51 protein-coding genes and 4 pseudogenes are annotated in these 57,671 nt (G+C 46.2%); 21 read left to right on the top strand and 34 right to left on the bottom strand.

The window, feature by feature from the left end:
* Positions 1-199: 199 nt before the first annotated feature.
* A complete protein-coding gene (locus BMW94_RS03100) occupies positions 200-943 on the bottom strand; it encodes an SDR family oxidoreductase (protein WP_090994389.1) in 744 nt (247 codons plus the stop codon).
* Between the two features lie 237 nt (positions 944-1,180).
* Between BMW94_RS03100 and BMW94_RS03095 the strand changes: the two genes are divergently transcribed.
* The gene (locus tag BMW94_RS03095; RefSeq protein WP_090994387.1) at positions 1,181-1,573 is read left to right on the top strand and encodes a winged helix-turn-helix transcriptional regulator; all 393 of its coding nucleotides are present in this window, start codon (positions 1,181-1,183) and stop codon (positions 1,571-1,573) included.
* A 91-nt stretch (positions 1,574-1,664) separates the two neighbouring features.
* Here BMW94_RS03095 and BMW94_RS03090 read toward each other — a convergent pair whose 3' ends face one another.
* Together BMW94_RS03090 and BMW94_RS03085 are read right to left on the bottom strand one after the other, a co-directional pair.
* Positions 1,665-2,813 (bottom strand): glycerate kinase, encoded by a 1,149-nt coding sequence (locus tag BMW94_RS03090; protein ID WP_090994385.1) that lies wholly within the window; start codon positions 2,811-2,813, stop codon positions 1,665-1,667.
* Positions 2,814-2,992: 179 nt separating this feature from the next.
* A complete protein-coding gene (locus tag BMW94_RS03085; RefSeq protein WP_090994383.1) occupies positions 2,993-3,427 on the bottom strand; it encodes an Lrp/AsnC family transcriptional regulator in 435 nt (144 codons plus the stop codon).
* 161 nt (positions 3,428-3,588) lie between these two features.
* Here BMW94_RS03085 and BMW94_RS03080 point away from each other — a divergent pair, with 161 nt between their 5' ends.
* Entirely contained in the window at positions 3,589-4,050 is a 462-nt protein-coding gene (locus BMW94_RS03080) for a VOC family protein (protein WP_090994381.1), read from the top strand.
* Positions 4,051-4,175: 125 nt separating this feature from the next.
* Here the strand turns inward: BMW94_RS03080 and BMW94_RS03075 are convergent, their stop codons facing one another.
* Positions 4,176-4,730: a hypothetical protein gene (locus BMW94_RS03075; protein ID WP_090994379.1), complete on the bottom strand. Its 555-nt coding sequence runs from the start codon at positions 4,728-4,730 to the stop codon at positions 4,176-4,178.
* Between the two features lie 96 nt (positions 4,731-4,826).
* Here BMW94_RS03075 and BMW94_RS03070 point away from each other — a divergent pair, with 96 nt between their 5' ends.
* Positions 4,827-5,744, top strand: coding sequence for a phosphatidate cytidylyltransferase (locus BMW94_RS03070; RefSeq protein WP_090994377.1), 918 nt, complete (start codon positions 4,827-4,829; stop codon positions 5,742-5,744).
* A gap of 245 nt (positions 5,745-5,989) precedes the next feature.
* Here BMW94_RS03070 and BMW94_RS03065 read toward each other — a convergent pair whose 3' ends face one another.
* The 3 genes from BMW94_RS03065 to BMW94_RS03055 form a co-directional block, all read right to left on the bottom strand.
* Positions 5,990-6,394, bottom strand: a complete 405-nt coding sequence (locus BMW94_RS03065) for a toxin-antitoxin system TumE family protein (RefSeq protein ID WP_090994375.1) — start codon at positions 6,392-6,394, stop codon at positions 5,990-5,992.
* On the bottom strand, positions 6,369-7,064 hold the full coding sequence (locus BMW94_RS03060; RefSeq protein WP_139209287.1) for a helix-turn-helix domain-containing protein: 696 nt from the start codon (positions 7,062-7,064) through the stop codon (positions 6,369-6,371). The genes BMW94_RS03065 and BMW94_RS03060 overlap by 26 nt, the downstream gene beginning before the upstream one ends.
* A gap of 248 nt (positions 7,065-7,312) precedes the next feature.
* Entirely contained in the window at positions 7,313-7,894 is a 582-nt protein-coding gene (locus tag BMW94_RS03055) for a hypothetical protein (protein ID WP_090994372.1), read from the bottom strand.
* A gap of 238 nt (positions 7,895-8,132) precedes the next feature.
* On the opposite strand from BMW94_RS03055, the gene BMW94_RS03050 reads away from it, so the two are divergent.
* The 4 genes from BMW94_RS03050 to BMW94_RS03035 all read left to right on the top strand — a co-directional run bounded on the left by BMW94_RS03050 (position 8,133) and on the right by BMW94_RS03035 (position 11,724).
* A complete protein-coding gene (locus BMW94_RS03050) occupies positions 8,133-9,008 on the top strand; it encodes a DMT family transporter (protein ID WP_090994370.1) in 876 nt (291 codons plus the stop codon).
* Positions 9,009-9,101: 93 nt separating this feature from the next.
* Positions 9,102-10,151 (top strand): bifunctional transcriptional activator/DNA repair enzyme AdaA, encoded by a 1,050-nt coding sequence (locus tag BMW94_RS03045; protein WP_090994368.1) that lies wholly within the window; start codon positions 9,102-9,104, stop codon positions 10,149-10,151.
* Between the two features lie 82 nt (positions 10,152-10,233).
* Positions 10,234-11,007: an isocitrate lyase/PEP mutase family protein gene (locus BMW94_RS03040; protein ID WP_090994366.1), complete on the top strand. Its 774-nt coding sequence runs from the start codon at positions 10,234-10,236 to the stop codon at positions 11,005-11,007.
* Between the two features lie 195 nt (positions 11,008-11,202).
* On the top strand, positions 11,203-11,724 hold the full coding sequence (locus BMW94_RS03035; protein WP_090994363.1) for a hypothetical protein: 522 nt from the start codon (positions 11,203-11,205) through the stop codon (positions 11,722-11,724).
* A 55-nt stretch (positions 11,725-11,779) separates the two neighbouring features.
* Here the strand turns inward: BMW94_RS03035 and BMW94_RS03030 are convergent, their stop codons facing one another.
* The 7 genes from BMW94_RS03030 to BMW94_RS03000 form a co-directional block, all read right to left on the bottom strand.
* Positions 11,780-12,478 carry a hypothetical protein gene (locus BMW94_RS03030; RefSeq protein WP_090994361.1) on the bottom strand — a complete coding sequence of 233 codons (699 nt, stop codon included), beginning with the start codon at positions 12,476-12,478 and terminating at the stop codon, positions 11,780-11,782.
* Entirely contained in the window at positions 12,475-13,356 is an 882-nt protein-coding gene (locus BMW94_RS03025) for an ATP-binding cassette domain-containing protein (protein ID WP_090994359.1), read from the bottom strand. Before BMW94_RS03025 ends, BMW94_RS03030 begins: the two co-directional genes overlap by 4 nt.
* Positions 13,353-13,733, bottom strand: a complete 381-nt coding sequence (locus BMW94_RS03020; protein WP_064642001.1) for a GntR family transcriptional regulator — start codon at positions 13,731-13,733, stop codon at positions 13,353-13,355. Before BMW94_RS03020 ends, BMW94_RS03025 begins: the two co-directional genes overlap by 4 nt.
* Before the next feature lie 98 nt (positions 13,734-13,831).
* The gene (locus BMW94_RS03015) at positions 13,832-14,002 is read right to left on the bottom strand and encodes an aspartyl-phosphate phosphatase Spo0E family protein (RefSeq protein ID WP_090994357.1); all 171 of its coding nucleotides are present in this window, start codon (positions 14,000-14,002) and stop codon (positions 13,832-13,834) included.
* Positions 14,003-14,243: 241 nt separating this feature from the next.
* Positions 14,244-15,626 (bottom strand): transcriptional regulator, encoded by a 1,383-nt coding sequence (locus BMW94_RS03010; protein WP_090994354.1) that lies wholly within the window; start codon positions 15,624-15,626, stop codon positions 14,244-14,246.
* Between the two features lie 274 nt (positions 15,627-15,900).
* A complete protein-coding gene (locus BMW94_RS03005; protein ID WP_063565845.1) occupies positions 15,901-16,818 on the bottom strand; it encodes an aldo/keto reductase in 918 nt (305 codons plus the stop codon).
* 175 nt (positions 16,819-16,993) lie between these two features.
* On the bottom strand, positions 16,994-17,884 hold the full coding sequence (locus tag BMW94_RS03000) for a diacylglycerol/lipid kinase family protein (RefSeq protein WP_090994352.1): 891 nt from the start codon (positions 17,882-17,884) through the stop codon (positions 16,994-16,996).
* Positions 17,885-18,249: 365 nt separating this feature from the next.
* On the opposite strand from BMW94_RS03000, the gene BMW94_RS02995 reads away from it, so the two are divergent.
* On the top strand, positions 18,250-19,770 hold the full coding sequence (locus BMW94_RS02995; RefSeq protein WP_090994350.1) for a leucine-rich repeat domain-containing protein: 1,521 nt from the start codon (positions 18,250-18,252) through the stop codon (positions 19,768-19,770).
* Between the two features lie 153 nt (positions 19,771-19,923).
* On the opposite strand, the gene BMW94_RS02990 is transcribed toward BMW94_RS02995, so the two are convergent.
* Positions 19,924-20,886, bottom strand: coding sequence for an endo-1,4-beta-xylanase (locus BMW94_RS02990; RefSeq protein ID WP_090994347.1), 963 nt, complete (start codon positions 20,884-20,886; stop codon positions 19,924-19,926).
* A 270-nt stretch (positions 20,887-21,156) separates the two neighbouring features.
* Between BMW94_RS02990 and BMW94_RS30795 the strand changes: the two are divergent.
* Positions 21,157-21,627: pseudogene (locus tag BMW94_RS30795) on the top strand (MFS transporter); the annotation flags it as partial.
* 16 nt (positions 21,628-21,643) lie between these two features.
* Here the strand turns inward: BMW94_RS30795 and BMW94_RS02980 are convergent.
* A complete protein-coding gene (locus BMW94_RS02980) occupies positions 21,644-23,299 on the bottom strand; it encodes a helix-turn-helix domain-containing protein (protein WP_090994345.1) in 1,656 nt (551 codons plus the stop codon).
* 165 nt (positions 23,300-23,464) lie between these two features.
* Here BMW94_RS02980 and BMW94_RS02975 point away from each other — a divergent pair, with 165 nt between their 5' ends.
* The 3 genes from BMW94_RS02975 to BMW94_RS02965 all read left to right on the top strand — a co-directional run bounded on the left by BMW94_RS02975 (position 23,465) and on the right by BMW94_RS02965 (position 27,982).
* Complete coding sequence (locus tag BMW94_RS02975; RefSeq protein ID WP_090994344.1) at positions 23,465-24,439, top strand: ABC transporter substrate-binding protein; 975 nt, start codon at positions 23,465-23,467, stop codon at positions 24,437-24,439.
* Positions 24,440-24,473: 34 nt separating this feature from the next.
* Positions 24,474-25,517 (top strand): NAD(P)/FAD-dependent oxidoreductase, encoded by a 1,044-nt coding sequence (locus tag BMW94_RS02970; RefSeq protein WP_090994342.1) that lies wholly within the window; start codon positions 24,474-24,476, stop codon positions 25,515-25,517.
* Positions 25,518-25,696: 179 nt separating this feature from the next.
* Positions 25,697-27,982, top strand: coding sequence for a 5'-nucleotidase C-terminal domain-containing protein (locus BMW94_RS02965; RefSeq protein ID WP_090994340.1), 2,286 nt, complete (start codon positions 25,697-25,699; stop codon positions 27,980-27,982).
* A 120-nt stretch (positions 27,983-28,102) separates the two neighbouring features.
* Here the strand turns inward: BMW94_RS02965 and BMW94_RS02960 are convergent, their stop codons facing one another.
* Complete coding sequence (locus BMW94_RS02960; RefSeq protein ID WP_090994338.1) at positions 28,103-28,831, bottom strand: hypothetical protein; 729 nt, start codon at positions 28,829-28,831, stop codon at positions 28,103-28,105.
* 430 nt (positions 28,832-29,261) lie between these two features.
* Here BMW94_RS02960 and BMW94_RS02955 point away from each other — a divergent pair, with 430 nt between their 5' ends.
* From BMW94_RS02955 to BMW94_RS02945, 3 genes are all read left to right on the top strand, one after another.
* Positions 29,262-29,618 (top strand): hypothetical protein, encoded by a 357-nt coding sequence (locus tag BMW94_RS02955; protein ID WP_090994335.1) that lies wholly within the window; start codon positions 29,262-29,264, stop codon positions 29,616-29,618.
* Between the two features lie 332 nt (positions 29,619-29,950).
* The gene (locus BMW94_RS02950; protein WP_090994334.1) at positions 29,951-31,396 is read left to right on the top strand and encodes a DEAD/DEAH box helicase; all 1,446 of its coding nucleotides are present in this window, start codon (positions 29,951-29,953) and stop codon (positions 31,394-31,396) included.
* A gap of 287 nt (positions 31,397-31,683) precedes the next feature.
* Positions 31,684-33,501: an AbfB domain-containing protein gene (locus tag BMW94_RS02945; RefSeq protein ID WP_254790115.1), complete on the top strand. Its 1,818-nt coding sequence runs from the start codon at positions 31,684-31,686 to the stop codon at positions 33,499-33,501.
* Between the two features lie 105 nt (positions 33,502-33,606).
* Here BMW94_RS02945 and BMW94_RS02940 read toward each other — a convergent pair whose 3' ends face one another.
* The 3 genes from BMW94_RS02940 to BMW94_RS02930 form a co-directional block, all read right to left on the bottom strand.
* The gene (locus BMW94_RS02940; RefSeq protein ID WP_090994330.1) at positions 33,607-34,164 is read right to left on the bottom strand and encodes a class I SAM-dependent methyltransferase; all 558 of its coding nucleotides are present in this window, start codon (positions 34,162-34,164) and stop codon (positions 33,607-33,609) included.
* A 213-nt stretch (positions 34,165-34,377) separates the two neighbouring features.
* The gene (locus tag BMW94_RS02935) at positions 34,378-34,644 is read right to left on the bottom strand and encodes a CD3324 family protein (protein ID WP_090994328.1); all 267 of its coding nucleotides are present in this window, start codon (positions 34,642-34,644) and stop codon (positions 34,378-34,380) included.
* Between the two features lie 263 nt (positions 34,645-34,907).
* Positions 34,908-35,816: a helix-turn-helix transcriptional regulator gene (locus BMW94_RS02930; protein ID WP_090994326.1), complete on the bottom strand. Its 909-nt coding sequence runs from the start codon at positions 35,814-35,816 to the stop codon at positions 34,908-34,910.
* A 68-nt stretch (positions 35,817-35,884) separates the two neighbouring features.
* On the opposite strand from BMW94_RS02930, the gene BMW94_RS02925 reads away from it, so the two are divergent.
* Positions 35,885-36,424 carry a dihydrofolate reductase family protein gene (locus tag BMW94_RS02925; RefSeq protein WP_090994323.1) on the top strand — a complete coding sequence of 180 codons (540 nt, stop codon included), beginning with the start codon at positions 35,885-35,887 and terminating at the stop codon, positions 36,422-36,424.
* A 108-nt stretch (positions 36,425-36,532) separates the two neighbouring features.
* Here the strand turns inward: BMW94_RS02925 and BMW94_RS02920 are convergent, their stop codons facing one another.
* A complete protein-coding gene (locus tag BMW94_RS02920; protein WP_090994320.1) occupies positions 36,533-37,657 on the bottom strand; it encodes an SGNH/GDSL hydrolase family protein in 1,125 nt (374 codons plus the stop codon).
* Between the two features lie 20 nt (positions 37,658-37,677).
* Positions 37,678-38,046, bottom strand: a complete 369-nt coding sequence (locus BMW94_RS02915) for a DUF4180 domain-containing protein (RefSeq protein ID WP_090994317.1) — start codon at positions 38,044-38,046, stop codon at positions 37,678-37,680.
* Positions 38,047-38,266: 220 nt separating this feature from the next.
* On the opposite strand from BMW94_RS02915, the gene BMW94_RS02910 reads away from it, so the two are divergent.
* Positions 38,267-38,884, top strand: a complete 618-nt coding sequence (locus BMW94_RS02910; RefSeq protein WP_090994314.1) for an NUDIX hydrolase — start codon at positions 38,267-38,269, stop codon at positions 38,882-38,884.
* 90 nt (positions 38,885-38,974) lie between these two features.
* Here the strand turns inward: BMW94_RS02910 and BMW94_RS02905 are convergent, their stop codons facing one another.
* Entirely contained in the window at positions 38,975-40,300 is a 1,326-nt protein-coding gene (locus BMW94_RS02905) for a sensor histidine kinase (protein WP_254790092.1), read from the bottom strand.
* Between the two features lie 170 nt (positions 40,301-40,470).
* Between BMW94_RS02905 and BMW94_RS02900 the strand changes: the two genes are divergently transcribed.
* Entirely contained in the window at positions 40,471-40,968 is a 498-nt protein-coding gene (locus BMW94_RS02900) for a DinB family protein (RefSeq protein ID WP_090994311.1), read from the top strand.
* Positions 40,969-41,050: 82 nt separating this feature from the next.
* Here BMW94_RS02900 and BMW94_RS02895 read toward each other — a convergent pair whose 3' ends face one another.
* The 7 genes from BMW94_RS02895 to BMW94_RS02865 all read right to left on the bottom strand — a co-directional run bounded on the left by BMW94_RS02895 (position 41,051) and on the right by BMW94_RS02865 (position 48,138).
* The gene (locus BMW94_RS02895; RefSeq protein ID WP_090994308.1) at positions 41,051-41,470 is read right to left on the bottom strand and encodes a MarR family winged helix-turn-helix transcriptional regulator; all 420 of its coding nucleotides are present in this window, start codon (positions 41,468-41,470) and stop codon (positions 41,051-41,053) included.
* Positions 41,471-41,536: 66 nt separating this feature from the next.
* Positions 41,537-42,271 (bottom strand): SDR family NAD(P)-dependent oxidoreductase, encoded by a 735-nt coding sequence (locus tag BMW94_RS02890; protein WP_090994307.1) that lies wholly within the window; start codon positions 42,269-42,271, stop codon positions 41,537-41,539.
* Positions 42,272-42,311: 40 nt separating this feature from the next.
* Positions 42,312-42,977 carry an SDR family NAD(P)-dependent oxidoreductase gene (locus BMW94_RS02885; protein ID WP_090994305.1) on the bottom strand — a complete coding sequence of 222 codons (666 nt, stop codon included), beginning with the start codon at positions 42,975-42,977 and terminating at the stop codon, positions 42,312-42,314.
* 259 nt (positions 42,978-43,236) lie between these two features.
* A complete protein-coding gene (locus tag BMW94_RS02880; RefSeq protein WP_090994303.1) occupies positions 43,237-43,755 on the bottom strand; it encodes a hypothetical protein in 519 nt (172 codons plus the stop codon).
* A 15-nt stretch (positions 43,756-43,770) separates the two neighbouring features.
* The gene (locus BMW94_RS02875) at positions 43,771-45,108 is read right to left on the bottom strand and encodes a cysteine peptidase family C39 domain-containing protein (protein WP_090994301.1); all 1,338 of its coding nucleotides are present in this window, start codon (positions 45,106-45,108) and stop codon (positions 43,771-43,773) included.
* A 49-nt stretch (positions 45,109-45,157) separates the two neighbouring features.
* Positions 45,158-46,783, bottom strand: a complete 1,626-nt coding sequence (locus BMW94_RS02870; RefSeq protein WP_090994299.1) for a rhamnogalacturonan lyase B N-terminal domain-containing protein — start codon at positions 46,781-46,783, stop codon at positions 45,158-45,160.
* Between the two features lie 401 nt (positions 46,784-47,184).
* Entirely contained in the window at positions 47,185-48,138 is a 954-nt protein-coding gene (locus tag BMW94_RS02865) for an SMI1/KNR4 family protein (RefSeq protein WP_090994297.1), read from the bottom strand.
* A 132-nt stretch (positions 48,139-48,270) separates the two neighbouring features.
* On the opposite strand from BMW94_RS02865, the gene BMW94_RS02860 reads away from it, so the two are divergent.
* Positions 48,271-48,987, top strand: coding sequence for a DUF4386 domain-containing protein (locus tag BMW94_RS02860; RefSeq protein WP_090994295.1), 717 nt, complete (start codon positions 48,271-48,273; stop codon positions 48,985-48,987).
* A 27-nt stretch (positions 48,988-49,014) separates the two neighbouring features.
* Here BMW94_RS02860 and BMW94_RS02855 read toward each other — a convergent pair whose 3' ends face one another.
* The 4 genes and pseudogenes from BMW94_RS02855 to BMW94_RS02845 all read right to left on the bottom strand — a co-directional run.
* Positions 49,015-49,602, bottom strand: a complete 588-nt coding sequence (locus BMW94_RS02855; protein ID WP_090994292.1) for a Crp/Fnr family transcriptional regulator — start codon at positions 49,600-49,602, stop codon at positions 49,015-49,017.
* A gap of 248 nt (positions 49,603-49,850) precedes the next feature.
* A pseudogene (locus BMW94_RS02850) lies at positions 49,851-50,315 on the bottom strand (SDR family oxidoreductase); the annotation flags it as partial.
* Positions 50,316-50,498: 183 nt separating this feature from the next.
* Positions 50,499-50,993, bottom strand: a pseudogene (locus BMW94_RS31215) (S-layer homology domain-containing protein); the annotation flags it as partial.
* Between the two features lie 309 nt (positions 50,994-51,302).
* A pseudogene (locus tag BMW94_RS02845) lies at positions 51,303-53,072 on the bottom strand (phosphatase PAP2 family protein); the annotation flags it as partial.
* Between the two features lie 240 nt (positions 53,073-53,312).
* On the opposite strand from BMW94_RS02845, the gene BMW94_RS02840 reads away from it, so the two are divergent.
* On the top strand, positions 53,313-55,661 hold the full coding sequence (locus tag BMW94_RS02840; protein WP_090994291.1) for an AraC family transcriptional regulator: 2,349 nt from the start codon (positions 53,313-53,315) through the stop codon (positions 55,659-55,661).
* Positions 55,662-55,679: 18 nt separating this feature from the next.
* Positions 55,680-57,296 carry an extracellular solute-binding protein gene (locus tag BMW94_RS02835; RefSeq protein ID WP_090994287.1) on the top strand — a complete coding sequence of 539 codons (1,617 nt, stop codon included), beginning with the start codon at positions 55,680-55,682 and terminating at the stop codon, positions 57,294-57,296.
* The last annotated feature ends 375 nt before the right edge of the window (positions 57,297-57,671 follow it).

Raw genomic sequence — 57,671 nt, 5'->3', positions numbered from 1 at the left:
AACATTCGCTCCAATAAACGGAAAAAAATCCGGCCTGTAGGTGAAAAACAGGCCGGATTTCAAATATTTTTCGTCATTATTCATCATTTTTACTTCTTCTTTTAATTATAGAGCCCTATATTCCATAAAATTTATGATTCTTGTCACGTCGTACCTGTACTCATCCACCGCTCCTTGCCACAACAAACAAGTAGACGCATCAAATCATCGTATATCCGCCATCCACAAACAATGTGCTCCCTGTTGTAAATGTATTTGTCATAAGATAAGTAACCGTATGTGCAATCTCCCCATTGTAGCCCACACGCTTGAGCACAGACAGCCCCTCATAGTCTTTAAAATGTTCACCGCGAGGTGTACCCTCCTGCCCCTCTCGCCAGATGGTTCCGGGGGACACGACATTCACGCGAACAGGCGCGAGCTCCACTGCAAGTGCTTTGCCCAGACTTTCAATCGCTCCGTTACACGCAGCGTAAGAGGCCCCGCCCTCCAGTGGGCGTTGGCTGAAGCCGCCCGACATTAACGTGATCGAACCCGACGCCGATAAATACGAAGCTGCGTATTTGGCAGCAAAATATTGAGGCCAGAACTTGCCCTTGAAACAGCTTTCGGCCGTCTCCCGATCTGAAGTTAACGGACCACGGGTGTATGCAGCTCCAGGGGTGAACAGGTGATCGAATGCACCAACCTGATTGAAAAATTGTTCGATTTGCTTTTCATCCTGATTGTCCAATACGTACACTTCGATGGACACCGTGCCAGTCTTGCCTTTGCCTGTGACACGAGCAATCTGCTCCCTCGCTTCCTCTAGCCTGGTCTCTGATCGTCCCGCGATAACTACATGTGCACCAGCCTCAGCAGCCTGGATTGCCGTTGCAAGTCCAATCCCAGAGCTTCCTCCTATAATCACGACACGTTTATTCTCCAATGTAAATGGACTCATTCTGCATCTTCCTCTCGTATAGCTGGATTTTTCGTTTTTCTAGCATTTTGTTCATTATTATCGAAAAGATTAGCCCTGAACAGTACGCAATTGAATCGTACCAGGTACGAAAATTCGTACTATTGGAGCTAGATGACACAGTTATTCCTGCCCAATTCACATAGATAAAACATGCAGAACGCGAAGAAATCAGGTATGATGAAGTTACATATAGTTGTTTAAATTGAGGTGAATACTATGGATTTACAGGAGCCACGCTTACAAGGTGTACTCGTTACGTTGGAAGCCATTAATGGTAAATGGAAACCGCTCATCCTGTTTATTTTATTGAAGGAAGGCACGAAGCGATTTGGTGAACTAAGACGCATGATTCCAGATGTAGCACAGGGCACGTTAACGAAACAGCTGCGCGAGCTGGAACAGGATCAGATTATTGTGCGCACTCTCTATGGCGATGTTCCACCGAAGGTCGAGTACAGCCTGTCCGCACACGGGCAGACGATTGGTACGCTGTTGGATGGCATGTGCGGCTGGGGCAAGGCTCATCTGGAGTATTTGAACGGAACCAAACATATGATTAATGCGGAGAAATTAGCCGGGGACTCCCATAACGAGGCGAAAGCTGAATAAAAACTCATGCCTTCATCTCTGTTAGCAGACGGGACGCCAGTATTGCCATCTGTTATGAACAGGCTACGCCTCATAACCGAACCACAGAATGTTAAGAAATCAGACCCAATTTTAGCACTCTCGCAATATTCTCGGTTGTACGCTCCACATTCTCCGGGCCTTGGCGCAGAAGTTGTTCCAGATCAGCCGCCCCCGGCACAATACCAAACACCGCGTCAATTCCTTCAGTGTACAACGTATCTATCCCTTCACCAACGTAACCTGCAATGGCGATAACCGGCTTGCCCGCTTCCTTGGCAGCACGCGCTACACCGTAAGGGGTCTTTCCAAATTTCGTTTGAAAATCAATGCCGCCTTCGCCCGTAAACACCACATCTGCATGTACCAGCTTGTCACGAAATCCAGTGTATTCAATGACAATTTCAATGCCTTTGCGCAACACAGCCTGTGTAAAAATCAAAAGCCCTGCGCCCAAACCACCTGCTGCGCCTGCACCCGGCACATCGCGCATATCCTTGTACAGCTGCTGCTTCACCACATCTGCATAATGGGAAAGATTCGCATCCAGCACCTGCACCATCTCCGTTGTAGCCCCCTTTTGTGGTCCAAACACCCGTGAAGCACCATGCTCTCCGCATAACGGATTAGTTACGTCACAGGCGACAATAAACTCCACATCCTGCAATCGCTCATCCAAGCCGGACACATCGATATGCTCCAATTGATCAAGTGCGCCGCCTCCACGTGCAAGTGGCTGCCCGTGTGCATCCAGAAACGTTGCGCCAAGCGCCTCGGCCATGCCTGTACCCCCATCGTTGGTCGCACTGCCACCAATTCCGATAATGATTTGGCGAATACCCTGATCCAGACACGCCCGAATCAGCTCTCCCGTGCCATAGGTTGACGTGCGAAGCGGGTTCCGACTTTCCTTGGTCAACAAATGAATGCCGCTCGCCGATGCCATCTCAATCGCCGCCGTTAACCCATCGCCCATAATGCCATATTGCGCTAGTACAGGCTGTCCCAGTGGCCCGCTCACCTCTCTCTGGTGAATTACGCCGCCAGAAGCATCCACCAGCGACTGCACGGTGCCTTCGCCTCCGTCAGCCATCGGTACATGAATATAGTTCGCGGCTGGGTAGATTTTACGCAATCCTTTTTCCATCGCCACACATACTTCTTTCGCTGTCATGCTCTCTTTAAATGAATCCGGTGCCAGTACAAATGTCGTCTCTCTCATCTTCTCCCACCCCATCCGTGTTATTAAAGGATAAACCTTTTTTAAATACGCTTTCATTATAGTTGCTGGTGAGCCACATAAATATTGATGAACAGACGAAATTCATTGTGCATATGCACAATGAATAGTGGCAGGACCGAATATCCTGCCACCCATACACTAACGTGCTTCGCTGCTACTTAGAGCAGCACACGGTGTTCCATTATATTTTTCATACTAATATGGGATTTGGATGGCCCAAGCTTCACAAGCGAGTCTTGGAACTCAGCAAGCTCTTCAATGGTTGCCGTCTGTACCTTGATCAGATAGTTGTACTCACCGCTAATCCGATATAAATCCGTGACCTCAACAGCCTGTTCACAGAAGTGAACAAATTCCTCACAATGCTCTGTTTTGAGTAAAATAAACGTCGTTGTTCCACGGTTTAGTTTGGCCAGATCATAGATGGTTGAATATCCCGATATGATCCCGTTTTCCTCCAGTTTGAGAATTCTCTCCTTGACCGAAGGTTGGGACATGTTTACCTCTTTGCTAATCTGTACAATTGGCATGCGTGCATGGTGCTGCAAAAGTCGCATAATTTGCTGGTCAATCTCATCTATAACATAACCCATTTGTAGACCCTCCTGAGCATCAGGCTAATTTAATAAGTTTTTTTGGATAAAAGAGCTTATAAATTACAACTCTTACTCCATTATATCCTTTGATATCGCATGGTTCCAATGCGCCGTTCCTTTTATACTTTAGAATACAATCTGACGAAGGAGTGATGAGCATGAGTGTAAACGGACTTGCTCACGTAGCCATTCAAGCACGTAATTATGAGGATACCCTCTCATTCTATACGAATGTATTAGGATTTAAAGTTGGTCACTCCTGGAGTCTCCCCGCCTTCCAAATTACCGAGGCGTGCATGCTGATCTCACCGGATCAACGGACCTGCATTGAACTGTTTGACCCCGGAGCTGTAATCGCGGCCGAAGGTGAACCAGCAGAGTCTCCCGAAGCAGTAAAACATGGGGCATTGCTTCATTTCGCCTTTTACGTAGACCATGTGGAAAAGATCTACGAGCGAGCGCTTGCTCATGGTGCTAAACCTTATGTTCAACCCGATTGGATCTCACTTGGTGAACCTCCACTTCAAGTTCGAAATGCGGTTGTGTATAGTCCAAATGGTGAAGTGATCGAATTCCTCGAAGAGGTTGATTTTGACCGTCCCTCTACACCGTCGATCTAACGTTATGCAAACCGAACAGCCTGTGGCCCGGATATCCGTGGCGGCAGGCTGTTTTATACTATGTTTTTTGAGCGATAGGAAAGCGAGCATATGAGCATAAGACATACTCCTTGCCCTCCTTGCCCTCATTCCCCCTCTTCAATACCCGGCTTATACTCCCGTAACTTCCCTTCATACACCAGCTGCAATTGTTCACTTTGGCGAAAGTCATCCGGGGTCACCAGCGCAGGCAGCTTGTTCCACAGCTTGATGCCGGAGCGCTGCAGAATCTCGGCAACAAATTGCGAGCAAAAGTAGGAGTTGCTGAACTCTACTGGCTCCTTCAGCGTAATGCCAATCACACCAAGCAGATTGTACATATATTTCTGACGGCTGCGGATGAAGATGTGCAGCACCCGTTTCATTTTTTCCACTTCACGCTCCGTCACCTGAAGCTCATAAATGACACATGTGGTATTTGGATATTTACTGTATGTACCTGTCTGAATATCTTCCTTCACAAACCCGCCGTTCAGCGGATTGCTCGGATGCTTGCGACCAAAGCTGTACAGCTCGGATAATTCCCGGTCAAATGAGATGGAGGCATGATTGTATGGCGCTCTGGTGTAACTTTGAATGACTTTGGTAAACAACGTTCCCGTATTCGTAAGCAGGATATAGATGGAGCGTGGTTCTGTCATAACGAAATTTCCCCTTATCAAGTTGGCACTATTCCTTCATAATAACATAGGTACCCTATATTGGAATCTTACTTCTGGATAAGCAGGTGATTGTACTTGAGCAGCTCACTCTTTACCTTAACACTGATTTTTATTGCTTTATTGGTCATACATATCGTGTACAAAATCATTACGAAGCTTCAGCCGGACAAGGATTATTCGGGCATTGGCAACAAAATCAAAACCTGGTGGGGCATGTTTGTCATCTTCTGTCTCGCCACCCTCTTCAATCCGATTGTCTCCCTGATCTCCCTTATGGTACTTACCTTTTTCGCGCTGAAAGAGTACTTCTCCATGATCCGAAGCACCCGCAAAGCAGACCGCAGGCTGTTTCTATGGGCGTATCTGGCGATTCCGGTACAGTTCTACTGGATCTATATTGGATGGTATGGGATGTTTATCGTGTTTATTCCGCTATATGTCTTCCTGGTGCTGCCCCTGCCACGTCTGATTAATAAGGGTACGGTTGGTTTTCTGCGCAGTGTCAGCTCGACGCAATGGGGATTGATGCTAATGGTATTTGGACTTAGTCATCTGGCTTACTTCCCGTTCGCAACACCGGAATATGGTTCAAAGCTGGTCCTGTTCCTGGTCGTGTTAACCCAGCTGAATGATGTGGTGCATTATCTGGCCTCGCTCTATCTGGGCAAACGCAAAGTGGTGCCCACGGCCAATCCTTTTTTGACATGGGAAGGGTTCGCCTGTGCATTCGTTGTAACCACCGCCGCCTCTTATTTCATTCATCCTTACCTGACTCCGTTTGATGCACGTTTCGCGCTTTTCATCGGTGTGTTGATCGCTCTGGCAGGGTTCTTCGGAAGTCTGACGGTTTCTGTTCTGAAGCGAGATCTGTTAATTGGGGATGACAATAAGTTCGATGCGTTGAAAAAAAGCTACCTGAGCCGGGTCGACAGCCTGACGTACACCTCTCCGGTCATGTTCCACGTGGTGCGCTATTTCTTCGACTTCATGTAGACAAGCTGGTCTCACTCTAGCCTACATAAGAAAACAGTTCAAATTTTGAAATTAATTATCAAGTTAAAACCTTTTGCCCTGACTTCGCGTAAAATAGCCATCCTAGTTGTAAACGCAAAAAAAACTCCAAGTCTATCTCCGTAATCTAAATACGGATTAAGGTTTTCTTGGAGGTTTTAGGGTAATCTCACAGTTACAGGTTCAGGGCCCTTTAAAAATTAAATTTATAGATTGGTTCAGAAAAATTAACGTTTTAAGCTTAACTGCCGTAATCGAATGAATTCCAGAATGTCGTTTAATTCCCGAAAACTTTCATTATGATGCCTTTTATCGTCATTAGAATGGATGTGAAAAGGGTCAAATTGTATGATTGAAGCGGGTGTCCCGTCTGGGTGATAATGAGCATGAAATTTCATAATAAGCTGTTGGTTGGTTTCATACCAATCGTACCAATACAACTCAATAAAATTCCTACCCTTATCTAGTTCTTCTATGCAAATCAATTTAGAAAAATCATGAAACACAATTGTTTTTCTAATACTCCTGCTATCGCTCCGTATACCATTTGCACCATCACGAACCTCAGATATGATATCTGAAAAGTTACTCTCAATAAAAAGGAAATTACTTTTTCTTATCTCTAAACTCAAGCTTTTGCCTCCCAAGCAAGTGCTGCCAAACTTGAGCATCGGTTTCTTCTTCTGGTGTCAGTTTTTCTTTTGTTCCGAGCGTTCGTTTAAATTCATCACCGTATTTATCTTCGTAGTAAGCAATTTGACGAGTGTAATAATCTAAGTCGCTTTCTTCCTTTTGCATAATTTCAGCTTCCTGGGCCTGCCACATGCTGACAACATCACGAATAAGAATTCTTTTTCCGGATGCTGTAATAAACTCAGTGTCATCAGGAATTTTATTATGTTTTTTAGAGCCAGCTTTTTTGAATCCAACAAATCGATTCTGCTTGAGCCAGTTGTGGATGGTCATTACACTAACGCCAAAGAATTTAGCTAATTGGCTAGGAGAATATTCTTCAGCTATTTTTAGCGCCTCTACTTGAGATACAGGTGGAGTACCACTATCAGTTGCAACAATTAATGCGTGTTGAAGCAGTTGTTCGAACCTTTTTTGGAAGGCCTCATGATTCTCAAAAATAGCCTCGTCGAATTCCTGCACTATACTTTCATTATCACGTAAAGCATGAGCAAGAACTTTAAACAATAATACACTGTTTTCAAAATCACCTAATTTGAAAGCCAACTCCTGAGCGATATAATTGGAGTTTTTATTAAATTGACTTTTCTCACTGTATGTAATAGACATTAACATCTCACCTCACACTCCTATACTAGAACATTTACACTCCAAATTCAATACCCAACTTACATAAACTTAAATCTATTTAAATAAAATTAAAGTTATGAATAGTATAATTCACAAAACTATTTTTATACCTGTTTCTAGAGTATTCCCCCTAAAAAAATAAAGAACAGCCTCAGTTCTAGTATAAAACTGAGGCTGTTGTCTAAAATATCTAATTGTCTACCTTATCGGGGGAACTCAAACCTCCACTACTTCAACACAATTTCCTTCTCCGAGGTCACTTCTTTCCCCTCTTCATTGGTAAACACAAACGTCGCTTTGCCGCGTTCACCCTTCATCTCATCCGAATAAATAAATCCGGAGAATTGTCCATCACCACTGATATAAAATCCTTCTTTTCCATTCGCCCCATGCTCAATCGCTTCCTTATAGGAGTTCACAATCGTTACCGTGTTGGACGTCCAACGCATCTCGGATAAAGCGTAGCCCTCAGGAATTTGTTTTATCGCAAAATCAAAGCTATTGCCCTCGGACGGCTTATCCGTCTGGTCAATGACGATCATGACCTGTCCTGCCGCGTCAGCGGAGGATTCCGATTGGGCCGTAGGCTTGCCTTCATTCACACTTTCGTTCGCCTGATTATTGTTATTCTTCGCCTCCATATTGGGAACGGAACTCTTTCCCGCTTCCTCTATGGGCTGCTTTGATTGTGGATAGGCGTGTTCCTGTACGGATTCGTTGTTGTTTTTCGCCCCACATGCACTGGTCAACAGCAGAATACATAGAGCAGACACCCAGAGTATAGATTTATTTTTATTATTTTTCATCATCGGAACTCCCTCCATCCATGTTCATCTAAAGTAACAAGCACGATGCATTCATCCAAAGAGAACTTTCCAATCAGCACCTTTTATAGTAATTACTACACCATATCGTCTCACATTAAGCTCCATATTATGTAAATGAGTACTAAATTCAATTCGTTATTACACTTCGATGAACCCTGAAATGTTGGCGTGTTACCCTGAAAGAGTCAGAAAACTACGCTAAATGAGGGGAGAAAAAAAGTTGAATCGCTTTGCTTTTATGATGCTCGTTATACTCGCCACCTCGCTTATGGGTTCATCCTTTGCTGTGGGGAAAATCGGACTGGCTTATGTCTCACCCATTCTGCTGGTCGGCATTCGATTTACGCTGGCTGGAGGACTCATGGCGCTGTCGGTGCGAAATAAAAATCTTCCTGTGACCGCGCCTGACTGGCTCCGGTTATTCGTCATCGGTCTGTTCCAGACGACGGGCGTGATGGCTTGCATTTTCCTGAGCATGCGTACCATTCCTTCCGGGCAGACATCCATTCTCACGTTTACCAATCCGCTATTGGTGGTTCTTCTTGGGAGTGTATTTCTTAGTTTAAGGTATCGGGTATACCAGTGGTTGGGGGTGCTCATCGGTATAACAGGGGTGTTCATCACGCTTGGATTCCATCTTCAATTTTCCGAAGGTACATTGCTAGGTATGGGCTCTGCCTTTTCCTGGGCGATCGCTACCCTCTTGGTCAAACAATGGGGCTCACGCTTCAGCACATGGGTGCTAACGGCATATCAGATGTTATTCGGCGGATTAACACTGTTATTGCTCAGTTTTACCATGGAATCAACAAAACTCATCCTGAACACCACATCCATAGGGGTGATTCTGTATCTGGCGATCCTCGGTTCGATTGTGCAGTTCGCTACGTGGTATTACCTGTTAAGCAAGGGCGACCCAGGTAAGACAAGTGCGTTTCTGTTTCTTGCTCCATTCTTCGGTGTCTTATCCGGCTGGCTGCTTCTGGGCGAAGTTATTCGGAATTACGTCTATGTGGGCGGGCTATGCATATTCCTGGGGATCTTTCTGGTAAACTGGACTGGACGAGCAAATCATAAGGACGTATTGATAAAATAAAATATTCATGCCTGATTTTCGGCGATGCCCTGCGCATCGTTTTTTTATAATATCAATAAGGATAAACTCTACTGATATAAGGACGTGCGCCCAATGATTTCTGCTGAACTGAAAGAACAATACTATCAGGCTCTTGTGGCTAAGGATTCGGAATACGAAGGTTTATTCTATGTAGGCGTCAAGACGACGGGTGTATTCTGCCGGCCTACATGCCCCGCGCGAAAGCCAAAGTTCGAAAACTGCGAATTCTATGAGACGGCTCAGCAGGCTTTACTTGCTTCGTATCGTCCTTGCCAGCGCTGCCGCCCGTTGTCTCATCCCAATCAGGTATCTGATGTGGTACGCGTATTGGTGGAAGCCGTGGAGAACCATCCGGAGAAACGCTGGAAAGGCCAGGACTTCAAGGCATTATCCATCGACGAATCGACGGCCAGACGTCAGTTCAAGAAGCGATTTGGCATGACCTTTGTGGAGTATGCCCGTGCCCGCCGCATGGGACTGGCCCTGAAAAATATTCGCTCCGGTCGAACGGTCATTGATGCCCAGCTGTCCACCGGTTACGAGTCCGGCAGCGGGTTCCGGGATGCCTTCTCGCGAATCATGGGCGCAGCGCCCACACAAGTAGATGAACAAAATGTCTTGAAGGCGTCCTGGATCGACACACGTCTTGGACCCATGATGGCTGTAGCCGATGAGAAGGCGCTATATCTGCTCGAATTCGTGGATCGCAGAGGACTGGAGCGTGAGGTGGAACGGTTGCGCAAACGGACGAAGTCAGCCATTGTACCTGGAGTAACAGAACCGATTCGTTCCATTGAACGGGAACTTGCGCAGTATTTTGAAGGCACGTTAACTGTATTCCACACCCCGTTGTTCTGGTTAGGAACACCATTCCAGAAGAGTGTATGGGAGCAACTGATTGCGATCCAGCCGGGAGAGACGAGGTCATATCAGGATATCGCGAATGCACTGGGTAAACCTACAGCATGTCGAGCGGTAGCACAGGCCAACGGAGCCAATCAGCTGGCCATTGTTATTCCATGTCACCGTGTGATCAATGCTAGTGGTGAACTGGGTGGATACGGAGGAGGCCTGACACGCAAAAACTGGCTTTTAACTCACGAGCAGCAGGGTGGCAGCTAAAGCTGAGTAACCAAAGAGATATGCAAAGAACGGCAAGTGGTATGAAGAGGATTACAGCGATGTAACGGAGGAGATAAATCTTATGAGTACCCTACAAGAAAAGGCGGCGTTGTTCCACCAATCCCATGTGAAGGGCAATCCATTGGTTCTGGTCAATGTATGGGATGCCGGGAGTGCACTCGCCATCCAATCTGCTGGAGCAACAGCAATCGCTACTGGAAGCTGGTCTGTAGCTGCTGCCCAAGGTGAACAAGATGGAGAAGCGATGCCATTCCAGCTGGTACTGGACAATCTGGCCCGGATTACAGCGAGCGTGGATTTGCCCGTAACGATCGATATTGAGGGAGGGTATGGCAGGTTGGCGTCAGAAGTGAAGGGAAATGTGAGCCAAGTGATCCATCACGGTGCGGTAGGCATTAATATTGAGGATCAGCTCCCCTCTGGCGCGGGACTGTACTCTGTGGAGGAGCAATGTCTGAGACTGTCGGCTGCCCAGGAAGCTGCGGAGCAGGCAGGCATTCCGCTGTTCATTAACGCCCGCACAGATATCTTTTTGCAAAATGCACCTGAACGACACAATCACGCTCTCCTGGAAGAAGCACTTATTCGCTCCAAGGCATATGCAGAAGCAGGCGCCAGTGGTCTGTTCGTTCCGGGCTTACAGAATCAACAACTGATTCAGGAATTGTGTGAACGTTCGTCACTTCCGGTCAACGTGATGGTTACATCCCATGAGCCTTCACCGAAACAACTTGCCGGGCTGGGTGTGGCACGCGTAAGCTATGGGCCCTATCCTTATCTGCAAGCGATGGAATACCTGAAAGAACTGGGGCAAAGTATTCTGTCTGGAAATTAACAGAAAGGCGCGGTTCTCATTTTTCACCAGAAGGAAGCGCACTTTTTCACGATATTCAATAAAGATTCTATTATAAAGCGATCATCTATGATGTGAATCCTCAAACAGGTGCTATAATGCGCCTGTTTTTTGATGCTTATCTTTTCACCTATGTATGTTATAATCACCACTACCCAACATAAACAGGAGGAAAATATGCTTAACGTTGAACAAAAGCTTGAAGTGCTACAATCGTATCCCCAACTGCAACGCAAAGATGTTTCTCTCGGCCGTGTTAATTTCCACTACGAAGAAAGTGCTTACGAGAAAAAGATTGTTGCTCTCCATATTCATCCTAACGGTAACGGTTATATCTATGCAGGGCTGCTGCCCAACTATGAGACCGATAATAAAGGATTCGTCAATATTCGTGATTACTCCGAAGCAGATCTACGCACGCTGTTAGATGAGACAATCAAAGCGATGTCAACCAATCCCAACGCAGTAGAATCAGAAGAGCCAGAGCCAGAACAAGCCAAAGCTGCTCCTACATTGGCTACAACCTCTACTGCTGGCGGAACATGGATCGATGAAGATGGACATACACTTACTTTAAAATATGAAGATGACATGTGGTATGTGTATTCCGGTGTTAATCTGGATATGGCTTTCGAATCTCGTAGCGAAGCAGGCGAGTATCTCAAAGAAGAAGGATTCAAACCACAAGCTCAAGCTTAACTCATACAAAAAAACACGAGGCGTGTATGCACGCACTCGTGTTTTTCTGATCTGATCAGTCTTTTCTGCCTTTCATTGTAAGCGGCGCATTCTTCATCATCGGGTACGTGCTCAGAAGCAAAGCACCTCCAATGACTCCCAGTGCGGTGAACAATGCGATAAAATTGACATTCGTAAACCACTGGACCCACGTGCTCAGATCTGATAGAACAATTACCAGCGTGACGATTAAGCTAACCCCAAAGAACAGGACGAAAAAATTGCGCATCCCCAATCTAATCCAACAAACAGTTGAGAAGATGGATAACCCCAGTACCAGAAAACCAATCATTAGATCGATCCACAGATAAGAGAAAAATTGATATTGGCTTGAGTACAGCATGCCTGGTTGATAAAAGGTTACCCCAAGCGTCCCATATTCATGGAGAAGATGCATAATGAAATAGATGACATTCAGTATCGTAATGGTTCCTACGACCATCCATATCGAAATGATATAAAAGGATTTCATAAACTGTATTCGTGTACTACCCATACCTATGGCAACTGGAAACAAGGTGATGATGCCCGCGACCGCAAAAGCACAGATTCCTCCGTACATTGGACCAAATAGTTGAGTAGTATACGTCACATCAAAGATGAATCCAATGGCCAGATAGACAACTGTAAGCATGAGTGTAATTGACGAGAAAATCATTAAATACCAGCGCATATCATCCAGAATCAGCCGATTCGTACCATTCACCAAGTTCATCGCTTAATCCCCTCCTGATTACGCGTCCTGTTGACCAAATAATCCTGTAATGTTGCCTTCTCAATGGAAAGCCCCTGCGTATGAGCGATGTCTTTCCACGTTTTCGAGTATGGCTCATCAATCATCACTTTCAAGGTCGATCCCATCTGGGAAGATTCTATGACCTTCACGTCTGCGGTGACTCGATTGATATCTTCTATTCTCCCTGTTAGAAGAACTCCTTTTTCACGCATCTCTTCCATCGGCTGATTAAACAACACTTCCCCAGCTTGCAGAACGATAAGAGACTCACACAAAGGCTGAATCTCCTCAATATGATGGCTTGATATTAGAATTAGACGCGGGTTATCTTCATAACTTTCCAATAAAGCATTATAGAAGAACTTACGCTTCTCAGCATCAAGTCCATTGGTGGGCTCATCCAGAATCGTTACTCTTGCGTTACTGGCAAGGCCCAATATCATCTGAGCTGCGGTCTTCATGCCTTTTGAGAATTTGGTGATCTTCTTCTTCACTGGTAATTCGAATATGTCGATTAGTTGATCAGCAAGATCCTGATTCCACTGAGGATGGAAGTATTGACCGAATCGAACCATGTCATTGATCGTCCAACTTCTGCCCAGGGGATGGTTCTCCTGGATGTAACACAGATTCTCCTGTGCAGCCAAATTATTGTAAGGGTCCTGGCCCATCACTTGGATGGTCCCAGCATCAGGGCAATTATGCCCTGCGATCAGACTCATAAGGGTTGTTTTGCCAGCACCATTCCTGCCCCACAATGCACTGATGATCGGCTCACTCTCATGCAAAGTCACATTGTTCAGCACTGGCGTTTTTGTCTTCTGATAGCTGTAATTCATCTGCTCGATCTGAATCATAACTCACTCTCCTTATCCTTCTTGCCTCGGATCAAATCAATAATCATGTCCTCATTCATGTGAATCCGTCTAGCCTCTTCAAGTAAAGGCTTAATATATTCCTCGTAGAAATGCTGTTTTCGCTCAACAAGCAACGCTTCCCTGGCTCCCTTCGCAACAAACATTCCTACACCTCGCTGTTTGTAAATAATGCCTTTGTCCACGAGCGTTTGAAGCCCTTTGCGTGCCGTGGCTGGATTAATATTGTAAAAGCGAGAGAGCTCATTGGTAGAAGGAACCTGTTCTTCCACCTTCAATCTGCCGTCTACAATGTCATCCATAATCATCATGGATATCTGATGAAAAATGGGCTGAGATTCATCCAAATTCGATTTCATGCGATTCCAACTTTCATCCATCGTTAATTAGTTAGTCGGTTAGTTACTCATGTAACTAACTATAGTACACAGAAACCATTATGTAAATAGGCGAACTACTAATTAATCAACTTTTTTATTTTGGCTCGATTGTATTGATTAATAAGACCGTCCAGAACTACAGATTGCTGGATAACTTCAGGATGAAGCAGACTGCCGTATTCCGACTGCAAGCGGTGAAGCTGTTGTCTGGCTTCTTCGATCTGTGACATTAACTCCAGGCAATCCATAGTATCCCTCCTTTTTGTCATATTTTAGTTTATTATGCCAATCGATAGGCCACAAGGGGTACGACATACTTATTCTTCCACCACACGCAAAAAAAGACGCCTCTGAATGAATATTCAGAAGCGTCCCTTACCAATTTTTTAAGTTCCGAATCCGTGGTCAGCAGTTCTCATAATTGCGGGGTCTGGAACTTCCTTGCCTGAGACAGGTTCCGTAGCAGGAGCTACAATGTAAATAATAATACTACATGTAGCTATCAGCAAAGCCAACTTTCTCCTCATTGAGTTTCTGCACCTCACTAATGATCAATTTGTATTGCTGTTTCGCCGTCTCAGTTGCAAACTCCCTATATTGCTCAAACAGTCCGACACCTCTAAGCATACCTCGTCCACTGCTAATTTCAATAGAGAATCGCAAACTATCCAGAACAAATTGTATTCCTGTGAAATACTCGTCTTTCTTTAGATAATACGCACCCAGATCTGCTAAAAGACGTAAATATCGATCATCTGTAACCTGTCTGCTGACCTTTCCAATTCGGTTACTTTGTTCCTGATACGTAAAGTATGATTCATACTGTTCGAGCACATCATCAATATTTTTATCATAGCGATTCGCAGCAGTCACAATATCACAAAGCGCCGGGAAAATTTCATTTTCTTTTGTTGAGATGTAATTCAAATATTCAGGCAAAACATCAAATTGTCCGCTCATTAATTGATATATATAACGGTTGCCCTCAGCCCATTCCTGAAACTGATTCATAACTACCATTTCGTCATGATCAGGGTTCTTCACCCAACTGTTATCGGTATATAAAGAAACATATTTAAGCGCGCCTTGATAGTCTTTAAGTTGATAACACGCACTCCCTGAAGCCAAATAGGAATACAGAATGTAGAACACAATCGGCCTTTTGGTTTCTTCCTGTTTCCTTCTCCCATTCATCTCATAATGGATGGTTGCTTTCACCCTTAGCTTCTCGGACAATTCCTGTACTTTATTCCACCTGTGTAAGGCACCAAAGGCATTAATCAGTTCGTTAAGCGCATCCAGCTGATAGCGTTCATCCAGCCGATCCACATAGTATTCGAATTGAGCCGCGATGATCAGATTTCGTTGCTGATCATTAGTCAGTCCCAATCTGAATAGTCGATACTGACATAGTGCAAGCCGTTCGGAGTGTTGCATTTTCTCACTTTCGGCTATCGTTTCATATAGTAGAACGGCCGGTTTGAATTTACCAGCATGGTAGAATTCCTCAGCCAGATCAAATAACAGAGGAATATAAGATAGGTTATCCATCATCAACCGGATAACCTCTTCAATACAATTCAATTTATTCAATTCTGCACATCGATGAAGGAATGGTCCCAGTCTTCGCCAGTCAGGGGCAGCATGGACGAAACACTCATCTATATACAATTCATAGAAATAACCTTCTTCAAGTTTCATAGCTGCAGTGATTCGATCCAGCTGCTGCATCGCAATCGGACGATTCTTATTCAAAATATTGCTCAGCGTACCCGAGTTAATTCCTGACGTTTCCGAAAAAAGACTAATGGACATCTGCTCACGCTTCAGATAACTCTCTAAATGATCGCGTATCGTGGTTGTCGGCTCCAAACTAACACCACCCTCCAAAATAAAAAACCATAAACAGGATTAACGGTATGCAAAAGTAATTATATGTAATAATTAAGCAAGGGTCAATAAGATAAATTCAACTAATTTGTATTAATTACAAAAAAATCCTTTTGTTAAAATAAAGGCCCTACCCTTATTTTATACCCGGAACGAATAAGCATCAAATAAAGGATAAAATAAAAACACGAGCGCTATATACGCTCGTGTTTTACATGCAATACAGCAGATCATTCTGCTATGTATTGATTTGGGTTTAAGGCAGCACATTGCCAGCAGCACGATAAATTTCGTACCACTCTTGGCGTGTAAGGTGAACATCGCCAGCTTTGATGCAATCCTGCAAACGCTGGATGTTCATCGTCCCTGTCACGGGCTGCATTTGCGCCGGGTGACGCAACAACCAAGCAATTGCGATGGTCGTGTTGCTCACTTCATATTTTGCCGCAATCTCGTCGATCTTCGCATTCAGTTCTGGAAACTTATCGCTACCCAGGAATACGCCTTCGAAGAATCCGTATTGGAACGGGGACCATGGTTGAATCGTGATATCGTGCAGGCGGCAATAATCAAGAATACTGCCATCACGGTTAACCGCGGCATCGTTCTCCATATTTACGTTGATTCCACTGTCAATCATCGTGGTATTGGTAATGCTCAACTGCAACTGGTTAGCTACCAGTGGCTGTTTCACGTATTTTTTCAACAGTTCGATCTGGTTCGGATTCTGGTTGGATACCCCAAAGTGACGCACTTTGCCTTCGCGTTCCAACTGGTCAAAGGCTTCAGCCACTTCTTCCGGTTCAACCAAGGTGTCCGGGCGATGCAGCAACAAAACATCCAGGTAATCGGTTTTCAGGCGTTGCAGAATGCCATCCACCGAATTCAAGATGTGCTCTTTCGAGAAATCAAACATGCCTTTGCGGATACCGCATTTGGACTGAAGAATCATATTTTCACGAACCTGGGGATTCATCTGCACAGCCTCTGCAAAGATCTCCTCACAAGCCCCGTTTCCATAAATATCAGCATGATCGAAGAAGTTCGCGCCTGCTTCCATGGCGGAATGAACAAAATGTTCAGCTTCTTTGCTGCTTAATGAATTAATTCGCATGCAGCCAACGGCTACAACCGGTATTTCGAGTGCGCTGCTGCCAAGTTTAATTGTTCTCAAGATGATTTCCCTCCATATTCGAATAGTATCGTACATTCATTTTCATGATCACTGCCTACTAGTATATACTTGTCTTCCGTCTATGATTGTGACACAGAACTGCAATCGGTTTCAATGGAATATTAGAACTCTTATATGGAATAATGGAGGTTTTTTCCCTCCGACACTCCCTAGCTCATACTTCTTCCGGGACTATCACTTCAATATGCCGGGACAATACACTGATTTGAATGGGCAGAGAAGGCCCTTCCTCCCCATCCACATTTGTGCGAATGGCTTCTGTAGAACGGACATGAACTTCTTTTGCCGTAAAATAATCAACATCCTTATGGTTCTTCAGATTGCCAAACAACAGGGACGTTCCGAGTGTTACCGTATTAAAGACATTCATGCTACGGATCACAAAACAATGAATTAACCCATCATCCACCGCTGCTTCCGGGGATAATTTCTCAAAACCTCCAACCGAATTGGTCAGTGCCGCGAGAAAAAGTGGAGACTCCCCTTCCCAGAACTGCCCGTCATACTCAATAGTTAGTGGCTTGGCTGGTGTGTTCATCAGGTCTTTCAATCCTTCTTTCAAATAAGCAAATGAACCCAGCCTCGACTTCTCTTCCGAGGATACCGAGAACAACGCCTCTGCCAATGAACCGGCTGCCACCACATTGGCAAACAGACGATCGTTGATTTTACCGAGATCCACCCTATGGATCTGCTCCGAATGCAACTGCCGAATGGCTTCCTCCGGATCAAGCGAGATATTCAGCGCACGCGCAAAATCATTCACTGTACCCAGCGGCACCACGCCCAATCTGGGACGATGCTCCTGATCCATCATGCCATTAATCGTCTCATGCAGCGTCCCATCCCCTCCAATAGAAATGACGAGATCACAGCCATCTTTGCAGGCACTCAGACAGTAGTTGGTCGCATCGCCCTCACCAGCCGTCTCATTGACCACCACTTCATACTGCTGTGATTCAAGAATTTCTTGTACCTGGGACACATATTGCTGAGCCTCTTCTTTACCCGACGATGGATTACTAATGATCATGGCTTGGCGCATACCTGCATCTTCTCCTCCAAATGGCATTCTTACTTCATCTATACCCTTTCTGCCATGGAGTTGAATAGCATCTGGGGGAGTTGTACAATTTTTTTTGAAAAAGATGGCTGGAAGAGTGCAGTATGGGGTTTGTATCATATAGAATAGAAGTAGATGTTCTACCTGTCATGAATTTCTTGTTCCTTTTGCCTGATGATGGGTTAATAACTATAGATGTGTTTTTATTCGTGCCTGCATAAGTTAAACTGGTCCATTTACACTTACCTCTCCGTTATCGTGTAAATATTGTACTTACCTTATATATCATCGAAAAAAATCAATCTGTTCGGAGTATTTTAAAATCGGAATCGGAGGGAATTCATGCAATGAGAAGAATGATTCTACTATTTCTAGTCTTCATCCTGAGTCTTGGGGCGGCTGGGCAAGCGATGGCCTATACTACGGCAGACTTGGGCGAAGGAATTATCAAAGATCCTGCACTGGAGAACGGACTGAAGCTGATCCTGAACAAACCGGTAGATTCCCCTCTAACCTCCTCCGATCTGGAGCAGTTGCACGTGGTGGATTTAAGCAATGCAGGCATTCAAAGCCTGTCCGGTCTGGAATACGCCACGAATCTGACTCACCTCCGGTTATATGGCAATGAGATTGAAGACCTAACACCGCTGGCGCATCTGACTCAGCTTCGCGAGGTTGACGTTCGCAATAATTACATTACATCGATTGATGCACTGGCTGATTTGAAAGACCTGGGACGGCTGTATATCAGCAACAATTCCATTTCTTCCATAGAAGTTGTACGTGGCTTCACCCGATTACATACGTTTCACGCCAGCGGTAACCAGATTACTAGTCTCTCCGCACTTGCTGATGCAGATGATCTTCAATGGCTCGAAATCTCGAACAATGCGATAACGGACCTGACACCACTGGCGGATAAAAGAAAACTGAAACAGCTCAATGTGGCCAACAACCACGTTCACACACTGGATGTACTGGCTGATCTGCCGAATACACTTCAGAAGCTGAATGTGGCAGGCAACGAGATCTCCGATCTGATGCCCTTGAAGCATATGACACGTCTGCAGGCGCTAGACTTCTCCGGGAATCAGGTTCAGCATCTGGCACCCTTGGAAGACCTGGTAGGGTTGAAAGAACTGAATGCGGAGTCCAATCAGATCTATGATCTGGAGCCATTACGCCAGCTGTCCAAGCTGGAAGTACTGAAACTGTCCAATAACCGGGTGTGGGATCTGACACCGATTGCCGGTTTTACTTTTACAAGAAACAGCTCTGCAAATACGAATACGATAACGGATATCTCAGCTTCCACTTCCTTATCCTCCGGTACGCAAACCTCGGTCTCCGAACCGGAACCTGCCGGACTTACGGTGCAAAATAATTATCTGGATGTTGCGAGCGGCAGTGATACGATGCGCCTGCTAAACCAGATGAATGTGCGGGAGCAGAAACGTACTCCACAGGGCTACTTCCAGCGGCTGGTTGAAGGCTCTACCACAGCCTATGTCGGGGATCGTGCTTACGCACTGGAGGCTGCACCTTTTATCGATGAAGGACGGACCTATGTACCGCTCCGTTTTGTCTCCGAGCAATTGAATGCCAGCGTGAACTGGAATCCGGATACACAGGAGGTGCAGATTGCACAGAATGGTACAGTGGTTCGGTGGACGGTGGGCAACAAACAGGTAATCGTAGACGATACACTTGCGATAAACGATGCACCCCTCTTGATGAAGAATGGAAAGGCGTTTGTACCGGTACGTTTTATTTCGGAGCAATTCAATACGACGGTCGCGTATATCGGAAGCAGCAAAACGATTCTGATCTTCGAAAACAAAGCACAGGCTGAGAGTGTACAACCTTAATTAAGCAAAGCATAATCAAGCATCAGGCACTTATCTCCATTCCGAATTCGATTCAAACCAAAAAAATAGCGCCATGTTCCCTACTTGATGTGGGGGACAGGCGCTATTTTCTTATGCAAAACTACGTTAAAAGCATGAATACGCTAGCCTCGCTTAAGGATTATTGGCGAGATAATTTCTCAACCATTGGAGCGCTGGACGCTCTGTACCGTTGCTGTTCACCAAGTGAGAACCAGATACCCAGGTTTGATTCTGGTTGTAGCCCCACAGGGTTACACCTTTAACAGCGGAATGCTGCCATAGTACAGGGAATTTCTGTTGATAACGTTGTAATTGGGTATTGTCATCGCCTGTCATGTCCAGCTCGGACACATAGATAGGCAGGCCCGTTGCTGCCAGCTTGTTCAGGACGGTGTTCATGGTGCTCACCGAAACCGTATCCATATTAAAGTAATGGGCCTGAATACCAATACCGTCGACCAGACCTCTGCTCTTCAGGATATTAATGATCTGTATATATTGATCCGCTGCATTGGGATCACCGATAATGCCGTATTCATTGATTAACAATTTGGCGTTTGGAAAGGCTTGTCTAGCCTGTTGGAAAGACCAGATTACCCAATCCCATCCTGTCGCTCCATCCCCACCAATGGCGTTGCGATAGGAAGGCTTGGCATGCAGCGGTTCATTGACCACATCGACAAAAGCTGCTTTTGGATAACGCTGGCCTGCCGCCTGGATCCACTGTGTCACTTCAGCTTTCTGATCTGCAGCGGATAGACTGTTAATCCATCCAGGCTGCTGATTTCCCCACACAAGGGTATGAAATTTAAATGGAAAACTATTGTTAACTGCATAGTTGTACGCCATGTCTGCCTGAGACCAGTTCATTACGTTACGCGTGCCTTCAACGGCATCCCACTTGGTTGAGTTCTCCGGGGTCACCTGATTCCAATATGGACTAAAATTCGAGGGAACACTGCTTGCTATAATATTACCCAAAAATTTACTGCCTTTCGCCAAACCTGCACTCACACTGCCGACTGCGACCGAGGCGGCGAGTACACCTACCAACGCCAGAGAACCGACAGTCTTAAACCATTTGGACTTGAACATGATCTTCCTCCTTTAAAGTTAAAATACGCTAGAATTGTAAGCGATTACACAAATCATTTTACTGGATAAATATGGTTTTAACCATGTAAAAAGTATAGTACCTTCTTTGAAAAGTATAGATTTCGAGCTTTAACCTATTTGACTTAACCAAGAGTATCTTTCACCTTTTATATTTACAAATCTATAAATATAGATGCACTGCAATCCAATGCACCAAGCCTTACAGACAAATCCAAAGGAAGGGTTCAACGATGTTCATTTTCAAAGCATTTTATCTACGGTATATGGATTCGGCTGCCCTCGATGCCTGTGCAAGAGAAGATGTCTTATGGCAAACAGATCTGCATATTGCGTAAACCTGCGCTTAGAACCGTTCTCCTCTTCCCGGTGCTATACCTGGCGGCTTATTTACTCGTTTTCTATGCAGGCTCCTATTTCATTCCAATGATTATCATGGTTTTCGTCTGGGGTGCGATTCACTCTGGCGGTCTGATTATCAGCCAAACTTAGCTTACGACGGAGTCTCAGGAAGCGCCGGAATTCGGAAACAGCCTCTTTGTCTCTTTCTCTAATCTGGGGATTACCCTCGGTACCTCCATTGGCGGCTGGTTCATTGCCCAACTCGGCATCCATCAGGTCATCTGGAGCGGAATCATCTTTGGTTTGCTTGCTTTGGTATCCATCGTTGTCAAAATAAAATTTTTCACCTCTCGTAGCGGTAATTCAATTGAGACGGTATAAGAGTTAAGTGATCTGATCAGGAATGGAGCATTTTACGTTCAAGTATTAACTTCATCTGGGCATCCAGTTGGTAAGGCATAGATATGGGATCGGTAACTGCGAATTCCGTATACTCCGTCATATACACCTGGTTTTGCCTCACTGCAGGCATTTCCTGCCACCAGATGCTGCTGGACATATGTTGATACCGCTCCGAATCCAGTACCGTCAGGAACAAGTGGTCTCCTACATAGGATGCAACTTGCTCCTCTGAGATCATGAGATAAGCCTGACGGTCAATTAATTCCTTCTGTATGCGTTCAGGTGCCTGGAGTCCAAGGCCATCATACAGATTGTAGGCTCCCCTGCACCAGTAATTCCCGAACACATAGATTGAGTCGTCGCGTATTTCCATCACAGAGAACGTATCCGTACTCTGAATCATACCTTTCAACCGCGATCTCAGGCGCTGTGCCTTGCGCTCATATTGCTTCATTACCTTCTCCGCTTCAGGCCCCTTACCAAAGACCTCACCAAGTTTCTGTAACAATACGAATGGCTTGTGGTCGTTCTGTGAAAAAATATATGTCGGCGCTATTGGAGACAACGTATCGTACTCCTCCTGATTTCCAACCAGAATCATCTCTGGCTGCAAATAGGAAATTTCCTGCGGGTCCAGCGGTACGCTGTTGACCTTATGGAAACTCGCACTCAACTTGCTTAGGTAATGCTCATTAGCAAGGTTTTTGGCTACCGCTGCTGGGCGGATCCCAAGGGCAAGAAGATGACCGAGGCAACTCATCACACAGATGTTAGACGAACTTTGCCGATGGTTAAGAATGAACTGGCCCGGGGAGATTCCTTCCACCTGTTTAAATCGCCGATTGAAATAGTATTCATCCCGATATCCTACCAGAGCGGCCACATCCTTCATACGCTCCCCGCGTAATAACAGTTGTTTGGCATGTTCCATCCGCAGAGTTGTCATATAATCCGACAGATTCGTTCCTGTCAGCTGCCTGAACCAATGGGTAAACCTTCGCTTGCTAATCCTGGCCTGATCTGCCAGCTCATCCACGGTAATTTCCTCGTTATAGCGGCCTTTTAACTGCGTAATGATCTCCGATATGTTCGCTCTCGTATGCTCACTGGAGACTTCTCCTTCGTGCTCATGGGTATCTTTCAGTACCATGCTCATCAATCTCTGAAACTGGGTGTGAATGCCGGCTCGTTGTTTGCGATCCTGCGCCATACGATGGTTTTCAATGGCCCGGATTCGCTTCACTATAGATCGAAATCCGGCCGTATCCGTTTCGCGGGTCTCTATAAGGGAAGGGGACATTTGGCGCTCAGGATCATGCAATGTAAATGCGATTAACCAAACGGATAACAACGCCTCTTCATTCATCCGAATCTCTACAGTGTGTCCCGCATTGATGACCAGGGGCACCCCATATTGCAGTTCATTTATCTTACCATCGCAAATGAGCAGACCTTCCCCCTCCTCGACCACAATCATGAGGTCGGTGGTTAGCGTTTGTCGTGGAATACCATCATTAAGCGATAGATGTTGTAGAGCCAACCCGTGAAGTTCGTAATAAATGTGGGGAACAACGTACCGGGTTTTGAGATGAGTCAGATCCACAGCTAGCTCTCCTTTTTTCTGATAACCATTATCAATTAGAGTCATCATAACCCAACTCTTCCTTGGTTATCAATGGCCGAAACTTGCCCACAACCAGCCTATTAATGCAAAAAAAACGTCCTAATATTCCATTGAATGCATCCTTGAACGGCTTTACACTTGGTTTATTGATAATGATTATCAGTAAATGTTTAACCATACAGGGGGATATTCATGATACACAAAATGTCGAGATTCATCACGTTGCTCACCTTATGTTTGATTGTATTGGTTGCAACAGCTTGCGGTAAAACAGCCGATACAACAAGCAATACAGAACAGACCACCAGCCAAACTGAGGAAAAAGGAACCCAAATGGCGACCGATGCCTATGGTAACCAGGTGGAGATTCCCATAGCGCCCAAACGTATCGTATACACGGACAACACCGTTGGGGATCTGTTGATTTTTGGTATCAAGCCTGTAGGTGTGGTACAGCAAGGTCTGCAATACGCGACGTATAAAGACGAACTGAAAGATGTTGCAGATATCGGCTGGCCGCCAAGTCCGGAGAAGATTGTGGAACTTCAGCCCGATCTGATTATTACATCAACTCCCGACCAAAAGCAGAATGAGACGCTCTCCAAGATCGCTCCGGTTATCCTGACCAATGAATGGGACCCTATGCCTGATCGGATCAAGCGGCTGGGCGAATGGCTCGGCAACAAGCAACTACCTGAAGAATTCCTTGCACGTCATGAAGCTGAGATTGTGAAGATGTGGACCGCATTGCAGCAGGATGGCACCATTCAGAAGGACGAGACGGCATCCGTATTTCAATACATGATTGGCCAGAAAAGATTGAGTGTGTACACGACCAGTTACCTGACCGGTTTTGTCTATAACAAGGATGGATTCAAGCCAACCACAGCGATTCAGAAAATGATTGATAACCCGGATGACTATGGCTATGCCGATATTTCCACCGAACAGCTGCCCGAAATTGCCGGAGACCGCATTTTCATTGTGTATTACAGTGACGAAGAATTGAAAGAAGTTGAGAACATGACCAAGGGTCCCGTATGGAGCCAACTGCCCGCTATCAAAGCCGGTAAAGTATATTTCGTGAATGGTGGGCTAGGTATATCAACAGATCCGCTGGCGAGGGAAGAACTGATCAAACAACTTCCTGTGATGCTCAAAAAATAAAGGGTTTCTGCCCAACGAATCATGGAGGTTAGCGATGAAAGATTCACTTGAACGATATGATGTGACCATCATCGGCGGAGGACCCGCCGGGTTATACACGGCTTTTTATAGCGGAATGAGAGAACTGAAGACCAAGGTCATAGAAGCACAGGATGAACTGGGCGGAAGAGTCCTGACCTATCCTGAGAAAATGATATGGGATGTCGGGGCCATGCCCCCAATTCGTGGGGAACAACTCATTGCCCAGTTGATTGGACAAGCCCGCACATTTGATCCAACGATTGTGCTCGGCCAGCGGATTGTCGGCATGGAGCGCCAGGAAGATGGAACCATCCTGCTCACCGCTGATCATGGCCAGCAACATCTGACCAGGACCGTTATTCTGGCCATTGGCTATGGCGAGCGCCAGAACGTCAAGCTTGAGATTGAAGGAGCCGATCGCTTCGAGGTGACCAACCTGCACTACACGGTTCAGGAGTTGGAACGATTCCGGGATCAGCGGGTATTAATTTCGGGTGGAGGCGATTCCGCTGTCGACTGGGCCAATGAGTTGCAGTCCATTGCCAGCAGCGTAACGATCGTTCATCGCCGGGATCATTTTGGCGGTCTGGAGCGAAGTGTTACGATGATGAAGAACTCCTCCGTCCAGATTCGGACACCCTATACTATTGAAGCGCTCCACAGCAGCGACGGGACACAAATTGATCGTGTATCCCTCCTCCATACGGAGACGTCAGAGCGAGAGCAGTTGGAGGTTGATGCGGTCATCGTCAATCACGGCATGAAGTGTAACTATGGTTCCATCCGGAATTGGGGTCTGGATCTAGGTGAATGGAACCTGGAGGTGGGAGCCGAGATGACCACCAACATTCCCGGTGTGTTCGCTGCAGGCGATTTTGTAGCCTATGATAGTAAAGTTGAATTACTGGCAGGCACTTTTACCAGTGGTATTCTTGCACTAAACAGTGCCAAGCGATATATACAACCAGATGCTTCACTAATGGCCTATGTATCTTCACACAATGAGCTGTTCAAAGAGAAAAACCGGGCTTTGGGTGTTGTTGAGGAAGAAGTTTAAACATATAGAGACACGCGTAGAGACTACTCTCATCACTCCCTATGGAATTTCCAAGGAATGATTCAGAGTGGTCTCTTTTATTTGTCATTTTGTGGTTTACATTTACCAAATGTTTATCTAGTATTAACTCCAATGACACATATCTTTACATAACACTAGATCACAAGGGAGATTACAACATGCGCAAATTTTCGCCAAAACGTTACGCCGGATGGCCCTTATCCTTCCTCTTATGTGCCTCCATCCTCTTCGCACCTTTTGCCTCCACTCCGGCTCAGGCTGCTGAAGCAGACAAGGAAACCAAGATTACGTTGCTGGGAACATCGGATATTCATGGCCGATTTATGCCGTGGGACTATGCCCTGGATGGTCCGAATCCGACAGGCAGCATGACGCAGTTGTACACGATTGTAAAAAAAGTACGTGCTGATAATCCGAATACGATTCTGCTGGATGCAGGCGACATGATTCAGGACAACTCGGCTGAACTGTTCAACGATCAACCTCAATCTCCCATGATGGTCGCAATGAACGAAATGAAATATGACGCATGGGTCATGGGGAATCATGAATTTAACTTTGGTTTGGACGTATTAGAGAAAATTTCCTCACAGTTCAAGGGACAACCCTTGGTAGGTAACATTTTCAAAGAAAACGGCGACCGCTACATGCCTGCTTATACGATTATTGAGAAAGATGGTATCAAGGTTGGTGTCATCGGAATGAACACGCCTATGATTACGGAGTTCGAGAAAGGTACGGATCACCTGAATGGCATCATTGTCAAAGATCCTGTAGAAGAGACCAAGAAGGCCATCGCTGAGCTGAAAGGCAAAGTGGATGTCATGGTTGGACTCATGCATATGGGACTGGATAACGAGAACGGGAACCCGGGCACCGGGGTCACGGATATCGCCAATGCCAACCCGGAGCTGGCTGCCATTTTTGCCGGACACATGCATACCCTGATTGAATCCCAAACGGTTAACGGTGTATTGATCTCCGAGCCGAACAAATATGGTTCACACATTTCACGGATTGACCTCACGTTTGCAAAAGAAGGCGACAAGGTTGTACTGAAAAGCAAGGAAGCGCAAGCACTCGCTGTAAAAGCAGCTGATGGCTCTTATGAAGTGTCCGATCCCGGACTGGAAGATACACTGCATCCGTTCCATGAGTTCGCTCGTGCCGATGCCAACATTGAAGTAGCTGAACTAAAAGGAAGCAACCTGGTGCCAGCAGATGAGATCAAAGGCATTCCTGCTGTGCAGATTCAGGAGACACCACTCTCAGACTTCTTCACTGAAGTCATGCTGCATTATAGCGATGCCGACGTAGTCGCGCACCAGATCGATAACGATAAAGCGAAGCTGGATGTCGGACCGATCAAGAAAAAGGATATTGCGTTCAACTACCAATACACCTTTGGAGAAGTCACAGTATATGAAGTGACCGGACGTGATCTGAAGGATTACATGGAATGGTCTGCGGGTTATTTTAACTCCACACGTCCTGGTGATGTGACGATCAGTTTTGATCCGAAACGACGTTCTTCCAAATACAGCACCGACGATTTCTTCGGTGGAGTGACGTATGAGATTGACCTGACCAAGCCCTACGGCAGTCGGATTACGAACCTCAAATACAGCAATGGCACAGTGGTTAAAGATGACGATACACTCAAGCTCGGCATGAATGCCTACCGGATGGAAGCCCTGATGGCCAAAGGTGGGGCACTGGAAGGACGTAAGTTCAAGCAATTGTGGTCCTCCAAGGATGCTTCAGCATTTGGCGAGATTCAAGGTACGATCCGTAACCTGTCCATTGCTTATCTCAAAGACGTGATGAAGGGCGTTTACGAACCGAAAATCCAGCACAACTGGAAAATCACCGGTGTTGATCTGACAGCACCTGCACGTGCAGATATCGTAGAGCTAATTAATGATGGCATCCTGTCTGTTCCGACAACGGAAGATGGCAAGTATACCAATATTGCGTCCATTAACATTTTGGATACGGTGACTGAAGAAGAAATGACTGCACTTGCCACCAAAGCGAACGTAAGTATGGCGAAATTCTCTGACGTGAAAACCAAAGGTGAGTTCTATCAAGAGCTGAATAAAGCTCGTAAGGCGTCCACTGGCAGTGGTGAGGAAGAGACTACTACACCTGAGAAGCCGACGGCACCAACAGTACCGAAACCAGACACATCGAAACCTGGAAAACCATCGACATCACCAAATACAAGTAAACCGGGTACAGTCGTTAAAGGTAAACAAGCCAAGGTTACTGCGGCCTACCTGAATGTTCGCTCCAGCGCTTCATCCAAAGCCAAAGTGGTTACTGCCGTACCGAAAGGCACCGTCCTTGAGGTACTCAGTACAGATAAGTATGGTTGGGTCAAAGTGAAACTGGACGGACGCGTAGCTTATGTCTACGGAAAATATGTAAGTATGCTGAAATAGATTGCTAGTTGACGACTCTAAGTAATTAATCTATTCATAAGAAAGACCTCTTCCACAATGCATGTGGAAGAGGTCTTTTCCTTTTTGGATGGATTTTAGAACCATACGTTACGTGTTCACCTACTCCTGCGCCAAGCTTCGAACCTTTTTCACAAACTGATCCAGTCTGATTCCATTCGTTTGTTTGGTGAATTCAAGCGCCTCGTTGGAGAACCCCTCATAGGCAGAAAGAACATAATCCCCATCGACGATATAGTACGTGCCATAACGAGAGAAGGAATAACCTCCACGTTGCTCGGACTCTACCCCCTTTTTGATCGCTGTAACTATTCTCTGGCCAGGTTTAAGTTCAGGCTCGATCCCTACAAACGCTGCGTTATAGAACAGAAACGTCTCCTTGGCTACGGCTCCTCCTGCAATCACTTTCTGCACCTTTACTTTATAAGAGATGAACTCAGCTTCGTAGGGAGTCATTCCCGTTGTCTCCTGCTTTTCTGGCATTTCGCCTACGGGTGTATCTGGTTCAGTGGTTACCACCATGCTGAAATTCGGCAAAACGCTCACAACCTCTGCCACAACAACTGCATCTGCGAAGTCCATGATCTCTCTATAGGTCACTTTTTTCATCCATGGAGTCACGAGCGACTGTGACGATAGTGGGTACTCCTCCCTCAGTTCCTGTAACCGATCTTGGGAAACATCTAAAACATCTGATTGATCATCATCTGAGTTAGAAAAAGGGGTTGAGCAACCCAATAGACCTACTGTAAACGTGATTGCAACCAACACACTACACGAAATTGTGTCATGCACCCTTCTCCTCTGCTCATTCACATTCGATTTTGTCATTTCAGGATCTCCCCTTTTCCTCAATAAAATAAAAAACACAGACATCCGTGCCTGTGCAGTTCATTTCGGATATGGGGTGTACCTGAATGCACGCCAAAAAATAGTAGTACACTAAAGAACCACTCTAAACGAGCGTTTCTTTAATGACTAGCGGCATACGTGTAAATAGGCAAACCGATCCCGATGAGCTGCACACAGGCAGAAACACAGCAAGCGCAAACAAACCTTTCGCCATACTATCTCCATCGGATAAAATTTGCCACACGTATACTCCGTTCCGTAAGTTAAACATATGTTAACATATTCCATTTTTCAGTTCCAGCATAAATGGAGGAGTTTTTGTCCTTTTTTCAGCGATGTGCAGGAACCTTGGTGGCTCCAAAACCGTCATACGTGATAGATACATTACAAAGAATGAGGTGATCAACGAATGTCCATTATGCGAAAATTCTCCCTAATGCCACTCATTTTACTTCTGTTAACGCTAGGATGCGCTTCAGAATCAGCAGAAAAGGGGGAGGGCAAGGCTCCTGTTAGCGGGATGATCACGGATTTTGTTGAAGAAAAGGGACAGGTCCTCATCGATAATGAAGAAGATAACGGTAATAAATCAGGACCCATCTTGATTTCACTTCATACGAATGCCGCACTTATCATCAATGGTGAGACTGTCACCGTCCCTTTGGATGGAACATTGGTTGGACGCAGGGCTGAAGTGTGGACAGGTCCGTCTATCGCCAAATCTTCTCCCCCGCAGACCACAGCCTTGAAGATGGTTATTCATTAAAAAAGGTATTGCGACCGATACATTTCGTTTCACGTGGAACGCTTTGATACACCTTCACCTTTTGAAAGTTATGGCAATCAAGTCCAAACAGACACATACCTTTGCCCCGGAAAATAAAATTTGGCATCATTAATGTAAATACTCACAGTAATTACACCGTTAGCGCACCTATATATAGAGTATAATGAAGAGGTATACGATAAATGTACGGTGCAATGCTTGTATGTAAGCACTATTGCGTAATTTGATTTTAAACTCTCCCGTGTACAAGTCGCTTTAAGGAATTATGCAATATGCTCTTGTATTCAAAACTAACGTAAAAGAGGTTAACGATGAGTAAGCAACAATTTAAAGATTATGGTCTTGGCGAAGAGATCGTAAAAGCACTGGATAGCCTGGGCTATGAAACCCCAACTGAGGTTCAAACTAAAGTTATTCCAGTAGCCCTTGAAAATAAAGATCTTGTGGTCAAATCCCAAACAGGCAGTGGGAAAACAGCCGCCTACGGCATTCCAGTCTGTGAACTGGTAGATTGGAACGAAAATAAACCGCAGGCTTTGATTCTCACGCCAACCCGCGAGCTGGCTTTGCAAGTCAATGAAGACATTACCAATATCGGACGCTTTAAGCGTATTAAAGCAACCGCACTATACGGGCAGTCTCCTTTTCATGTTCAAAAAGCCGAGCTAAAACAAAGAACGCATGTCGCTGTAGGCACACCTGGACGGGTATTGGACCATATCGAACGCGGCACCCTGCCACTGGATCGGATCTCCTACCTTGTCATTGACGAGGCCGATGAAATGCTGAACATGGGCTTCATCGAGACGGTACAATCCATTATTCAAGCACTGCCTAGTGAGCGAGTGACGATGTTATTTTCCGCGACGTTCCCTGAAGATGTAGCCAAACTGTCACGCAAATACATGAACAATCCGGTGGAGATTGAGATCAAGGCAAGTGGTCTTACCACAGCCACGATCGAACATGCAGTGATTCACGTACCCGAGGTGAACAAAACGGCGCTGCTTCAGGACCTGTTTATTGTTGAAAATCCAGATAGCTGTATCGTGTTCTGTCGTACGCAGGAGAACGTGGATAAACTGTTCCGGGTCATGGCTGATCTCGATTATCCAGCGGATCGCATCCATGGAGGCATGGAACAAGATGAGCGCATCGAAGTGATGAATGCATTCAGAAGAGGACAATTCCGTTATCTGATTGCAACGGATGTAGCCGCACGCGGGATTGATATCACGAATATTACCCATGTCATCAACTACGATATCCCTTTGGAAAAAGAAGGATACGTACACCGTACAGGCCGTACGGGTCGCGCAGGTAAAACAGGTAAAGCCTTTACTTTGGTTACCCCGAAGGATGGCAGACGTCTGGCCGAGATCGAATCGTATATCGGATTTGATATCCCTGTCGTTAAAGCTCCTTCCGAGGAAGCAGTTGACCGTCGTCGGGAAGAGTTCGAGAAGCGTTTGAAGATCGTGCCTGAACGTAAAAAGGACAAGCGTGAACAGTTGAACCAACAGATCATGAAGCTGAACTTCAACGGAGGCAAGAAGAAAAAACTCCGTGCGGTGGACTTCGTGGGCACCATTGCCAAGATTGAAGGCGTCACTGCAGACGACATCGGAATTATTACCATTCTGGATAATGTAACCGATGTGGAAATTCTGAACGGCAAAGGTCCACTCGTGCTTGAGGTTATGCAGAATACAACGATCAAGAAGATGCAGCTCAAGGTTCGCAAAGGTCATAAATAGATTTTGAACCTGTTTAAATAGAGTATTATTCAATAAGGGATAGTGGCTTATTTATAAGTCTACTATCCTTTTTTTATATATTGAAATGAGGTAAATTACTCGCTATCGCCGCTATATTCGGGATAAAGTTCCATTTGTTCATCAGGGTACACATTGTTCACTTGTACAAGATTCCATTTTTATTACACTAAATATGTAAACGCTTCACAAAGGACCGATATTAGGAGGTGTGTGTAATGGGCAACAGGAAAGCAGTCTGGTTTCTGGTCTTCGCGCTCACGCTAACCATGTTTGGCCTTCATCCCGAACGGACCAGCGCGGCAAGCGTGACGATCACCGACGGTTCCGATTGGCTAGATACCGCAGGCAACCCCATTCAGGCCAATAGCGGAAACATTCTGAAAGTCGGCAGCACGTATTATTGGTACGGCGAACATGCGGTAGGCGGCAAGTTTGACAGCGTTAATGTCTATACTTCAACCGATCTGAAGAACTGGACGTTCAGCAATGCCATCCTCACCAAGGATTCGGCCACCGAGCTGGCCTCCAGCAAAATCGAACGTCCTAAAGTCATCTACAACGCCTCCACGAAGCAGTATGTGTTATGGGCACATTACGAGAACGGTACAGATTACAATCTGGGACGGGTTGCGGTAGCAACCAGCAGTACACCAAACGGTAAATTCACGTATGAGGGAAGTTTTCGGCCTTTGGATTACGAGTCACGCGACATGACTGTTTTTGTTGATACAGACGGTACAGGTTATCTGATCACAGCATCCCGTAAGAATGGCGGGGCCAATGATACCATGGCTATTTTCAAAATGAACGCCAGCTATACCGGTGTGGACTCCTTTGTGGGTTGGCAATTCGAGAACGCCTATCGTGAAGCTCCTGCCGTTGTGAAAAAGGGCAATCGATACTACCTCTTCACCTCCCAGGCTGCTGGCTGGTATCCAAATCAGGGTGCGTATGCAACCGCAACGTCCATGACAGGCACGTGGTCCGCTCTTACCCCTTATGGCAATCCATCGGCCTTCGGCTCCCAGATCCATGATATTGCCACCATTACAGGCAGCAGCACCAAATCCTATATTTATATGGGCGACCGCTGGAATCCACTTAATCTCGGTGAACATAAACATATTTGGCTTCCTTTAACCTTGAACGATTCAAATGGAACCGCCTCACTGGAATGGTACAAAGAGTGGAATATCGATGCTGTAACAGGCACGGTAACGCCACCTTCTCTTGTTAATCACGCCCAAGGCAAAACAGCTACCGCCATTTCCACAGCCTCCGGCTCATCTGCATCCAATGTTAATGACGGCAACTATCAGACTTCTTGGGCAGCATCGTCCAATACTTGGCCAGCCTGGTGGCAGGTCGATTTCGGCGCACCGAAGACCATCACAGAGATCGATATCTCCTGGTTTATGTATAAAGGATCGGAAGGCTATTATAAATACAAAATGGAGATCAGCAACGATGGCGTCAACTACTCCACACTGGATCGAACCAGCAATACCACCTATGGTTTTACGACCGACTCTGTTCATTTTACCGCCCGGTATGTACGTATCAATATGGTCAACGCTGTCCTATGGAACAATCCGGGTAACTGGTACACCCCAACCCTGCATGAGGTCAAAATGTTAGGCCCAGCAACACCTGATGCGACGAATTACAGCCGTTTCAGCTCCTTCAATTATCCGGATCGGTACATCCGTCATTCCAACTTCACTGCACGGATCGATACCAACGTCTCACCTGTACTGGATTCCCAGTTCCGCGTCGTACCCGGCTTGGCCAGCTCTACAGGCATCTCACTGGAGTCTATCAACTTTCCTGGCTACTTCCTGAAGCGCAACGCCAGCAACAAAATCGTACTTGAAGCGTACACAGATACCGCCACCTACAAAGGAGATGCCACTTTCCTGAGCAGCCCCGGCTGGGCTGACAGCTCCAAAGTATCCCTCCAGTCGTACAGCCAGCCCGGATATTACATCCGACATTACGACTACCTATTGCAGCTGGATGCCATCAATGCTTCCATCAGCACAACGGTGAAGGGTGACGCCACGTTTGGGCGGACCGATTTTTAGTTTAGCGATCGGAGATGAGAATGAGCATCCACATCTCGAAAAAAGGCCGCTTCTTCAGAACTCATAACTGAAGACGTGGCCTCTTTCGTCTACTATTCGTCATTATTATCGACTACAGCTGAATACATAAGCGGGCGGCAGGTTACGGTACACCCTTGTCATACTTACGTTTTCGAAAAATTGCTTGAGTAATCCCCGTTTAAGTAACGTGTACTGAAAAGTAATGAATTTGCCATCTTTCTTCAAATATTGCCTTGATTTAGCTAAAATGTCCAGTGATACCTCCGCAGGCAGACTCGCAAAAGGCAGTCCAGATACAATGTAGTCAACCTTATCCAGTCCATATTGTCGTATGTGCTGATCCACATGCACGGCAGAATCATGAATGATGTGTACATTCGGAAGATGACCGTACTTTTTGCGAAGCATACGGCAGAAACGAGCATTATTTTCTATCAGGATCAGGATCGTCCCTGGTTGTATGTTCGCAAGCAGCATTTCCGTAAACACCCCCGTGCCTGACCCATACTCCACAATACATGATGCACGGTCAAATGCGATGTCATTCACCATTTTAGCTGCTAGATATTTTGAGCTGGGGGCAATCGCCCCAATCCATCGGGGACCCTGAATGTATTGCTTCAAAAAAGATAACCACTCCATGCTGTCCGCCCCCCTAAGTTTGATTTCTGAGATCAGTATAGAATCCACATTTGAAGAAACAGTCGATGAAACGATGAAGAATAATGAAGATTGGCGACCTTGGCATGCTATATCATATTCCGGAAGGACAAACCTTGCGAATGCTGCCGGTTAAATGCGTAGAAAACACAAAAAGCCACATTCGATTTCTCGAATGCAGCTCTAAGCCTTTAATCACTTTTTGGAATATACAATTTTCTTGATGCTATCGATGGATAAACAGTATTGCTCTGCGAGCTGATCGATGGTTGATCCCACATCAAAATGCTGGCGGATCTCATCGTTTCGCTCTTGGACAATCCTTCGGCCACCCGAATTCTCGCCCCACTTTTGATGGGTTTCCTTGGGTTTGGGGATATACACCAATCCACCAGGGATGTGGCGCTGTATTTCTTTGAGCAACTCTTCCGGAAAGATCGTGTCTGCGTTAATATATTTCATATTTGCTCCGCTCCTTAAAAGGTAAGATCTTTAAGGCAGCAGAGTCAACCGATGAACACTTGTTATACGCATTATGCGGGTATGGCGGCAATGGAATTCAAGCTCTATACAAACAACCGCCGTTGTTCATCGCATGGACTCTGCATAGAGCGGATCGTGAAACTTCTTATGAATTGAATCATGGTAGCCCCCCATTCGGTGAATCCTATATAAGTTACTTTCATGGTACTCTTATATGTTCCATATGAGAACGCGATATCCTTTTACAACGTACTGTACTGCTTTAAACTCCGTTCCAGCATCTCTCTCACTTGTTGTTGCAGCTCCAGCGGCTCAATCACCTTCACTTCAGGCCCATAGGAGAGCAGCTTCCGCGCTGTAAAAGGAAACTCCTCAGGCGGAACCAGTCCTCGCCATTCATTCCCTTCAACCGACTTGAACAGTACATCGGATCCTGCCAGTCTCGTACCAAAATCCGTAAATTGCAGCACGACTTCTACGCTTCCTCTCTCTTCCTTGAAATTCAGCCACTCTTGCAAACTAGGAACCGACTCGTCGATGGAATCCAGCATAACCAGCTCCTGCATGCGATCCACCCGATACAACAGCACCCGATCCTTCCTCCGGGCTGGCATATACCAATATCCGTGATCGTAATAGATGCCGATGGGGAAGACCTGTACTTTTTTATGTCCCTGCCGGGAATAATATATAAATTCAATCTCTCTTTTCTCTACTGCTGCGCCTAATATTTCTGTTGTTAATGCCTCGGCCTGTACAGCGTGATGTTGAAGGAACGTAATGTGCTGCCTCATCCGTGTAATCAGATCCTGTACATCCTGAGGTAAAGTTGAATAATATTCCTCGGCCAGATGCTCACGAATCGATCCATACGGAAAATCCGGGACGTTCTCCAAATATTCAATCATCATAAACAACCCCAAAGCCTCATGCTGTGTGAGTTGAAGAGGTGGCAAAATGCGATTAGGAAGCACTCGGTAACCCCCGTTCACTCCAACCTCCGTATACAAAGGAAAGCCCAGTTCCTGCAGATCATTCAGATCTCGCTGGATCGTACGGATCGACACCTGGAAACGCTCCGCCAATTCACGAGCCGTAAATTTCTTTCTCGAATCCATGAGTCGCATCAATGCGAGTTTTCGATGATTCATGTTCACCCCACCTAACTACGTCAACTTTTGTCATAGTTGGAGTGTATCATACATTTTAGAAGGGAGCGATTGATATGTCTAACCATAAAGTTGTGTTATATATTGCGATGAGTCTGGATGGATACATTGCAAGACCGGATGGTTCGGTGGATTGGCTGTTCGATGTGGAAGGCGATGGCGCCGATAACGGGTATGGCGAGTTCTATTCAACGATTGGATCGGTGGTTATGGGACGTCTTACGTATGAAGAGGTGCTCAAGCTGTCCGAGGATTTCCCCTATGCGGATCGCCCGACGTATGTACTTTCCCGTTCCAAACAAGCCCCTGCACCCCATGTACAATTTACGGACGAGGCTGTGGAGAACCTGATTACCCGATTGAAGCAAGACTCCAGCGGTGACATTTGGATTGTTGGCGGAGGCCAGCTGGTGCAATCCGTTCTGGAACAACAACTGCTCGATGAGGTTGAGATTGCCATTATTCCTAAGGTTCTTGGCCAAGGAATCCCCCTATTTCCAACAGGGACGGTACCAACCCATTTCAAAATGATTCATACACAGACGCTGGGACAGATCATTTCGATCCGCTATCAGGTACAAGGGAATTAATCGTAGTATAAACATCTCCACCCGATGTATAAGGTGTACCAAAAGAAGAGCCAGGCTTCTCTAATTCAAGAGAGGTCTGGCTCTTCCGATTACAAATGTAAATTAAAATTATTTTAAAATTTCCTTTAGATATTCCGCTAACGCATCAGCAGTCCTTCGATGAGATAACTCGCCCGGATGACTTCTGGCGCCTACCGTCTCCTCGGTTGTATTGGGAAGCTGTACCACCGAGACTTTCGTATCCCCAGTCTGTTTCGTATAAGCATCAACAGCTCGATAGATCGCTGGCATCATCGGGAATCCAAGCATGCCGTATGCCCATACGAGATGCGCTTCTGGATTGTTTTTTCGAAGTTGAACTAGGAATCGGGTCACGGCATTTTCAAAAGCACCCAGATCCTCTTCATGATAAGTCCCGTCTTCGTTCAGGCGTTGCTTGTATACCTTTCCGGTAACGGGGTCCTGCCACGCCGGAGTTTGAAATGCCCCTGCATCATTGCTTCCCAGATTAACGACCACTACATCCGGCTGCCAGGAGTTAAAATCATACTTGTCCCCTGCGCCAAGTGCTGCGTTCTTATCTCCGGTCACCAATCCACAGACCTGCTCGTAATAATCAGGGATGTTGGCATTCGGATTGTTATCCCAACTCGTCAGCACACCCCAGCCGCTCTGCGAGATGACGCGGTATTCTGCATTCAGCGCTTCTGCTGTCATAGCTGTATAATTATGTATGGCACTGAACCACATCGGAATCCAATCCTCTTCAGCTTTGGCCCCGATCGCACCTTCTCCAGATGTAATACTGTCGCCGATAAATTCAATCTTGTACGGTTTTTCCTCTACAGGCACGAAGACTCCATCTGATTTCACCGCATGAATCTGCAAGGAACAGCCCGGATCTCCATTCATGGCCTGTACATCTTTGACGATGCGTACATTTTTCACCACATTCTCGTTCATACCTCGGAATACGCAGATCCAATACCTTCCCGCCGTTAACATCTGTCTGCTCACCGGGACACCATTAATCAGAATGCTGATCCAAGGTTCATACAGGTCATAATCAGACTCGATTTCCACCCACAACTCAGAGCCTTTTACATGAAATTCAACCGCACTTCCGGTCCAAAACAAGGTTAAGGGCGACCATTGTCCTGTCGTTCTCCCATGTACTTTGAGATTGCTGACATCAGACAACGCGTACGTTTTCAGTTTCTCATTAGCCTTCACGATATATTCCTCCTACAGGATTAATCGATATTATGCAAAGCCTGAAGGGCTTCCTCTTTGTTTTTCAAAAAGAAAACATGCTTGCCATGGTTGCACTCATAGATGAAGTCTCTGAGGCTTTTGCTATTGTATCCGGCAAAATCTCCGACTATGGCCAGCTTCACCTGATAGTTCACGTATTTCTGCAAAATATCACCTGCAAGTTTGGTCTTCAGTTCGAAGAAATCTTCGGTGAGATTGGATTTATCAATCAGGATTTTATGAGCGTCATCCGTGTATTTCACGGAGGCCATCAGATCCAGAGCGTCTTGAGTATTGTTAATAACGATGTCATTGCTTTCAATGATGGCAACCTTGGAGCTGCCCTGTTGATCAATAGTTATATTCATTTTATTTCTCCTTCCCCACAGCTTTTCTTTTATACTATCTCGCAGTTCCATAGTGAAAGCAACGACTTTTTGAGCGTGTTTACATATTCATTTGATCCCTCCGGCTACTATAGATATTCCTATGATTGTAATTATTTACAACATTTCTTCTGCTATAATGGAATTGTTTCCTATGAAGCTTAATTTCTTGTGGACTTCTCGCAGAAAGAGGGAGTTATTTATGGACATGAAGTGGTTAGAATGGGCAAAACAAATACAGGCTATCGCCCAAACCGGATTAACCTATGCCAAAGATATTTACGATATTGAACGTTATGAAGAATTGAGACGGATTAGTATCGATATCCTAGCCAACCACACTTCGGTTAACAAAGAAAAAATTGCACTCACATTTGCAAGTGATTCCGGTTACGCAACACCTAAAGTCGATATTCGAGGTGTTGTTTTCAGGGAAAGTAAGATACTGTTGGTTCGGGAAAAAATAGATGGAGCGTGGGCTTTACCAGGTGGATGGGGCGACATCGGCCTCTCACCATCGGAGGTAGCCGTGAAAGAAATGAAAGAAGAATCCGGGTTCGATGTCCTGCCGATAAGACTTTTAGCCGTATTGGACAAGAAATTTCATGATCATCCACCCGAACCCTATCATGTATATAAGATGTTTATTCAATGTGAAATTGTAGGAGGAAAAGCTGAAACAGGAGTGGAGACCAGTGCGGTTGAATTTTTCTCGTTGGACGAATTGCCTGAGCTTTCATCGGAAAGAAATACGGTTGAACAAGTTAAAACCATGTTTGAGTTTCTTGACCAGCCCGATAAAAGAGTGATTCTGGATTAAATCCGTAAAAATCTCCCTATAGCGACGATGGATAAACCCATCATACCATTGGTCCACGGTACATCGTCTGCGGAAGGGGATTTGGCTGGATTATCCACGATCATGATAGAAAGCGTCGTCTGCACCGTCTTCCTTAATAAGATTCGCTTTAGGAATGGATACAACAAACGCGGAGCCCCTATCGCCTTGCGGCGCTGATTTCACGCTAATTCGGCCTTCCAGAGACTGAACGATATCACGTACATGGGACAGGCCAATTCCGGTTGATGCAATGCCCACTTCATTGAATTTGGTTGTATAACCCGGTTCGAAGATCACGTCTCGCTTTGCCTCGGGTACACCTTTCCCAGAATCGATAACCACAAATTGCACATCCGCTCCCTCTTCCAATACTCGAATCCGAATCGTTCCGTCGTTCTTAATGGCTTCCACGGCATTGGCGATCAGATTATTCATTACAGTTAAGAGAGGAATATAGTAAGGGGAGCCGCAATCATATTGTTGCTCGATATGGATCTCAATCTTCTTGTTCAGCATTTCACTATATTTCCGATTTCCTTTGGTCGCAAAGTTCAGCACCTCGGAAAGGCTCATATTGACTGATTTTTCGCTATCGTACAATTTCAACAGACCTGCAAGGATACGTTGGGAGTCTTTTTTGACCTCATGAATCTGTTGAGCAATGCCGAGCGTCCGCTGGCTGTATTGGTTCAAGTCCTTCTCTCTGAGATCCCGATATAAGTCGTAGCTGTCCACGGCAATGCCTTCAATCGTATTCATGGCTTTTTTCAGATAAAAGACTTCACCGTACAGACCTGAGTTAACGCTCAGCATCTGCTCCATCCGCTTCTCCTGCTCAGCATGCAGCAGTCGCATCTGCCTCACCGCAAAGCTGTTATAAAGCCCGATGATAAAGTAACTTCGCAAACCACCGAGCACCAGCAGATAAAGCCATTCTTTCATATAAAAGATATTGGTCCCACTCAACACACCGCGAATGAATAGCTCCACGAGATTCGAGGAAAAATCAATACACGTAATCAATCCACCCAGCACAAGAGGCGGTATCTCATGGAATCTGTTCTTGAGTTTGCTGAGGCCATAGGTGAACACGACATAATACATTCCCGCGCCCAGATTATCCTGCATGCTTTCGATGATCGAGAGCGAATGGACATGATTCAGTAAATCAGCCGATTGAAAAATGAAGTTCGCAATCCCCGCCAAAATCCCCGTCTTCACATAAGATAGATGCGGCATAAGCATCAGCAAAAATAAAAGTATACTTACACCCAGACCAATCCGGAAGTAATCTTCTCGAAAAGGATTTATTTTAAAAAGCGCTCCCACAGCTGTAGCCAGAGCAATAGCAAACATTTGCACATTTTCGTTTCGAACCCAATTGCGCATGATCATAATCCACCCACCATACATCCGATTAAGTAAAAATACTAACATAAGAAGAATCCTTTAGAAATCCTGTGGCTTAAAATAGTTACGATTTTTGATTTTATAAAATTTAATTGTATACTATTAAATACATATCCATTATCTCAATCAGATGAACAAAGAGAGGATGATTCCGCATGTCGGATACCAATCAACTATTCGGACAAGCCCTGGTCAAATCACTAGTCGGAGAACGCGGACATATTCGTATTGCACGCGCTCTACCGGACATTAGCGTAGAACTAGCTAGTCGCAAACACGAACATATGCCATACAGTATCTATCAATTGGTGAAACATATGCATTACTGGCAACAATTCATGTTGGAGCATTTGGAAGGAAGAAAGCCGCAGCTTCCAGCAAATGTGATGGAGAGTTGGCCAGAAGAGACGGGTCCTCAGGATGAAGCAGCGTGGGAGGCAGATATTCAGGCCTTCCTGGACGGGGTAGATCGAGCAGTAACGATTGCCGAAACGGTTCAGTTGGATGAGCCACTGCCGTATTTCCCAGGCGAAACCAAAGCAGGACTTCTGCGCAACATCGCGTCTCATAACTCGTACCATCTGGGCGAGATTGTGCTGCTGCGTCGCTTCTACGGGGCATGGCCACCACCAGGAGGCGGTTTCCCGGCCTAATGAACGGAAGTTCTCCTGTATAGTTTCTACTATCACACAAAAAATAGCCTGCTACCTTTATGTCAAAGGTCCAGGCTATTTTTTAATCTTCCCGATTCATCTTTTCAAAAATGTTTACTAATTGGGCACGATCTTCTTCGTTCAGTTTCTGGAATAAATTCTTGCGCAGCTTCTGCCCCTCCAAGATTGCTCTTTCAAGGACTTCGGCCCCTTTGTCGGTAATGCTCAAATATATTATGCGTCGGTCAGCTTCATCTACGATTCTGACGGCTAATCCCTTGGCTACCAGCTTATCGGCTAAATAGCTGAGCGTTGGCGGAGTCAGGCCCAATAGTTTGGCAATATCCGAAGGTCGGCTTTTTCCATTTTGATTCAGATGACTGAGTACAAGCACATGAGAGACGCCGAGGTCCTCATTAAACGATTTGTTCCACTGTATAATCAATTTATTGGTGAAATTGTCCATGTTGTGTATGAGCTCAAAAATGTTCTGTTCTTCCATATGATCCTCCTCGTAAAAATACAACAACAGCCCTCATTAACTTAAGGGCTGTCATCATTTTACACGCTATTGGGCTGAGTATCCACCATCGATAACCAGCTCAGATCCTGTAATGTACGAAGAATCATCCGAAGCCAGGAACAGTGCAGCGTTGGCAATATCGATTGCTTGCCCCAGACGTTGCAGAGGCGTTGCCTGAATAAGTCGGTCAAGCAATTCCTTCGAAGTGTTCAAGGCTTGCGTCATTGGTGTTTCGATGATCCCCGGGAAGAGAGCATTCACCCGAACACCCTGACGACCGAAGGTTGTCGCTGCCGCTTTGGATAATGCGCGTACTGCGCCTTTGGATGCCGAATAGTGGTTAAAGCCTTGTCCAATCAAAGCGGTGTATGAAGAAATATTGACGATGGAACCTTTCTTTTGTGCTGCCATATAAGGAGCTACATGCTTCATGCCAGCAAATGGGCCAAATCCATTAATGGAGAGCATTTTCTGCCAATCCTGTGCATCGATCTCTTCAAATGGTTTCTCTGAAGAAATGCCTGCATTGTTGACCAAAATATCAATTTTACCAAAGCGTTCTTTAACGACTTTCGCTAATAACTCCCAATCTTCATCGGAGGAAACATTCAGCTTCATTCCGTACACATTCTCTTTTTGGCTTGCTTTCTCCAGTGCTTCCTCATTAATGTCTGCAGCAATAACGATGGCGCCTTCCTTTGCAAAGAGATCCACCATACCTTCACCAATTCCGGAAGCTCCACCTGTAATAATAGCGACTTTATTATCTAATCTTCCCATATGAAACGCTCCTAACATATTTTATTTATACGGCGCTGCTTTAGTTGTTAGTCGTATTGTGTAGTTTCATAAACTGTTCAAAATCCGGAACGGTTGGATTGGCAATATAATGGCCGCCCTCAACCTGGATGGTCTGTCCGGTAATGAATTTGGACTCATCTGAGGCCAGGAATACGACGGTGTATCCAATATCATCGGGCTCACCGTGATAAGGCAGTGCGTTATATTTTGCGAACATATCCAATACGTCCGGAGGCATATTGTTCTGGGCTGCCGGGGTCAAGATCAATCCGGGCGCGACAGCATTGCAACGAATGTTATGCTTGCCATATTGGGTGGCAATATACCTTGTCAGATTCACGTTCATCAGCCGATCCCACTCGTCCAAATCTACGTTAACCACGTCCAAATCCTTCTTCAGATTGGTCAGGCCAACATTGTTGAACAGACTCGTGAGCTTACCATATTGTTGCACCGTAAACTCCACAGCTTCTTTAATCGAAAATTCGTCTCCGGCATCAAGAAAAACGGCTACTGCTTCTCCGCCTTGAGCCTGAATGTTCGCTGCCGCTTCTTTTGCCCCATTGACATTGAAATCAGCAATAACGACTTTTGCTCCTTCTCTCGCCATCAATTGGGCTGCGGACAATCCTATTCCAGAAGCGCCTCCAGTTACAAGGACTACTTTGTCTTTCATTCTCAACATGGTTCTCAAGCTCCTTTCATAAAGAAACCGAAAATAAATAACAGTTCTATTATTTAGATGTCTAAATATTAGATGTCTAAATATTAGCAGAGGAATTGTCATTCTGCAACGCATACGGCCCTGTATCCTTATTTTGGATGCCTTTAGCGAAGCAAGCGAAGTGTTTATAAAAATACAGCCCTCATGGATTTAAGGGCTGTATAGCATCAAGTCTCTTAATCAATGTATTGATCCATATTTTCTGAAAATTTTTATAATGTCACTTTTCATTCTCCATCCCAGAGTCAGGATAAGGCTTGCCTACAGTATCATCTGGTGTCTGAACGTACCACTGGGCATATGTCACGTTACCAGAATCGGATTCCGATTTCTCTGGCTTACAAGTAAACTGGTAAGCAGATATATCCTTTCCGCGTAAGGTTACAGTCACGGCAAGCTCTGGGTCGCCCCAGCTTGGATATTTCCTACGGTACTGTTCATCAATAATTTCACTTTTAAAAGAAGGGCTGGTCATAAATACTGTGGTTTGAGTGAATAGTCGATGAATCTCTTCTTCATCCGGTTCTGTTTTGACCGTATATGCTACTTCGACCCGAGGTGTGGAATAACGAATCTCCGTCTTTTGAATAGCAGGAAAATCTTGCTCGATATCCTGCCGAAATGATTTGACTCCTTCTGAAGAGACGTTGGTATAAGAAGTACATGCCGTCAAGAAAAGAACGAGAGCCAGAATATTCACAACGTGCAATATTCCCGAACAATGTTTGATGCCAGACATATAATCACCTGCTCTTTATTTGAAATACATGAATCCTCCGCCTAATGTACGGTTACCTGCTATGGCATCAAAATGAGTTCGATAATTGATACTCCTGCGTTGGCCCCAGGTCGAAACAGCGATCCATCTGCTGTCTGTAGTATCTCGATAATACTTGGTAATCGTCATCCAATGCCATTCGTATTCGTAATCATCAAATTTGGAAAGATTGAGGGTTGCAACAGGAGAATTGAGGCTCAACCCCGCTTTTATATAGGCAGCTGTGTTATCTAGCGTAAATGCCGAATTATCCGTAACTCTACTCAAATTCACCTTTTTATCCTTTGCATAGCTTTCCACTGCGGAAGCAAAACCGCCCACCGAAATTTTACCCAATATGCCTGGACTTACGTAGTCATACATCTTATCCATATGTGCCAGAAAATCCTGCTTAGATGTCGTATTACCAATATACAAGGTACTGTAAACTGAAGGATTCGTAATTTTGGCCAAGTAATTGGTAATATTGGCCGCTGCAACCGGACCACATCCCCGTTCTTTATGCGTATTTTGAGAGTACCAATTCTGGTTTCCTCCATAACTGTAACCCGAACCATCCTGTACTGGTACAAACATGGATTGATTGGCTTCAACAGTAAGACTTACTTCTTCTTTGGCAACCGCAGCGGTAGCCCGAGCGCTAATATCACTCTGTAGAATTTGATCCATGTATTCCCGATTTTCTTCAGATCGGATAGTTTCATATTTTTGATGTAATTCCTCCATATTGACTTCAACTGCTTCAGTAATATCACGCAAGGATTGAAAATTATCTTCCATTCCAAAGTATTGCTGATGGCCCTTGTCTGTCACTTGAACCATATAATTCATTGGTGGCACAAATACTATTTTTCTTTCTTCAGCTTTCTCCATAATGGACGGACTGGATAACGATTGGTGAAGCCTTTGTACGACTGAGTCATCTATAAAAATATCATATGCATCATAGCCATCCTTTAGCGCTCCTACTGAAATATAACCAATCTCTCGATCTCCCTCGACTAGAGGGACTGCGTAAGCAATAATCTGATTATTCAAATTGTAGAGAGGAATCATATTGGTTGAAGCTTCAATAATACGATCTTTGGTTTGAATATCATTGGCCATATAACCCTGTATATGCTTTTGCGCAATTTGCAGAACCTCCGGTTCAGACAACATTTGAGGAACCGATTCTTTGTTTTCTTCGCCCTCTTGTACAATTATGTTTTGATCAGGCTGGATGGGACCTGCCTTAACAGAAGAGACAGGTAGAAATGAAAACAGCAAAAGGAAAATCATAACATAAATATACCGTTGCATTTTATTTTGCATAAGAGCCTCCTAATATAATTACAATATATTTACATATAGCGCCTTAATTTTAATTCAACAATTCAACACAGTCATACACCCAGCCGGCACTTAACCAATTGCCCAAATCGCTGGAGCCGCTAATTGGCGTAATGGTTATTGTGTTAGACCCATTAACGAAATAGGATGCTGGTATATTCCAGGAAAAGGTTGTATTGTTGCCCCGATAGGTGCCAATCGTAAAGCTGCGAGAATTCGGTTGGGATGAAGCTGCCGGATTCGTTAGCGTCTGACCGTTAATCGTTACGCTGGGTCTTCCATTGTTGTATGCTGCCGTAATACCGATGTTAAGTACATGCGAAGATGCAGCTTGGGAAGAGTTCAGGCTAAAGGTAACGGTTGTGGGCGAGTTTTGTCCACGGAACTGAATCGCAGGGAACTTGTTGGTTGCACTGCCGGTTGCATAGCTGACAGGGCCCCAGCTCGGATTACGGCTATCGGAAGGGTGACGGATCGGAATCGTCTGGCCGTTCAGGAACTCCGATGGCGTACCGTCCCAATTCCCAATGCGCCAGATGCTGGATGCTTTACTTGGGTCATTGTTGATCGTACGTGTATTCAGCGCTGTCGTTGATCCTCCAGTGACGTTCACACTTTCCGTATAGACGGCCAGTTCCCCCTTATACACCGTCATGGTGTATGTACCTGGAATCATGCTGTATTTGGCAGCTGCCCCGCTCGAAGAGGCATTCACCCAATATTGGGCGTTGCTATTGGCAAAACCAACTGTATACGCATAACCCGTATCCATGCCAGAGAGCCCGTTAAGCACGACATTACCTCGGCTGGATACCCAACCTGTCAGGTTCAGACCCGACATCCAGCTAAAATCAGGTACGCTTGGCGTTGCACCGGTGGTAAAAATCAAGGCATACGGCCCATGCAGACCCATACGCCAATTTTCGGTCTGGGCATGTCCCGAATTCATGTAATTGTACACCTCCGTATCTCCACCGCTCTGGAACTGAATATCACGGAAGAACGGACCTCCCGAGCTTTTCTCCCGATCGCCATAGGCCATGAACACACCCACACCACTGCCCGTAACGCCTCGAACGCTTAAATCCTTGGCCTGATCGTTGCCATAATATTTTGACGTAGTCTGCCCATTGGCGTAACCAAAAACGTCCTGGCTTTCAATCGCCCCTGTATTATTTCGAATATTGGAGTTGGCCGGAACCCCTGTCAATACGCTGCCGTTGCCCCGGAAAATATAACGCAATTCACCCACAGACGGTTCTGCTGTGACATACGTCGCCATATAAATTATGTTCTCACCGCCCCGTGATGCATAATAGTGGGTAAGCGTGCTGGTTGAGACGGTGATCAATACGGTTGATCCCGAAGGAGATGTACTCCAGGTTACATTGGCTGAGCCCAAACCAGAGCCGATATGTGACGCCTTGCTGGAGCCGTTCAGCTCCGTTCCGTTCATTTTGGCAGATATGATATCGCCATTGGTTTTATTCACCGTGTATACCAGCCCTGCTCCCGTGTTCACTTCAACCCTCGACCCGTTATCCGTAACATAGATGGTAGCTGCGTGTCCGGTGGATGTTGGGTATAATACAGCTGCTGCCATCATCACCAGGAATAGAAACGAACTGAATCCCTTCTTCATTAAACGTCTGCTCACGAGCGAATCCCTCCCTGGAATCGTTTTTTAACATTTTCGTAATGGGTCAAAAACAGATTTAAATATCGTATAATAGATAGCTGAACTCTAAGTGAAGCGCTTACATTATAATGTATGACAAACGAGCTTGTGTCTCATCTCGGTAATTCTGCTGTATGCGGAATATCCATGGGGTCAACTTTCTTCCATATCAACCGCTTATAACAACACCTCCTGTATAGGAATAATCTGCATCCAACTTACTGGTAATATCATTTAAATAATACCATTATATTACATAATGTTGCAATGAAAATAGCGAATGAGAGATTTCCCAACTAAAAAGCTGCACCCTTTGTTACGGATGCAGCTCTACAATATGTTATAGAACAGGAAGCTATAACCTTCTTTACAGTGAAACCTCAAAGGTTTGCAGGTTGATTTTCCTCATTCACCAGGCCTTGAATAAAGGTCTCCACATTGGGTGCAAGCCAAGTGATCTTGTTGCCTGCTGCTTTATTCACATGAACCACCTCGGGCTCACCGGCATTGCCGGATTCACGGTAATCCAGCATCACAACCTCAGACTCGGAGGGGCACTCACACAAAATGACACCAATTTCGGGGTAACCGCCCTGCTCAATAATCACTCGACTGCCCGCTGCTCCACACAATGAATGTGCCTTCTCCCGTCCAACACCCAGGATATTCGAAATTTCAACTTGAATCTTCCCATCATTCTCCGCCAGGCTAACCGGAAAATACCGATAGTGGGGCACACCACCATTATGTAGTTTCATCATGTTCACATAGAATGTCGGCAGCTTGAACACCAGCTGCTCTTCCACTGCTTCAATTTGCTCATCGGTAGGCGGGGACAATACATATTGATCGACGTTTGCTGGACTGTCATTCCAAAAGCTCGTCGATTCCGGAGTGATACCAGGTGCAGCTTCTATGGTGATTCCAGTCACAGAGTGGACTGTATCCACGGGCTCCTCTACCGCTTCCTCTGTAAGCTCGTCTGCAGTTTTATTCCGAATCCATTCCAGGAACTCCTGTGTATCCTCATCTCCCGGCTCCAATCGGTCTGCTGCTTCGAAAGCTTCTCGCGCGTTCTCATATTGCTCCAAATAATAATACGCCAGACCCATGCGGTAATGCCAAAGCGGGTCATTCTGTCCCTCTGTTTCAACCGACAGAAATTGCTCCACTGCCTCCTGATAGCGCTCCAAATTATTCAGCGCTCTGCCCAGATGGTTGACCAGAATATAATCCCGCTCCTCTTCCGGAACCTCTGTAATCGCATCCACAATCTCTTCAAATTCATCCTGTTCATGCCAAGCCTCTAGCCGCTCCAAGAGTTCATCATTCATTGATCTTGCCTCCCTCTCTTTTTCCTTGTAGAAATTATATCATTTTGTGTGTCTTGATTTAAGTCAATGCCCCTCAGGCCGCTCCTGATTAAAATAAACATCAACCCTATCGCACAGGAGGCTATCTTACTTATGTCTACATCCATACAAGAACATTGTTACGAGCGAAAGGCTGCTGTAACTACAGGAATTACGCTCATTATTATGGCCCTGGCTGCATTTTTTTCCTATAGTTATATCCATGGAAAACTGGTTGTACCCGGCGATGCCAGCACTACATTCAACCAAATTACTGCATCCTATGGCCTGTTCAAGGCCGAGATTTTGGGATGGGTCATCATCCTGATTAGCGATGTTATCGTTTCGTGGGGGCTGTATATTTTCCTAAAGCCTATTCATCAAAACCTGTCCCTGCTCGGAGCTTGCCTTCGTCTCACCTATTCATCGCTCTTGGGCATCGCCATTCTGAACCTGCTCATCGTCATGCTGCTCACGGGAAATTCTGATCAAGCCTTGCTTCCAATAGAGCAGACGCAAGCACTGATGATGCTCTGTCTGGAATTATTTGAACGGATTTGGTCGGTGGGCCTTATCGTTTTTGGTGCACATCTGTTGATCGTGGGCTATGTTGCTTTAAAATCAAACCGTATTCCCAAAACGATCAGCATATTGGTACTGCTCGCTGCTGTAGGCTATATTGTCATTCACCTATGCAAAACGTTTCTTTCCCCATATGATGCCCTGATTACAGTGCTTCAAATGGTATTTGCTATACCCATGGTTGCAGGAGAACTGGGCTTGGGCATCTGGATGCTGATTAAAGGTGGAACGCAATCCCCAAGAGCATGATGCCCTGTTTATCTACGGAACACATTTTTATCGATCATCACGGCTATGAACTCGCTTCTTAATTCTGCTTAATGACTCTGGGGTGATTCCCAGATAACTGGCTAATTGATGTTGAGGTACACGATCGACAAGATGGGGTCGTTTTCGCAATAACGCTTGATATCGCTCTTCCGGTGAAGACGCAATAAATGATGTCCATTCATCCTGAACCTGGCCCAGGTTTTCCTCTACCATCTTGCGTATCATCGTCTCCAATTGAGGATATTGCAGAATAATGTCGTTCTCAGCTTGAAAATCACCAACAACCAATACACAGTCCTCCAGGCAGGTTAAGGTATAGGCCGATGGTTGATTGTGCTGATGACGATTGAAAATGGACACCGCTTGTTCCTCAGTATAGAAATTGGAGGTCACTTCTTTGCCAGTTTGATCTATCGCGTACTGCCGTACACATCCCTTGAGCACAAAATAACATTTGGCGGGAACCTCCCCTTGTCTAAGGAGCACGGTTCCCTTTTTATAATCCTTCACGAGGATATCTTCAACAATAGCCTGCTGTTCCTGCTCGTTAAGAGATGTGAATTGACTCATATATTTGAACAGTATGCTTTTCATTTATACCCCTTTCATCTAGCACGGTTCAACTTGTTTTGACACAGTCTCTTTTTATCCAGGCTAACTCTTCCAACGACGAACTTCATTTACTCTCAAAATATCTCTTTTTGCACACCTTGGCAAGATTGGTTCACACAGCTAAAAAAGAAATAAGAGCGCCACCCGAAAGGTAAGCGCCCCAATATTCATCCAGCACCGTTCTTCTTATAGTATGCTATTTAATCCTTTTGAGAAGGATTATCCACCAGTTATAGGTGCGATCCGCCGCTTGCATCGAGCAGTTGTCCCGTGACCCAGCGACTGTCCGGCGAGGCCAGAAATGCAGCAATATCTGCAATATCTTCTGGCTCACCCCATCGACCAAAGGCGGAAAGGCCAGCCGCATATTTTTGTCCCTTAGTGTTCTGTAACGTCCCAGCATTCATCTCGGTATTAATAATTCCCGGCTGAATGGCGTTCACCGTAATATTGCGGCTCCCTAACTGCTTGGCAAGAAGCAGCGTAAACGTATCAATCGCGCCTTTTGACATGCTGTAAGTAAACACTCCCGGGGAAGCAACCCTGGTCACAAATGAAGAAATGTTAATGATACGACCCCCATCATTGATTCGGGACAGAGCCTGCTGCGTCACAAAAAGTGGTGCTTTTACATTCAGATTCATGACCTCCTCGTAGGATGCTTCTGTCGTCTCCTCGATCCCAACGATAAAACCATATATTTTCATCGTTTTTACCGCTCAGACATGATGATTATCCTCTTCAAAACCATATCAAAAAGGCAGGATGGTCGCATTACACAAACCATCCTGCCCTTTCCATCTTTCAGGAAACGCTATTCTCTTCAGCTAAGCCTTCCACTATCGCTCAGAGCATATACAATCTTTCAACCACTAAGTTTACAATCCTTCAATAAGTGCCTTGATTGAGCTGTCGCTCTCCAGTGCGCGGATAATCATCGTCACGGCCTCAGCCCGTGTAGCTTTGCCGCTTGGCGAGAACACGGAAGAGGATAGCCCTTGCACCAGATTGGCCGATGAAGCCTGCGTAATTGCCTCCGCTGCCCAGTTACTGCTGTCCACATCACTGAAGCTTGTCGGAGCACTAGTAGCAAGTGCGTTTAGATCAAGCACACGAGCAATAATCGTCACCATCTCAGCGCGGGAAATCGTCGCACTTGGTTTGAAGCTGCCGTCTGCATAGCCGGTAATGACTCCCTTGTCAGCCAGGGCATTGATATATCCGGCAGCCCAGCTTGACTTCGTATCTTTGAAGCTGGCCGAAGCCGAATTCTCGCCAAGGCCAAATGCCCGGGCAATCATTGCGGTAAATTCCGCTCGGGTGACAGACGCATTAGGCCGGAACGAACCATTCTCGTAACCATCCACCACGCGCAATTTCACAGCAGCTCCGATGCTTCGGTTAGCCCAGTGACCCGAAATATCGCTGAATGTCTTTTGTTCATTTTTCGTCGCCGCAATGGCTTCATTAACCGTCTTCAGCACGGTTTCCTGGCTTACAACACCTGATTTGAACGGATTCACCTGTGTTGCTGGCGGTACCGTTGGTTCTGTTGTAGGAGGCGTGGTAACCGTACCCGAATCTGTGCCTGAACCTGTTGATGGTGTGGAAGGTGTTGGTGTAGTGACGGAGCCACCACCTGTACCCGGTGTAGTCGGCGTTGTGCCCGGACTTGTTGTGTCCGTAATCGCCAGGGCGATGCGGTTGTTCTCATACTTCACCTGTGCATTATACTTGCTTGGCAGGCCATCCACCTGAACAGAGGTGAATTTTCCGCTTTGCTGATTGGCGCCATGGCTTACCAGCGTAATCTCACCCGAGCCAGGTACATAACTGCTGGCAAAATTCACATGCAGTGTTCCGGCGGTGTTCACCGTACCTTTAACGTTGAGCACGTCATTTGCGGAAGCCACGTTGAGCTCCAGCGTACCGTCAGCAGCCTGCGCGAAGTTGCCTTCGATGTTCCATTTGCCAGTTACGCTCTCGGTAACCGTACCCCCGTTGTTGACCACATCGCCACGCCCGAACGCAGTAGCTGTATCGCCTTCCAATGTACCCGCGCTAACCTGAGTACCACCAGAGTACGTATTCGCCCCCCGCAGTTTCAATGTACCGCTGCCTTCCTTGGTCAGCTTGCCGGTACCGGAGATGTTATTCCGCCAAACGTCCACCGCGTTAAAACCACCCTTGCTCGTATCCATTACTACCGTTACATCGCTGTTAAATGCACCATATCCATCTGCCGCAGCGAACAGATTGAGGCGCCCCCAGCCCTCGGGATCATCAAGTACAGGATAGCCTGAGGCAATTCCGGTTGTCGCCAGTACCGCACGACGCTGATCCGCACTCAGGTAAGGCTGTCTGGTCTCAAGCAGCACTTCTGCGCCTTTAGGGACTGGCATAGGCTCCGTTGTGGAACCGATCTGCGGGAAGCCATAGGTCAGACGCTCGGTATACTCAGCCTTATTTTTCTCATAGTCGGTAAATCGGTCTTCTGCTGTTCCGTTCTCCTTCAACAGTACGTTATGCGCCTGATCGTAAGCTGCCTGCTTCAATTCAGCATTCTCCGGATCATTCAGAGCACCTGCTGCCAGGGCAGTTGCAAGTACACGACCGCCCATGACATCCAGCGGAGAGTGCATTCCGGCAACAACTCGGTTGTTGCCCATTTCCGAAGCACGAGTTACCAACTCCTGAAAACGTTCAGGCACGGCATAAGCGAATGCAATTGCGGCAAGGTAGGACGCATTGGTATGCCCGCTCGGGAAGCCACCATCCGATGCCGCCTCTGCCTCATCTTTAATTGCTGGTCTCAGCGTTGGCACAACAACCTCATGAGTATTCAACCAGCGGAACGGACGCATATAACTGAAGAAATTTTTGGAAGGGTTGGTTGACGCCGCATTACCGCGCAGGGCTCCGACCAGATCAACCATTTTACCTAGATCGGAATCGGAACTTCCTGCTTTGTTCGTGGTATTACCGTCGTCATACTTCTTCGTTGTGGCATCGTCCGGGATACTCGTAATGGTCGTATATGTTCCTGATTTTTCACGATATACATCAGCCAGTGAACCCAGACCCTCGGTTGCACCGTAAGTTTGATTTGTACGATCGGTATAGTACGCGGCGTCCTCCTCCGCTTGAGTGCGGTTTGCTGCGATATCCGCTACATATTGAATGTTGTAGTCCAGTATGTCGGGCTGAACCTTAGTGCCATTGTTCCAGGAAGAACCTGGTGTCCAGAGATCCAGGAACTTGGACAATGTACCAAGAGCCGGGTTGGTCTCAAGTGTAGAGTTCGATGAATTATTATTCTTATACGTATCTACAAAATAACCCCAAGCCGGCTCCTGCGGCAATGGAACTTGCGAATCAATTGGCGCCGCAAGCGCAGCATTTGATGCAATTGAATTGGATATGAGCACGACACCCATAGCAGCGGTCAACATTTTCTTTTTGTTTTTGTTGGCTTTCGTTTTCAAATCTTTTCGACTCCCATCGTTTTGTAGTTGGTCTCGAATCGGTCTCAATGTAGCACCCGTCACGTTGAACCAGCAATAAAACAATTTCGCCATTGTATCAATTTCGGAGCAATATCGCCTGTTTTCGACATTTAACATTCCCTTCATATAAATCGTGAACTTTGATGGAATCAGGTAGTGTATAATCGTCGCCGGGAGGAATGCCTCATGAAAAAATGGAGCTCCGCATGGGCGGGTTTGGCGATTTCGTACGGTTCCATCGTGGTCGTCATTGTGCTGCTTATATGCTCTTTCTTCTATATCTATTTCTCGCGCAGTTACAATGAGGAATTACAGAACAAGAATCAGCTGATTCTTGAAAATACAACACGAACCATTGAAGGAACGATCCTGCAAAGGGTGCAGCAGATCTACCTGGACTTGTCACTCGACAAGTCTGCGGATATTCGACTGTTCGCGGAACCATATACTCGAAGCGGGCTGGACAGCGTCATTGACCTACAGGAGTTACTTAAGTCCAAGGTTGCAGGCAACGCGGACATGATTCAGGCCATACATCTCTATTATCCTGGACATAACATTATGCTTTCTTCGCTTTACGGCCTGCGCTACAACGCCGATCAAGGGGAAGGCTCGGCTTATTATTCAGATTGGCTTCAGGACATGCGGACCAGCCAGCAAAATAGTCTGTGGACAGCTTCGCGCCAGGTGCCGCAGGACATTTTCTCCAGCGTGCCAGGTGGCACAAGTGGCGGCAGCAACGCCCTGTTGACGTACACACACAGCTATCCTTTTCAATCCACTGGCGAGACCGGTGATGTCTATATTGCAATAGATGTAAAAGAAAGCGCGATTAGCAGCATTATAGAGAATATGATGCCCTCACAATACAAAAGTACATTTATCGTTAACCCGATGGGTTATCCCATTAGTAATGCGACTACAGACTCTCTCGGGCAGCTGGCGGAATACAGTGCCAGCATCAAGAAAGCACTACAATCCGGAAACGCAAAGGGCAGCTTTGACGACAACATCGACAATACAGCAGTTGTTGTGTCCTACCAGACCCTGCCATCGACAGGATGGACGATCTATAGCGCAATGCCGGCCAGCTTCTATTATGAGCAGTCGATCATGGTACAGAAGCTCATCCTCGGCATCTGCATGATCGCCATCGTGATCGGTCTGGCGCTGTCAGCCGTTTTGCTCAGAGCCAACTACAGCCCGATCAAACGCCTCGTCAGCCGGATTAAGGACCTATCCGGTCCGGCAGCAACGCAGATTACGAATGAATATCGGCTGATCGACAGTGCCTTCATGCAATTAAACGATAAGGTGAGCAGCCTTGAGGAAACGCTGCTGGCGAACAGTCCGGCAATCAAGCATAACGCTGTACTGAATCTGCTTCATGGCGGCTATAGCCGAGAACAGTGGGCAGAAGAACGGACTACACTAGGCATCTCACATCCATATCACGCATACAGCTGCTTGCTTCTGAATACCGGGGTAGCCCATATGGGACTTAGCTCGGAGAATCTGCCATCCGTCATATCGAGATTTATCCATGGGCTGGAGTCGCTACCCTTGCCAGATAGTCGCCTGATTGCCGAGGAGCTGCCGGACAAGAAGCTGGCAGTTATTCTGTGTACGGATATAGCGTCTGAACCGCTGCTGGACAAGCTGTCCCAGCTTCTATTGTCAGAGGCACAACAGCAGTTTCAGCTTGATATCCAGCTGTCGTCAGGCTCCTGGGTACAGGAGCTGGCCGATGTGCACAGAAGCTTCAGCGAGGCCCAGGCGTTGATGAAATACGCGTATTTCTTGCCCGAGCTCCATATCCTGAAGGACCGCAGCATTCTCCAGCGGGAGCACAATATGGACGAAATTCCGCAGGCCATGCTTGCCAAGTTCAGGGACAAGCTTCATGCCAGGCAGCCGGATGAGGCCGTTACCGCCGTTGACCAGTTCATTGCCACGATGAGGGAAGGATTATATCCCGCAGATTATTGCCATTTTATGCTGGCGAATGCGGTATTCGTCTATTCGGATGTTGTGAAAAATGTCCGTTACAAGCACCCCCTTCAGCTCGGTCATCCCGATCTGTATCATGAGTACATCAGTATCGCCAATATCGTGGCATATCGCGACTGGCTCGTGGAGTCGATCAATGTATTTATCGCTGAAACGGAGAAACGGAATAGCGACCGGGCCGTCTCCACCATCGGACTTGCTAAACAATATATTGAGGAGCATCTGTCCGAAGATCTGTCACTGGAGGCCGTAGGAGCGCAGGTGTTCATCAGTTCCAAATATTTGAGCAAGCTTTTTAAAGAGGAACTTGGCGTCACCTATACCGACTATGTCACCTCCCGGCGGATGGAACGGGCCAAAGAACTGATTGAGAACAACAACATGACTATTGAACGGATCGCAAGCTCCGTCGGCTATGGCACCACGGCCTATTTCATTAAACGGTTCAAGGAAATGTACGGCTGTACGCCAGGTCATTATTTACGCAAGACTGCTTCGGCAGGAATCACGGAAGCTGGATCTTAAGGTGAGGAAGGGTTGCGGATGAAAAAAAAGGGATGGCTTCGCGTTACAGCGCTTCTCGCAATGCTGATTCCGGTAGGCATGATCAGTATCCTCAGCGGCTGCGATCTGCCACTCGGGCAGAAGACCACAACGGATAACCAAGAAGCTGATTCGGCTTCCCCCAATCCGCGCTACCACATTTCATGGACGATGCATCAGAATTATCCGGTGCCGGAGGATGCGGAAATGCTCAAGTACGTGGAGGACAAATTCGACGTCGATCTCGATGTGTGGAATCTTGAAAATAACAAATATGAATCCCTTCTCGACATGAAGCTGGCCCAAGGTGCCATTCCCGATCTGTTCCGTATCCGCCAGCCGCAGGATCTGCTCAAGTACCAGCAGCAAGGCGTACTGGCCGAGATTCCTGTGGATATGCTCAACACATACGCCCCGAACCTGATGCGGATCATCCGGAAAAACGCGCCTGCTTACGAAAATGCCGGAATGATTGATGGGGCCTATTATGGTATTCCCGTCATTAATCCGACCAACATCTATCGCACCCCGGTCGTTTTCCGGCAGGACTGGCTGGACAAGCTCGGCCTGTCGGTGCCGCAGACGCTGGCTGATTTTGAGAAGGTGATCTATGCCTTCACCAACGATGATCCTGACGGCAATGGGATCAAGGATACCTATGGCCTGTCCAGCGAAGGCATGAACGTTGTATTTGGCGCCTTTGGGCAAATTGTTTTCGCGGATCAGCTCTACTTCAGCATGAAGGATGGAGAGCAGGTCATCGGTGCCCTTCAACCCGAAATGAAAGAAGCACTGCAATATTTACGCAAATGGTACCGGGACGGCGTGATCGATCCTGAGTTTATTACTGGGGAAAATAAGGGCAGCTATAAACACCTGTCCCACGCCTTTATTAACGGCAGAATCGGAATGACATCGATGGGCAATTATTATCACTGGATTCAGGATGGTGATTACCTGGACTGGAGTTATGGTTCGAATGGTCATGCCGTAGAGACTCCGGTGCAATCGACCTTTAACGTGAAGGAGCTGACCGCCAAGAACCCGGAGGCCCGGGTGGTGTTCGGCAGACCTTTTACCGGACCATACGGGCAGCGCGGCTCCAAGGGATACGATATGTTAATGAGCTTCACAGCCATCGGCGCCCACGCTGTTAAGGAACCGGGCAAGCTTGCGACGATCCTTCGAATTCTGGATGATGTCAGCGCAAACCCTGATCCGAACGAGGCAGCTACCCTGGCCTTCGGCGTGAAGGGCAAGCACTGGACTTGGACTGGTACGTCTACGCAGAACATAGTCATTCTTCCTCCGTACGATAAGATGTTCAGTTATCAGAACGGAATTGGCGCCAATCTGGGCATGACCGTGCCCCTGAAGCAGACCGGGCGACGAGAGCAATGGGCTTCCACCCTCGGCTTGGATCAGGACGGCATCTATAATTCGCTTGAGGTAGCAACCCCCTCCCTTGCCAAAAACGGAGCAGAGCTGATCAAGCTGAAGAACAAGGCCTACATCTCTTTCATTACAGGCGAGAGACCGCTGAGCGAATTTGATGATTTCGTGGAGGAGTTCATGGCTTCAGGCGGCGCGGAAGTACTAAGCGAAGCGAATGAGTGATTGATGTGAGTGAGTGAATGATTGACTGAACCGAAAAGGGGATATCCCATAAGTCATGAATATGACAGGGGACATCCCCTTTTCGTGTTATTTTGTTTGAATGAACCTGAGACACGCTATTCGCTTGCATTTGTCCAGATCTGAGATCTAACGAATCACAGAGACGTTATTTCGTTAATTCGGTCAATTTTTTAGGTTTTGACAACGTTTTATGACGAAATAGCGTTACTGAGGTTCGTTAAATCTTGCAAGCGTTGATGATCTGCCTTTTAAGGTGCGGTAGGTTCGTTGCTATGAACGTTTTTGTCAAGCCCATCACAAAAAGCTGCTTTTCCCCGAAGCCCTAAGCGCGGGAGTCCATATGCGAGCGACGGT

The sequence above is a fragment of the Paenibacillus sp. OK003 genome (assembly GCF_900109515.1).
Classification (GTDB): Bacteria; Bacillota; Bacilli; order Paenibacillales; family Paenibacillaceae; genus Paenibacillus; species Paenibacillus marchantiae.
The sequence above is the reverse complement of the archived record's forward strand: the minus strand, read 5'-3'. Positions and strand labels throughout refer to the sequence as shown.

Bases quoted from the DNA above. Each gene is read 5' to 3' on its own strand.
- BMW94_RS03100 (WP_090994389.1), bottom strand. From the start codon at position 943: ATGAGTCCATTTACATTGGAGAATAAACGTGTCGTGATTATAGGAGGA.
- BMW94_RS03095 (WP_090994387.1), top strand. From the start codon at position 1,181: ATGGATTTACAGGAGCCACGCTTACAAGGTGTACTCGTTACGTTGGAA.
- BMW94_RS03090 (WP_090994385.1), bottom strand. From the start codon at position 2,813: ATGAGAGAGACGACATTTGTACTGGCACCGGATTCATTTAAAGAGAGC.
- BMW94_RS03085 (WP_090994383.1), bottom strand. From the start codon at position 3,427: ATGGGTTATGTTATAGATGAGATTGACCAGCAAATTATGCGACTTTTG.
- BMW94_RS03080 (WP_090994381.1), top strand. From the start codon at position 3,589: ATGAGTGTAAACGGACTTGCTCACGTAGCCATTCAAGCACGTAATTAT.
- BMW94_RS03075 (WP_090994379.1), bottom strand. From the start codon at position 4,730: ATGACAGAACCACGCTCCATCTATATCCTGCTTACGAATACGGGAACG.
- BMW94_RS03060 (WP_139209287.1), bottom strand. From the start codon at position 7,064: ATGTCTATTACATACAGTGAGAAAAGTCAATTTAATAAAAACTCCAAT.
- BMW94_RS03055 (WP_090994372.1), bottom strand. From the start codon at position 7,894: ATGATGAAAAATAATAAAAATAAATCTATACTCTGGGTGTCTGCTCTA.
- BMW94_RS03045 (WP_090994368.1), top strand. From the start codon at position 9,102: ATGATTTCTGCTGAACTGAAAGAACAATACTATCAGGCTCTTGTGGCT.
- BMW94_RS03040 (WP_090994366.1), top strand. From the start codon at position 10,234: ATGAGTACCCTACAAGAAAAGGCGGCGTTGTTCCACCAATCCCATGTG.
- BMW94_RS03035 (WP_090994363.1), top strand. From the start codon at position 11,203: ATGCTTAACGTTGAACAAAAGCTTGAAGTGCTACAATCGTATCCCCAA.
- BMW94_RS03030 (WP_090994361.1), bottom strand. From the start codon at position 12,478: ATGAACTTGGTGAATGGTACGAATCGGCTGATTCTGGATGATATGCGC.
- BMW94_RS03025 (WP_090994359.1), bottom strand. From the start codon at position 13,356: ATGATTCAGATCGAGCAGATGAATTACAGCTATCAGAAGACAAAAACG.
- BMW94_RS03020 (WP_064642001.1), bottom strand. From the start codon at position 13,733: ATGAAATCGAATTTGGATGAATCTCAGCCCATTTTTCATCAGATATCC.
- BMW94_RS03015 (WP_090994357.1), bottom strand. From the start codon at position 14,002: ATGGATTGCCTGGAGTTAATGTCACAGATCGAAGAAGCCAGACAACAG.
- BMW94_RS03000 (WP_090994352.1), bottom strand. From the start codon at position 17,884: ATGCGCCAAGCCATGATCATTAGTAATCCATCGTCGGGTAAAGAAGAG.
- BMW94_RS02995 (WP_090994350.1), top strand. From the start codon at position 18,250: ATGAGAAGAATGATTCTACTATTTCTAGTCTTCATCCTGAGTCTTGGG.
- BMW94_RS02990 (WP_090994347.1), bottom strand. From the start codon at position 20,886: ATGTTCAAGTCCAAATGGTTTAAGACTGTCGGTTCTCTGGCGTTGGTA.
- BMW94_RS02980 (WP_090994345.1), bottom strand. From the start codon at position 23,299: ATGATGACTCTAATTGATAATGGTTATCAGAAAAAAGGAGAGCTAGCT.
- BMW94_RS02975 (WP_090994344.1), top strand. From the start codon at position 23,465: ATGATACACAAAATGTCGAGATTCATCACGTTGCTCACCTTATGTTTG.
- BMW94_RS02970 (WP_090994342.1), top strand. From the start codon at position 24,474: ATGAAAGATTCACTTGAACGATATGATGTGACCATCATCGGCGGAGGA.
- BMW94_RS02965 (WP_090994340.1), top strand. From the start codon at position 25,697: ATGCGCAAATTTTCGCCAAAACGTTACGCCGGATGGCCCTTATCCTTC.
- BMW94_RS02960 (WP_090994338.1), bottom strand. From the start codon at position 28,831: ATGACAAAATCGAATGTGAATGAGCAGAGGAGAAGGGTGCATGACACA.
- BMW94_RS02955 (WP_090994335.1), top strand. From the start codon at position 29,262: ATGTCCATTATGCGAAAATTCTCCCTAATGCCACTCATTTTACTTCTG.
- BMW94_RS02950 (WP_090994334.1), top strand. From the start codon at position 29,951: ATGAGTAAGCAACAATTTAAAGATTATGGTCTTGGCGAAGAGATCGTA.
- BMW94_RS02945 (WP_254790115.1), top strand. From the start codon at position 31,684: ATGTTTGGCCTTCATCCCGAACGGACCAGCGCGGCAAGCGTGACGATC.
- BMW94_RS02940 (WP_090994330.1), bottom strand. From the start codon at position 34,164: ATGGAGTGGTTATCTTTTTTGAAGCAATACATTCAGGGTCCCCGATGG.
- BMW94_RS02935 (WP_090994328.1), bottom strand. From the start codon at position 34,644: ATGAAATATATTAACGCAGACACGATCTTTCCGGAAGAGTTGCTCAAA.
- BMW94_RS02930 (WP_090994326.1), bottom strand. From the start codon at position 35,816: ATGAATCATCGAAAACTCGCATTGATGCGACTCATGGATTCGAGAAAG.
- BMW94_RS02915 (WP_090994317.1), bottom strand. From the start codon at position 38,046: ATGAATATAACTATTGATCAACAGGGCAGCTCCAAGGTTGCCATCATT.
- BMW94_RS02910 (WP_090994314.1), top strand. From the start codon at position 38,267: ATGGACATGAAGTGGTTAGAATGGGCAAAACAAATACAGGCTATCGCC.
- BMW94_RS02905 (WP_254790092.1), bottom strand. From the start codon at position 40,300: ATGATCATGCGCAATTGGGTTCGAAACGAAAATGTGCAAATGTTTGCT.
- BMW94_RS02900 (WP_090994311.1), top strand. From the start codon at position 40,471: ATGTCGGATACCAATCAACTATTCGGACAAGCCCTGGTCAAATCACTA.
- BMW94_RS02895 (WP_090994308.1), bottom strand. From the start codon at position 41,470: ATGGAAGAACAGAACATTTTTGAGCTCATACACAACATGGACAATTTC.
- BMW94_RS02890 (WP_090994307.1), bottom strand. From the start codon at position 42,271: ATGGGAAGATTAGATAATAAAGTCGCTATTATTACAGGTGGAGCTTCC.
- BMW94_RS02885 (WP_090994305.1), bottom strand. From the start codon at position 42,977: ATGTTGAGAATGAAAGACAAAGTAGTCCTTGTAACTGGAGGCGCTTCT.
- BMW94_RS02880 (WP_090994303.1), bottom strand. From the start codon at position 43,755: ATGTCTGGCATCAAACATTGTTCGGGAATATTGCACGTTGTGAATATT.
- BMW94_RS02875 (WP_090994301.1), bottom strand. From the start codon at position 45,108: ATGCAAAATAAAATGCAACGGTATATTTATGTTATGATTTTCCTTTTG.
- BMW94_RS02865 (WP_090994297.1), bottom strand. From the start codon at position 48,138: ATGAATGATGAACTCTTGGAGCGGCTAGAGGCTTGGCATGAACAGGAT.
- BMW94_RS02860 (WP_090994295.1), top strand. From the start codon at position 48,271: ATGTCTACATCCATACAAGAACATTGTTACGAGCGAAAGGCTGCTGTA.
- BMW94_RS02855 (WP_090994292.1), bottom strand. From the start codon at position 49,602: ATGAAAAGCATACTGTTCAAATATATGAGTCAATTCACATCTCTTAAC.
- BMW94_RS02840 (WP_090994291.1), top strand. From the start codon at position 53,313: ATGAAAAAATGGAGCTCCGCATGGGCGGGTTTGGCGATTTCGTACGGT.
- BMW94_RS02835 (WP_090994287.1), top strand. From the start codon at position 55,680: ATGAAAAAAAAGGGATGGCTTCGCGTTACAGCGCTTCTCGCAATGCTG.